This window comes from Paenibacillus sp. N119s, from assembly GCF_059447605.1.
This window is the reverse complement of record NZ_JCAJRU010000005.1, coordinates 1-51274: the sequence shown is the minus strand read 5'-3', so window position 1 is coordinate 51274 and position 51274 is coordinate 1. Positions and strand designations below refer to the sequence as shown.

Genomic DNA, 51274 nt, shown 5'->3' with positions numbered 1-51274 from the left:
CGGTAGCACTGACGTACCCACTGTAGCTGTAACGCCCGAGGAACCCTTGCTTGTCCTGGCGGCTCCGGAGCTGGGGAACATGTCTATGCTGCCCACACTTCATATCCCGGCTCAACGCAAGCGCTGGATCGAGTTACTGTATGCTGAAGGCGGGCAACTGTACCAAATCGGCAACGGCTGGAAAAGACCGTTCCTTACCTTCTACGCCGTGATGAGCTGGCGGGCTGAGGATTATCCCATTCAGTTTTTGTCCTCCGAAGATTTATTGGCATTGCCGGAGAAGCAGCCTATTATTGCTCCACCAGTGCTGCGAGGGCATTTGTAATGATTGAATAGGCTTTTTTTAGGCGAACCGACTACTCGCTGCGGCATACGCTGTAGTAGCGGAAAGCCCGTAGGTATTTCGTGCGTTCCGCAAGGCGGAACACATAAAGGAGGGGCTTATGCATAACGAATTAGATGATTTGCTGATCCATATTTCGCACTCGCAGCAGCAGATGTCGAGGCTGCTGGATGCGGAACGGCAGGTGGTTGTGCGCATGGCACAGATCATCCATGAACTGCCGGATGAGGAGCCGCGTTTTGATGGGATTCCGGGCATTATGGATAGTTCGGGACAGGTAAACAAAAGTATTGTTGCCTATTTGAACGGTATTGCCGACCTTCAGGAAGCCATGGCTGAAATGCTCGTTCGTGTGGTGAAGGAGACGGCATATCCGGAAGAGGAGTAGTGTAACAACCGAGGGTAGGGAGTGAACACATGAGTAGGGAAAAAGCAATGCTTTACATGCTGGATGCGGCCTCCAAGATGCAGCGGAATGTATCTATGATTTTGGAGGCCAAGGCGGTCGAAGCAGAGAAAATGCGTAATTGGACGCTGAACCATCTGGCGCCTTCCGCATTTGAAACCGATGAAGAGCAGTTGGGACGGCCTTTGGAAATTCATGAGCAGATGGTGGAAATGCTGGAGGGATTGACCCGGCTTCAGACTGGACTGTGCAGCAACCTTAAAGCATTGCTGGATCAGGATGAGCAGCAGGGTGGCGGAATGGAAGGAATGATGGGAGGAATGGGCCCGGGGGATATGAGCTAATGAGCATGAGGCGTGAACGTGAGATTAAGCTGGATATGATGGAGTCTATTGCTGCCAGCCAGCACGCCGTTGCCCGGATGCTGACCAGTCTTGCGGACTTGACGCCCCATGTGGATATGTCGGCTCCCCGTCTGGAAGAGACCATCCGTCTACTCAGCAACTATCAGGGAAAAATCACGCAAATGCTGGCGGGTATTCCACTAAGAAGGCAGGTATATGGGAAACCGACGAAGCCATGGCTCCAGGTGCCTGTGCAAAAAAGTGAAACCAAGACGAGAAAGCAAAGGAGGAATGAAAATGAGTACAAGGTGGGGACGCATCAGTCGAGCCAAAGCCCGCAAAAGACGTAGAGATGCCCGACGTTCCAGCATTCGCAGATTAAAACGGAGAAGAAGACATCTGCTTGCTCTAAGACGCCGAAAAAGGGGACTTTATCCTGTACGTAGAAGACGTTCTCTTTCGCGGCGACGGAAAAAACCTCAAGCTAACCCGGTCGCAGCTCCTTCAGTCGAGAATCCACAGCCCTCTGTTGTATTAGAGCATGACCCGCAGGCATTCCAGCAGGGATATGATGCTGCTTACAATGAGGGCTTCAATTCGGGCTTTGCCAAAGGATATGAAGATGGCCACCAAGTCGCTTATAAGGCACAGTAAATTATGCCAATGATCTATTGCAGTTAATCCCCCGAAGCTGGCAGCTTCGGGGTTATTTGCGTTTTGGTAGTTGGACGGGCAAACGCCAATTTTGTCCGGGCAGTGGCAGTCGTCCATGATGCGTTTGACCCCTCCGCATATAGTTTAGGAGTGACAGAAGTTTATCCTACAACAGGACAGGGTGAAGGATGTGAATGATCAACGAAGCGGAAATGAACGCGAAGCATACCGATGTGGCTATCGGGAAGGACGCAGAATGGGCGGTTGCACGGCTGCTCTGTCACAGGTCGTAGCAATACAACCTGCTGTTCGCCAGTTGAAAGTATTGTATATTCCGCAAGGTTTCGCAGCTATAGACACAGGTGTGCAAGAAGCATTGAGCCAAATATGCAGCTCGTGCGTCATCGGTACCCCCGCTACGATGCTGGCAGACGCTGCGGCTCACCGTCCAGACCTCGTATTGGTCATGAACGGACTGCATGTCTTTCCGGCGGATCATCTGGAGCAGGTACAACAAATACGAGCCTTGGGCATTCGGACGGCCATATGGTTTGTAGATGATCCCTACTTTACGGAGGATACGGCGTTGATCTGCCGATTCTACGATGTCGTTTTTACGCATGAAATTTCCTGTCTGCCGTTTTATCGCGAACAGGGAATAACAAAGGTTCACTATTTGCCGCTTGCTGTGTCAGCCCGTATCTTTTATCCCCGGCGAGTAGAGCGTAAGCATCAGCACGATATTTGCTTCATTGGAAATGCCTTCTGGAACCGTGTGAAGCTGTTCGACTACCTTGCTCCCTTCTTGGCGGACAAAAGAGTGCTGATCGTAGGCGGGCACTGGGATCGGCTGACCCGGCGAGATGTGCTGGAACGCTTTATCCGACCGGGTTTTATGGATCCGGAAGAGACCGCTCAATACTACAACGGCTCCAAAATTGTCATCAATATGCACCGCCCGACAGACCCCGGACTGGATAATCGGAACACACACCAGCTGTCAGCGGAATCCATCAATCCTCGGACATATGAAATTTCCGCTTGCGGGACGCTTCAAATGACGGATGTGCGAAAAGATCTGCACCGCTATTATCAACCAGGCTATGACATTGAAACCTTCTCAGGAGCAGAGGAACTGAAGGTGAAGCTGGACTACTATCTCAAGCATGACTGGGAACGCGAACGCATAGCCTGGCGCGCACTGCACACAACCATGCAAAAGCATAGGTACTCAAATCGCATGGAGGAATTGCTGGACAAGGCGATGGCCTAAAGTAAACACCATAAACAGTAAGGAGTGAAAGTGATGACGATATCTACGACAGGACCGTATGACCCAGCTGTTCACCAGACAGCGGCAGCCTCCTGGGAGAAGGGGAGAGCGGCGGGAATCCATGACGGATACGATGAAGGATACCTGCGCGGACGTGCTAACGCGATTGTGTCGCGAACGAAAGCGACATTTCCTTTTCGACAGATCCATGTACTGTATGTCGTCTCGGGCAAAGGCCTTCCGTATTCTCCACTGGATGAGGCGATCATTACCACGTTGCAGAGCATGACGGCTCAGGTTACCGTGACAGACCCGCGCCAGCCGGTAGGAGATATTGCCGCTCAGCTCCGTCCGAATCTGATGCTGGCACTCGACGGGATGGATTTTCCGCTAGAGCAGGTTGCTGCGGTACGCAAGTTGGGCATCCCTACTGCCATCTGGCTGACAGACGATCCCTATTACACTGACACGACGACCAAATTGGTGACGAATTATGATTATGTGTTCACCTTAGAAATGAACTGTATAGAACTGTATCGTCAGCTGGGTTGCACATCGGTGCACTACTTGCCCTTCGGGGCATTTTTGACTCACTATTTTCCACTCAGCTCGCCTGCTTCAGTACGACGGGAGATTGGATTTACAGGCTCAGCCTACTGGAATCGCATCTATTTCTTTAATCCGATTATGCCGCAGCTTATGGCCCGTAACATTAAAATCAACGGAATCTGGTGGGATCGTCTCCCGGATTATCAATCGTATGGTGACAAAATCGAGATGGGCCGCTGGATGTCTCCAGCCGAGACAAATGATTCGTATAACGGCAGCAAAATCATAATTAATCTTCATCGTTCCCATCAGGATGATTCGGTGAACAACAATGCACTGAAAATTCCGGGGGTTTCGCCCAATCCCCGCACGTTTGAGATTTCAGCCAGTGGCACGTTGCAACTGACGGATACAAGAGATGATCTGGCTCGTTTTTACAAGCCGGGGGAAGAGATTGAAACTTACAGTTCCCAGCAGGAGCTGCTGGAGAAGATTGAGTTTTATTTGACACACGAAAAGGAGCGTCGTGAGATTGCTCTGCGTGCTCTCGAACGAACCCTGCGGGAGCACACGTATGGTCACCGGATTGACCAACTGCTGTCGGTCATATTCCCATAAGACCATCCATACGTCCGCTGGTTGCTATTTTATAAGGAGGTGAACTCCGATCAAGCCGAAAATGATGCTGTTCAGCCATGTCAGTAATGTTCGCAGTATTACGGGGGCGGAAAAGCTGCTGCTGCAATTTTGTCTAGACGTTCGCACGTATTTCGATTGCATTTTGGTAACGCCAGGTGAAGGACGGCTGACCTCAATGGCCCGCAAGCGTGGCATCACGGTTCAGGTTCAGAATCTGTTCATGCTGCATGGCATGTATACCCCTTATGAGGGATTGGCACAGGATGCAGAGAATTTGCGGAACCATGTGGTGTATGCACCGTTACTTCAGATGCTTGGGCAATCCCGGCCTGATGTGGTGCTGGTCAATACCTGTGTGAATGTCATGCCCGCAATAGCTGCTCAAGAGCTTGATATTCCGGTGATCTGGAAAATAACCGAAGTCATTAACCAGAATGCGCATACGCCAGTTTCTGTTTCCATTATTGAGCGTTATAGCCAATGGGTCATCGGCATTTCGCAAGCGGTTATGCGTCCTTTGCATGGCGGGGGACTGACACGTCCGCATACAGTTTTGTCTCCATGCCGGGATGCGGAGATGCCATCGCCCAAAGAACATGTGCTGGAACGGAGAAGGAAACGTGAAAAGCTGGGACTGCGGGATTTTCATATCTGCATTGGTTATATTTCTTCCTTTATCTACGAAGCCAAAGGGCTGTTGCCTTTTGTCCACATGGCTCTAAAGCTGTGCGAAACCAATTCGAGGTGTCGTTTCTGGATTATCGGCAGCTCAGTGGATTCCGAGTATTACGTAAAATGTGTCTCTTTGATTCGCCAGTCTCGTTACAGCCGCCGTTTCCAGTTCAGTTCATTCGAGGAATCCGTCTCAACAGCCTATAGTGCAATGGATATTGTGGTGATTCCTAGCATGGTGGAGGAAGGCTTTGGTATGACGGCTTTGGAGGGTCTGGTGTACGGCAAGCCTGTGGTAGCCTTCGCGCAGGGCGGACTTGTGGAATTGATGGAATCAACCGGAAATGCAGATTTTTTGGTAGAGCCGGGAAACAGCGATATGCTGGCGCAAAAAGTAAGCTATCTGCTCGACCATCCCGAGGAAGCGGAACGAATTGGTGTGCGTAACAACAGTGCGGCTACGCGCATCTACGGACCTGATTCCTATCGAAGCAGTCTGCACGTTATGGTCAGTCAATGGGTATGTCATCATCCGCATTGGTTCCCGTTGATTCAGCAGCCGGGTGGTCCTGTATGGACGAGGGAAGGCGGAGGGCTGCGTCAGGTCACTGCAATACCGGAGGCATATACCAACACCGTTCGGGAATTTCCCGAATCAGTGATCAATCAAATGCCAGTGCTGGGTCTGCCGCCCATCGAATATGCAGCCATTCAGGGTTTGCCACAACCAGCTTCCCTTTTGCCTGAGTCACCACCTGAATTGCCTCACCGCAAGCGTAGTATTCGGGCAAGATGTCCAAAGAGCCGCAAGCATCCCCGACTGCGAAATCGCAGGTATAAGAGGAGAAGTGCTGGCAGAATCCGTCTCAAGAAAATTCACGGCTCCCCATTGTATCGAAGCTCCAAGTCCAGACAGAAACTCAAGCGGAAATTGAGGCTCCTGTCACGGCGATCCAGAGCGCACAAGCAGAAGCGAGTCGCATTCAAGGAAAGACAGAATGCCAAACAACGGTCCGGGTGAACATACGCCGGACCGCTTGAGATGAACATTAAGCCGGAGCACAGCCAGTCTGCTGGGTGGCTATTATTCATTGAACTTCACAATTCAATGAAACAATGACAGCAAAGGTGGGTTCCAAAACGATGAAAATATTGACCGTGCTCGGCACAAGACCGGAGATTATACGGCTCAGCTTGATTATTCCGAAGCTGGACCACTATGCAGATAAACATGTGCTTGTGCATACGGGCCAAAATTATACAGAAAGCCTGAGCGGACAATTCTTCCGCGAGCTGAGATTGCGCACCCCCGATTATGTACTTCAAGAGAAAGCGGGAACACTGGGCAAACAGCTGTCTGCCATGTACTCGCAGATGGAAGACATTTTAAACCAGGAACGCCCCGACCATGTACTATTGCTCGGAGATACGAACAGCGCCTTATGTGCCCTGCTTGCGGAACGTATGGGTTACCCCGTTGTGCATATGGAGGCGGGGAATCGCTGTTATGATCTGGATGTGCCGGAGGAGAAGAACCGACGCGTTATTGATGCGATTTCTACCATTAATATGCCTTATACAGAGCAAAGCAAGCAGCACCTCCTACGCGAAGGCTTCCCAAGCCAACGAATTATACGGACTGGAAATCCGATTTATGAAGTGATGCAGCACTATGAGAAAGAGGTATCCGGCAGTGGGATTCTGAAAAAGTTGGGACTGTCGCCGGGGGAATATTTTCTGGTTACTGCCCACAGAGCTGAAAATGTCGACCATCCGCCGCATTTGCTGGCTATTTTGGATGGTCTTAATCGGGTAGCTCGGCAGTTCGGGCAGCGCGTCATTTGCAGTATTCATCCCCGCACCGCCGCCCGGATCGCAAGCCACCCGCCGATCCAGCTTGATCCGCTGATAGAATTCCACGAGCCGTTCGGTTTTTTTGACTTCGTTTTGCTGGAGCGGCATGCCCGCTGCGCTTTGACGGACAGTGGTACCGTACAGGAAGAATGCTGTGTCATGGGGGTGCCGACGGTCACGATGCGGCGCACGACTGAACGGCCGGAAACGGTAGATTGCGGCAGTAATATCGTGTCCGGTCTTGATGGCGAGGTTATAGCGAACGCCGTAGCCTTAATGACCAGGATGAACCATAAATGGCAATGTCCCGCAGGCTATCTGGCGGAAGATGTGTCGGATAAGGTAGTTAAATTTCTGCTTGGAGGGAAACGGCATGTTTGAAAACCAACGTATCTTGGTTACCGGCGGCACCGGCTCTTGGGGGCATGAGCTGGTTACCCAGTTATTGCCGCGTAACCCCAAAGAGGTCATTATCTTTTCACGTGGAGAATCGAGTCAAGTTGCAATGAACAGACAGTTTGAGGATGAACGACTCAGCTTCTGTATTGGGGATATTCGCGATAAAGATGCGCTGACTACCGCTTGTCAAGGGGTAGACTATATATTTCATTTGGCAGCCCTCAAGCACGTGCCAGTCTGTGAGGATCAGCCCTATGAGGCGCTTAAAACCAATGTTGTAGGCACCCAAAATGTGATCGAGGCCGCTGTCGCCAACCAGGTAAAAAAAGTCATTTATATCTCGACTGACAAGGCCGCCAACCCGTCTAATTTCTACGGCATGACAAAGGCGATTGGAGAAAAATTGATTGTTTACGCCAATCTGCTGAATAGCGATACACGTTTTGTGACGGTGCGCGGCGGTAATGTTTTGGGGACAAACGGAAGTGTGGTGCATTTGTTCCAAAACCAGATTCGCCAAAAGGGTAAGGTTTTTATCACAGATATGAATATGACCCGCTTCTTCCTGACCTTGCGTGATGCCATCAGTCTGTTGTTCAAAGCGTCCGTAGAAAGCGTCGGCGGCGAAATTTTTATCATGACCATGCCAACCTGCCGTATTGTGGATTTGGCCGAGGTGCTTATTGAGGATTCAGGCGTGGAAAATGTAGAAATGGTAGAAAAAGGCGTTCGTCCCGGTGAGAAAATTCATGAGATTTTGATGAGCGACTTTGAAAGCCTGACAACGGTAGTATATGACGAGCAATATTTGGTCATTCTCCCAACCCTGAATATTCCTCAATTAAAGGACCGTTATAGTCAGTGCCCTCCGGTATCGTTCAGCAGCTTTAGCTCGGAATTTAATTTGATGTCAAAAGAGGAGATCCGAGCCATTCTCCAAAGCGGGGGGTTCATCAAATGAAGCTGCTTATTTTGGGTGGTAACGGCATGGCGGGTCATGTCCTGGTTAAGTATTTTCAAAATCAGAACGGGTATAACGTGTTCTACACCACTCGTGATTCAGCAAATAAAGGCGGTCTCCTGCTGGATGTAAAAGACGGCTTTATGGTGGAGCAGCTGGTACGGAGTGTACAGCCAGACGTTATTATCAACGCGGTCGGCGTACTCAATCAGCATGCCGGGAAGGATCTGATTGCGGCATACCAAATCAATGGATTGCTGCCGCATCTCCTCCGGCAGACAGCGGATAGTATCGGTGCCCGATTGATTCATATCAGCACAGATTGCGTATTCAAAGGAAAGCGGGTTCCTGGCTTATATGAAGAGACCGATCAACCGGATGGGACAAGTGCCTATGCTATAACGAAAATACTCGGAGAAGTGAAGGCGCCACGGCATCTGACCGTCCGTACCTCTATTATCGGACCGGAGATTCGACCAGGCGGCATTGGTTTACTGCACTGGTTTTTACAACAGAGCGGGGACGTTGATGGATACCGCCGGGTCTTTTGGAACGGGGTCACAACGCTGGAATTGGCAAAAGCAATACAAGTGTTGATGAATGAGCCGCTGGACGGACTCATTCATCTGGTTCACCCTGAACCGATCAGCAAGCATGATTTGCTGCTTCTGTTCAAAGACATCTGGAAGAGAGAGGACATTCGGATCGTGCCGAAGGATGAGCCGGTGCAGGACCGGACGCTTCGTTCTACCCGGGCCGATCTGCTCTACGATGTTCCTCACTACAGCATCATGCTGAAGGAGCTGCTGGAATGGACAGAAGCACAGCGGAACAACGTCGGCCTGTCATAGTCATTACCGGAGCGGCTGGCTATACCGGGATGCATGCCTGCCGCCATTTTGCAAGCCTCGGCTGGGAGGTGGCAGCGCTGACTCGCACTGTCGCTTCTGCTTCAGAATTGACCTTTCGGTCTGGAAATGACGGGAATTCCACGCCGGAGACGGACACACTCGGTTGTATCACCCCTTATGTGTGTGACTTGCTCGACAAGAAACGTCTGGGCGAAGTGATTCGAGAAATTGCTCCGGATTATGTGCTTCACCTGGGTGGCAAAAATTCCGTACCTGAATCTTGGCAGAGTCCATTGCTATACATGGAATCCAATGTACTGTCCACCCTGTATCTGCTTGATGTTCTGCGACCTTTTCCCCAAGCCAGAATCGTCGTGGCGGGTTCTCGGCTAAAGACGACTTTGCAGGCACCGTACCATCCAACGCATCCATACAGTCTTAGCAAAAGCATTCAAGAGGCAGTCGCGCTTTCGTGGGGCGCGTTGTTCGAGCAATCTGTCATGCTGGCAGAGCCTTGCAACCTGATTGGTCCGGGTCCATCCACCGGCTTTTGCGCATTACTCGCGGGCTATATCGTTCGGATAGAACGTATGAAAGAGCACTCGGTAACGGAAGCAGCTCCGTTTCGCGTGTCTTCCCGACATGCGCAGCGTGATTTTCTCGACGTTCGTGATGCTGTTCGGGCCTATGGAGTGCTATTGGAAAAGGGAGTGCCAGGCCGAATTTACTCGGTTTGCACAGGCCGTATTGTGGAACTGGGTGATATCGTGGAACGTATGATTGCGATGTCAAAAATATTCATTCCCATACAATGGGGGGATATGGCCGAGTCAGTGTCAACAAGAGCATATCGGGCGCAGGAGCTGGAGGAGATGGGCTGGAAGCCGACCATACAGCTGGGGCAATCGCTGGAGGATATGATTCAATACCGCCGCACTGGAAAGGAAGGAACGTTATGAGACCAAAAGTAACGATCGTCATTCCCTTTTATAACTGTGCCTATGTGGATCAGGCTTTGCAGAGTGCATTGGAGCAAACCTATGGGCCGCTTGAGATTATTGTCGTCGATGACGGGTCCACCACACATGTTAATTTGCTTCAGCCCTATCTCCCCTATATACATTATTTGGGCAAATCCAACGGTGGAACAGCCAGCGCTTTGAATCATGGTATCCGGCATGCCAGTGGCGAATATATTGCGTGGCTCAGCTCCGACGACACCTACCATAGAGACAAAATTAATAACCAGGTCTCCTTTATGATCGAACAAGGGGCACATATCTCCCACACCAACTTCAACTTCATCAATGAATACAGCCAAATCACAAAATACCAGGCGGGACCTGTACTTCCGTCGATACAGGAATTTTATCGTTTTTTTCTGATAGGTAACCCGGTAAACGGATGCACGGTTATGTTCAAGAAAGAGCTGTTTACACAGATAGGGTTATTCAATGAGCTGTTGACGTATACCCACGATTTGGATATGTGGTACAGAGTTATACTGGCAGGATACGAGTTTCCTTTTTTAAACGAACTGCTGGTGAACTATCGCTGGCATGATGAGATGGGAACGAAAAAGCATCGGCACGTCATTGAACAGGAATACTTAATTACCCAGGCACGCTACAGAACCAGCTTAACTGAACTGCTGAACGGATTTGCAGCTATGTAGTACAAATCAGAATATTGAAAAATTTTCAGCCTGTGACCTGCAGTGCTTGTGTAGAGCACGCAGATTCACAGGCCAATTACAAATGACTAATGATGGTAGGGAGAAGCCAAGTTAGTTAGGGGAATAATACCTTTGTCATGAAGTTGGTCCTACAGTGCTAATTACTGCCCAATCGCCGAACGGGAATGTGTGTTCTGGCACAAAATTTCCAACAGCATCTTTTCCTTGGGCCGCAATCGAGATATCACTTGCGATTGCGGCTGGGGCTGGAGATGAAACGTTAATGATATATGCGGGTACTACAGTAGGAATCGTAAGTGTGACGACTGCATTTGCAGCCAAGGCAAATGTAGTTAAGAAATAAGGTACTGCTGCTGTACCTGGTGGTGCACTCCCAGGCGCGCTATAAGCCTGAACAACGATGGGAGAAAGTGCTGCTGCTGTTGTATTAGTGATACGTACTACAACAGAACTCGAATGGAAAGTGCCATCTGGATTAAGATTTTCAATTGCTCCTAACGAAAAAACGGCCATATTTTTCACCTCCTTGTAATACCAATATATGAAGAAAGAGTAGTAATAGAGTGTGTTAATATATAGAGGTGTTAGTACAAATTAAGGAATCACGGCTTGTCCAATACCTGAAATTAACATTGCCCATCGACTTTTATTACCGTTGTATGTCGCGAAAAGATGATTAAACTACAGGCTGGTTCTTTATAGAACCAGCCTGTAGTTTAATCATCATAAAGCCACGATCATTGGACCTTGTGGGCTTCGGTTAAATACATCCGTCGGAAGGGGAATAGGAGGCTGTGTATTCCATCTGAACACATGGAGCTCTCTTTTACTGGGAATGAGTCGCAACCATCCGCCCTCTGCATAATATAGTCCGTGATCCGGACTCATATACAACCGGTAATCTATCAGCTCATGCTCTTCGAAAACATTGGTATCAATAGGTGGACCAATAGGGAAGGTCTCCAGCTGCGCGAATGAAAGAGGAATCGATTCGTTGACCTCATAGCCCAGCAAACGGAACGTTTCGAAATCGCTGAAGGGATAGCGCAGACCATGGCTGATCAGGTGCATACCGTTCATGGGATCCCGGGCGATGTAAACCTCAGGGAAATGTTCTCGAAGTTGGCCATTATGCAGTAACGGCTTGCCGTCGGGGATGCTGGTCACCGTGGCATCCGACAGCTGGATTACCCGATCAAGACGAAAATGAAGAGCATGAAAAGTATCAAGCGACTCGACAGGCCGCTTCAGTCCTTTCTCGATTTGATAAATATTTTCTTTGGAGTCTCGAATGAGTATTCCATTCGGTAAGGAAGAATCCTTAGGTCGATGATGCGGATGCCCCGCGGCAAACTGTCCGGGGAAAAAGTATTCATCTAATGTATAAATGAGGCGTTCAGGGTTAAAATTCCATTTTCTTAGAAATATTCGGCGATTTCTCTGTCCCCATTCAACTATATCGATTGAATTATGTGTAAAACTTGCGTTACCCTCATGATGGACATGACTGTCTCCTGCGATGAGGAGCCTTAATCCCTTTTTTAGGGTCCGATACCCGAAATCAATATCTTCATAGCCACCTCCCGGGAATGCTTCGTCCAAATACCCGATCTGACTTATCAATTGACGACGGAACAACATACAAAATCCGCTTAAAGCGGTCGTATCCCGCCAAAGTGAGGGATTAGTGATATTAAAATTTTTGCTGAATTCATGATATGTCTCTGCGGTTGAATAGGACATGGGAAGGCGCTGCATTGGCATCACCATGTTGGACACAGGACCGACAATGCCAATATCCGATGAGCTAAAAAGTGCATGAATTAAATTTTCCAACCAATGGTGAGATACTATCGTGTCATTATTGAGCAGGAGAATAGTATCCCCTGTAGATGCCTTAATACCTTGATTACAAGCTGCTGCAAATCCACGGTTAGTTCCATTCTCAATTAAACGTACGTTCTCCCGATGACGTAGTTGATGTTGAGTACCGTCTGTCGATCCATTGTCAATACAGATCAATTCGTAAGGAATGGTAGTGTAGCGAACGATGCTATCCAGACAGCGTTCTGTTAGTTCCCAGTTGTTTAACGTAAGGATAACAATACTGACCAGCATAAAATCCCCTCCTTTAAAGAGTGTTCAGAACCATTTGTAATTGGTTCTGATGTGTCTGTCTGACGGTTTCTAATTCCTGTACAATAGCTTGGTAATGCTGGACTGTACCCATTTGTTCATGACGACGGTAGGCAGTGAGAGGCTCATTTAAATAGTGAAATTTTGTATGGTTCAATATTAGACGAATCCAAAAATCATAATCATGAGTATATAACAGCTTCTCATTGAAGTATCCAATGTTACGAACGTAATCCTTTTTCATCATCACCGTACAGCCATTTAACGGGCAGTAGGAAGAAAATGCCTCAATAAAGGAACGTACTGTCGTGAATTTGGCCGTTGCATTGCGACATATTACCTCGTTTGCTTTGTTAATGACATGATAATCAGTGAAACTGATCTCGGCTTGATGTTGCTCCATAAAATTCACTTGACGTTCAATTTTGGTTGGATAAAACATATCGTCTGAACTAAGCCAAGCAGCATACTTCCCGGTGGAGATTTGTATCCCATAGTTGAGCGCGGTTGCCGTGCCGCCGTTCATCTTTCCCAGATAATAAATGCGATCCATATAAGGGATCAAACGTTCCTGGTGCATAGTTGATCCATCATCTACAACAATAATTTCGATATTCGGATACGTTTGATTTAAGACGCTGGCTACAGCCTGATCTACATACGGACAGTTGAAAAAGGGAATGATGACACTCACTTTCGGCAACGATTCCACGTTTCCTCACCCCGCAATCTTCATGTGCTTTCTCCCCACCATACGGTATGTTAAAACGAATCTGTAATTGTGGACGATTGCCCGCGGTTCTTCATTTTGGGGAATTTATTTAAAGGAAAAAGAGGCAATTTACATCTTAATGAATGTAACTGCCCCTTTTTTTAGATTTGAGTGCTCAGATATACGTTATGATCTAATTGGTGAAAATCCAAAAAGAGAACGTTCGGAATATCTGGATTGAACTTTTTATTGCTGGTTCAAACCATAAACGGCTGCGTCAATTTCCTGAAGCAAGTTATTAAACCGGTTTTGGAATATATCTATGCCGAAAGATTCTATGGATGCATTGCGATTTTTAATTCCTATTTCCAACATGCGCTCTTTATTTTGAAGGAGGTCAACAACTATTTGCCAAAGTCTGCCCACATCACCTTTAGGCACTAAAAACTTCTCATTACCCGTATTCTTGAGCAGCTCACCAAGTCCTGCTGAGTCATAAGCAACGACTGGTTTGCCGAATATCATCCCTTCAAGAGCTGTCATTCCAAATCCTTCATCAATCATGCTAGGTACGACTACGACATCAAGTGCAGGGTATAATTGTTCAATGTGCCTTTCGAACGAATGAAATATAATGCGAGATGGATCTAATGTTGAACACGCCAATGCTTTGCATTTATTGAAGTATTCTGTTATTTCTGGACTTCCAGCAATAAGAAATTTTACTTGAGGAAAGTGTGACATTAGCATACCGGCCATATAGATAAATTGATCAATTCCTTTATGGACGGAGATCATTCCGCTTATGAGCCCTATTAGCGTTTCGTGGTCGCCGATATTATGGGCTCCCCTCAGACAACGACGATTTTCCTCCCACCTTTCAGAGTGCAATTCAGCATCATTCCAGGAAGGATATATAAGTCTATTTTTATTATTAACTATTGAACTCTTAAAAGGTGCAAGTACTGCTTCCGATATACCGATAATCCAATCTGCATAATGATTTACCATCCGTACTGCATCAATCTGATGTACACCTGGATACAAGATTTCGTCTATTATCCAAGCAACGGGAATGCCCGCTTTTTTTGCCGCAGCCGCAGGCAATGCATTAACCGATGTGTTAACCATCACCCAATCCGGCCTGTGCATGTGCAGAAGTGTTAATAGAGATTGGTAGTGATTGGAGGATTCCTGTTTTGCAAATTCCTGATGCATAGCTGGCGATGATTCATACAAAGACCATAGCAGTGGGTAATCTTGAATGGCTATACGTATCCCTTTAGTTTCTGCTTCTATTGATAGCATGCCGCAACAGGGAACAACCAGCACAACCTCATATTGATCGCTAAGGGTTTTAGCTAAAAAAAGTAGCCATTTCTCGGCACCCGACATTCGAGCCGGATGGCAAATATGTGAGAATAACATAACTTTAGACTTTACGCTCACGGGCTACATACCCTGCGCACTTCTCGGGTATGATTGTCACCTCCTTTAGATAGGTAATTTACTATATGAGCAATGTCTATCTGCCGACACGACCATTCACCCATGTATTATTCATTGCAAGGTAGTCATATATAATAGTTTGAATTTTTATGTGGGCACTCATGCGTGTGAAATGATCGTTTTTGGTGCCTGTGTGTGCTTGTGCCTGCGCCAAGCTATGGAGCAACGCATAAAATAATGTGAAGAGGGGAGCACATATGGGCCTGTCATGCTGTCATAACAACGTGAGGGATGCATCTGTCTCCGTAGTTGCTGGTAAGACCCAAACGCCGACCCGTTCAGGTTTGAAAGGAGGGTGCACTAGTGAAGGCTTTGGTCACTGGGGGAGCAGGGTTTATTGGTTCCCACCTGGTACGTGCGCTTGCTGATTCAGGCATCAGAGTGCTTGTGCTGGATAATCTGACGACCGGGAATGCTGCAAATGTGGACCCGCGCGCGGCCATGCATGTTGCAGATATTCGCAGCGCTGAAGCCAGGACGCTGCTGATTCGGGAAAGCCCGGATATTGTGTTTCACTTGGCTGCACAGGCTGATGTGCAGCAATCCATCCATCACCCTGATGAGGATGCGGATGTGAATGTACTGGGGACGATCCATTTGTTGCAGGCTTGTCGTGATGCGGGGGTGTCGAAAATCATATTTGCCTCCACATCCGGTGTATACGGAGAGCTGGAAAAGCAATGTATTCAGGAAGACGATCCCGTGGAGCCTATTTCAGGCTACGGACTGTCCAAGCTGACCGCAGAATCGTATATTCGGCTTTTTTATCGTTTGTACGGCCTGAACTACACGATTTTGCGTTACGGAAATGTGTATGGTCCCGGTCAGGCCGCGAAGGGAGAGGGCGGTGTAGTCGCTATTTTTATGGAGCGGCTGAAAAAAGGCAGTCCCTTGCTCATTCACGGCGACGGGACGCAAACCCGCGACTTTGTGTACGTCAAGGATGTAGTCCGCGCCAATATGGCGGCTATACATGCAGCGGACCAACGCACGGTGCATGTAAGTACGGGACGAACGACGTCGATCAATCGGCTGGCTTATGATTTGCTAAAGCTGCACGGTTCATCTGTGCGGCCGGTGTATTCTCCTGCGCGGGCGGGAGACATTCGCCATAGCTGTCTTAGCAACGCAGTCGCCAGACACTGGCTTCGTTGGGAACCGCTATACGGCATCTCTGCCGGTCTAAGGGAAACGTATGTGAGCAGTATGGGCACAGACAAAGAAGGAAGTCAGGGCTAACAAGCGCGCGGATCAAAAAAGAGACTGAGGAAACTCTCAGCCTCTTTTCGGTTTGAACAGAAGTTATAGATTCTCGCCAGCTAGCTTGAAGGCTTGATCTAGGACGGCTGCACCGTTTCCTCTACCGTAAGCCAATGTGTCAATGACATCTACAGGGATGCCATAGGGAGCGGCAATTTCAGTTACTGGCTTTTTACGCATCCGCACCTGAGGTCCGAGCAATATAGCAATCACAGGATCAGTCATGCCTTCCAGCTCTTCCTTAATGGTGCTTTCGGGGATGGCTTCGATCTTCAGATCTATAGATCTCTCTGCGGCTTCTTTTTTCATCTTGGAAACCAGAATGGATGTTGACATCCCCGCAGAGCATGCCAGAATGATTTTTTTCATATTAGAGCGCCTCCAGAAATTCATTTGAACTACTTATACTCTTCATCCAGATCAGCAACAAATGAGCGTTCCTTGATAACAGCTTGATACCAGTAGCCGGATTTCTTCAAATGCCGACTTCGATCATTCTCCAGGTTAATTTCCACCAGTCCATAGCGATTTTTAAAAGCATTCATAGGGGAAACGTTGTCTGTGAAGGCCCATAGCATATAACCTGTACAGTTGGAGCCTGCTTCTACAGCTTGTAACGTGTAGTATAAGTGCTCAGTTATAAAGTCAATCCGATAGTCGTCCTGAATAATGTGTTCCTCATTTTTGAACGCAGCTTCATTTTCAATGCCCATGCCATTTTCCGCGACAAACCACTCGATATTGTTATATTCGTTCTTGATACGCATTCCCATATCGTAAATGATTTTGGGATAAATTTCCCAGCCCCGTGACTTGTTCATTCTTTTGCCCGGAAGATCGAAATGCTCATAGTAGTAAGAGGGGTGAAAAGGAATGTTTTCGTTCCACGCTTTACTCTGCGCTTTGACCCGGTGGGGATAGTAGAGATTGATCCCAACGTAGTCAACGGTATTTTCCTTAATCAAGGCCAGTTCTTCCGCTGTAGCTTCAAAGGCAATATCATGCTTGCTCATAAGCTCGAACAATTCTTGCGGGTATTCGCCTTTAATAAGCGGGTCCAGAAATACTCGATTGTAAAATAAATCATACACATGAGCAGCATACTGGTCATGTGGAGCACTGGACCGGGCGTACGTCACTTCGGGATTCAGAATAACCCCTATTTTAGCTCCGCTCTGACTGTATTTTTTGGCTTTGAAAAGCTGGACGCATTTCGCCGTAGCCAGTGTTTTATGATAGTTCCATTGCATCCACGTTCGCGTATTTTGTTCATAGGGATAACGAAGGGCGTCCAGATAGACACGAGTCTGTACAACAATGGGCTCATTAAATGTAAACCAGTGCTTAACCCGATCTCCGTACCGTTCAAACACCTTTTCCGCATATTTCACAAACAGCTCCACCACATGCTTGGAAGACCAGCCTTCATATTTGTCCAGCAAATAAGCGGGCACCTCATAGTGCTCCAGACAAATCATTGGCTCGACTCCGCTTGCAATCAACTCGTCAATGACCCTGCCGATGTAATTCGCATAGGTTTCATCCACCACCACATTTTCATAATCCGTTAAGAAGCGGGACCAATTAATAGAGGTGCGATAATGAGTGAGTCCAATCTGCTTCATTAGGGCAATATCTTCGGCATAACGATTATAAAAATCGGTTGCCCCCGCGGGTCCATATCCATTGTGCCAGACATAGCGGTCATTTTTGTACCATACGTCCAGATATGAGTCTTGACCTTCCTGTTTACCGCTCCAGCCCTCTGTCTGCCAGGCGGAAGCCGCTGCCCCCATCATGAAATTTGGCGGAATTTGTACGGTGTGTTTAGCCATGATATGCTTCTCCTTTTCATTCTATAGATTCCTCAAGGCGATTCTCAGCGGGTGTATCTCTACAGTAGCGCATTATTCAGTCGTTCGCTTGTTGGCAATTTTGACGAATGGGAAATAGATGATAATGGCTACTATGATACAAATAATCTGCGTTACAACGGCACCAATGCTTCCACCTGTAGACAGGTAAGCATTAATAATAGGCGGTGTAGTCCACGGAACCATAACGACCGCTTTACCTGCGAATCCAAGCAATGTCGAGAAGTAGCCAATTGTTCCTGTGATGAGCGGAGTTATAATGAACGGAATCGCCATCAATGGATTCAGCATAATCGGAAGTCCGAAAATGACAGGCTCATTAATATTAAACAGGCCTGGCCCCAGCGAAAGCTTGGTAATTTCCTTCATGTCCTCACGTTTGGAAGCGATCATAATACTAATCAATAGGGCCAGCGTAACTCCTGAACCCCCAATGCTCATGTATACGTCCCAGAAAGGCATCGTAATAATGTTCGGAATGGGGAGTCCTTGGTCATATGCAGTCATGTTGACCGTAATTGCTCCAAGCAGCAGAGGTTCACGAATGGGTTTTACCATTTGGTTTCCGTGAATACCGATCACCCAGAAGATTTGCGCAACCAGCATGAGTATCAGTATACCTGGCAGTCCTTGGACTACAGTCTCCAAAGGTTGTTGCACCACATTATAGACAGCATCGTACAGGTAGAGCCCTGTAAACTTATGAAAAAAGAATCCAAGCATCGAAAAAACAGTTACGGTGATAATGGTAGGGATGAGTGCGGAGAAAGAAACAGCTACATTGCTGGGAACACTTTCAGGCATTTTAATCTTTAATTTATCGGACTTGCCCAGTTTGTTGTATAGCTCAACGGATAGGATACTTATGAAAATACCCAAAAACAAGCTTTTAGTATCCGTAAATTGACGGGCGATGACGTCCGTTACTTTTTGCATGTCTCCGTTAACCATCAGTTCAATCGTGGTTGGTGTCACAGAGATGAAACAGATGAGAGCAAGTAAACCGGGGAAAAGATTTTTCTCTCCATTAATTTTTCCTAGCTCCAGACCAATCATAAAAATAGCTAGAATGGTAAGGATATTCAGGCTGGCATAGTTAATGCTTGAGAAAATCGGTTTGTACTCTGCCAAAAATGAGAATGGCTTAAAATGGGCCAGACCATTGACCGGGTCCATAACCATATTGGAGATCAATACTGCAAAAGCACCAACAATAATAACAGGCATTAAAGTGATAAAAGCCGATTTGATTGCTATTATATATTTAAAATTGTTGATTGCATTTGCTACCGATGTGAGGCCATCGACCAGTTTGTCTTTGAAAGCCATGGATAGCGCCCTCCCTCTACGATTTTAATCCGAGCTGATCAATGCGTTCATACAGGTTTATAAACTCCGAGGCCATATCGTGAATGGTGATGGCATTCATCAAATGATCTTGGGCATGCACCATCATGACGGACATCTCTGTTTTTTCACCAGCTGCTTCCTTACGAATGATTCTGGTTTGAATTTTGTGGGAAGACACCAGTTCTTTTTTAGCTGAGGCCAATTCTTCTCTGGATTCCTGAAATTTGCCCGCCTTTGCAAGCTCAATCGCTTCCATCGCCGAGCTACGCGCATTCCCAGCGTATAATATAATTTGGAATACGATCTCGGTATCGTCCATGTCCTCCATGTTCACATCGTGTTCTGCAGATTCATCATTATTCATATGTTCTTGACTCCTTTCATCAGTTCTTCATATCGCCATTATAATTTGGAATCGCTTTCAACATAACGCATATTATTTCCTCTTCTTAACGGAAATCAATCGTTCGTTCTATCTGCTTACTCTATCAGTAAACATAAAAAGAGAGAAACCCCGCCATGTAGGCTGTAGATTTCTCCTTTGTGTGCATCCTATTGATCTTCAACTATTTTTATGCAGCACTTCTACGAACTCCGTGTACGTTTTGCAGCGGATAAGCTGCTGGACCAGCTTTTCATGATTTAAAATGTTAAGCAAAATATGATACATATTTTGTAAATCTTCTGATTTGGTGCGCTGTATGCAGAGCATGCAAATGAACTGTACGGGCTTGCCATCCCAGTCGATCGCTTTTTGTAATGTGCAGATGGCCCAAAACGTGGATTCAGCAAAAGGTTCCATCGGATGCGGAATCGCGACAAGGTTGCCAAATGAAGTGGGGGAAACGGCTTCACGCTCTATCACAGATGGCAAGAAAGATCCTTTGACAAGACCTGCATCTTGTATTTTTTCGACCATGAATTCAAGTACTTGAAGTTTGTTATCAAACTTCTGCTGGAGAAAGACTAATTTTTTCCGTATATATTGTACAGCAGGAAGCTTTGACTCTGAGATGACCTGTTCAATTTTGCTAATATCCGCATTGCCCAAAAACGTATTCACATGGACCATGGGGATAGAAAGCGTTTCTGATATAGGGGTCGTGCTAATGATAAAATCCAGAGTATCCAGCGGCATATGCTTCAGCTTATAAAATTCAGTGGTTCCTACGATATCCAGTCTGGAACCAAAAACAGATTGAAGCTTGTAATACAGCAGCTTTGCGCTGCCGAGTCCGGAAGCACATACGATCATACACCTTTTGGGTGTTCCCTCCATTTTCTTTCTTTCCATCGCGACTCCGATATGAATGGCTAAATACCCAATTTCATTGTCCTCGATATGGATATGAAGTCGCTGTTTGATAACTTCCGCAGCAATGATACCTGCTTCAAAAGCAAGCGGATAATGGGCCTTGATTTCATCCAGCATGGGATTACGCAAATTCATTCCGTATTGATAACGATTCATGGCTGGTTTGAGATGAAGGCAAAATGCAATCAGCAATTCTTGATCGTTTTGGATGTTCATGTTCAACTGCTGATCGATTCGGCCCAATATTTCAATTGTCAGTTCATAAATATCTTGATCAATGATTTTTTTAATCTCCATTTTATCTATATGGGCCCTAACAACAGTCCTTACACCCAGCAAGTGCACAGCAATGTACGCAACTTCAACAAGTGGAAAAGGGTGTTTTATGCTCTGTTCCAAAGCAGATACGATCTCAGCCGCGACCCTAAACTCTTTTTGAGCTTCGATCTTTTTCATCTCTTGGGGATAATACGATACATACTTCTCCTCACGAATACGCTTACATGCTATGACAATATGAATGACCAGATTATTCAGGGCAATGTCTGACAACTGAATATCATGATACTCAATCCGCTCCAGAATCACTTCTCTTATGAATTCCATCTCTTCGTTAGAGATCAAAGTAGGGTGAGGCATCTGTTGTCCGCCTATTTCATCTGTGCTATTAAATATATAGTCGGAAATGCAATAACGCAGCTTGGTTTCTTTACCTTTGACTCGAATCCCATAATAGGGTCTATTCTCCAGCGATAGTCCATAAGTGGCCAGTAATTTGCGCACTTCTTTAAGATCATTCTGTAAAGTAGACCGACTAACATACAGCATTTCAGCTAAATCATCAAGTTTCACATAAGCAGGAGTAAGCAGCAGCTTTTTCATTAAAAAACGATGTCTGGCTTCAGAGGAATTCGCTAAAAGATGGGGCACATTGCTTTCATAGTCCTTTAATTGCTTCAGCAGCTGATGAAATGCTTGTTCGTCTTGAACCTCTAGCTTGTAGCCTATTCCTTTAAGGGGTTTGACTGTCGCCCCATGCTTTGACAACAATGCACTCAATTCCTTTACATCTGTTCGTATGGTTCGAGAAGATACCTTCAATGCATTCGCCAAATATTCTCCCTTAACGATCTGTTCGTCAACCAATATACGCAGAATATCAAAAATACGCAAAACGAGCCCCCTTCCTTAGCTGTTCTGAAGAACAGTATACAATGCTTAGAGCGTAACCAAAAGAAGAACTAACCACAGCGCGAATCACCTATGATCTTGACACTCCAGTATATTTAAAGATATTATAGATACAATAAGTCTGTGATTGAGGTGTAGTTATGAAATTTACCAAAGCAACCAATTATGCTCTGCATACCATGCTCATGCTTGTTACGGATTCGTCGGTGAAGCCTGTGGGTGTTCAGCAGTTGGCCGAAGCGCAACAAGTTTCACCCACGTATCTTTCAAAAATTTTGACGAGGCTTGTGAAGGCGGGAATGATCGAATCAGTCTCTGGAGCCAATGGAGGCTATAGATTATCCCGTAATAAAGACGATATTACCTTTTTGGATATTATCCATGCGATTGAAGGGACCAATTCTTTGTTTGAATGTGATTTTGTCCATGGATCAGAATGTCTGATTCAAGCTGTAATGAGGGAAGCGGAGGAGAAAATGGAGAGCCATCTTAAACATACAAAATTGGTCGATTTGGCGCAAAAGCAAGCGCAAATATAAAGGCAATGGCTAGAAAGAGGGTGGTTGCAGGGATGTGAAGTTTTTTTTGTTTTTATTATAGATATAATGAGTCTTTAATATCTCTAAAAAGGAGCTGAATGTATGTTGTACGATTGCGCTATTATTGGGGGAGGGCCTGCCGGATTGAATGCCGCCCTTGTGCTTGGCAGGGCAAGAAGAAGTGTGGCTTTGATCGATAATAACCGGCCCAGAAATGCGGTTACGCATGCGTCGCACGGTTTCATTACAAGAGACGGCGTAACGCCGGCCGAGTTCCGCCGCGTAGCTTATGAGGAAGTACTGCGTTATCCATCTGTCCATCATATACAAACCGAGGTTATTTCGGTTGCGAAAAATGAATCCGGATTCGAAGTATCTGATTCTTCAGGCCTTCGAGTTCAAGCCCGCAAATTGATACTGGCGACGGGCGTAAAGGAGATATTCCCTGAGATCGAAGGTTTTTATGCGTTCTACGGGAAAAGTTTGTTTAATTGCCCTTATTGCGATGGCTGGGAGCTCCGAGATCAACCGCTCGTTCTCGTCTCTAATTCGTCAGCTATATATCATACAGCCAAACTGCTCCTGAACTGGAGCAAAGATTTGCTTGTCTGCACGAACGGTCAAACATTTTTGTCGGACGAGCAAAAAGAGCGACTTCAAGCTAAAGGAGCCGTGGTCATGGAGCAGCCTGTTGCGGCGTTCGTCGGTCACGATGGGCAACTGGAGTATGTGTCCTTTACAGATGGCACTCAAGTTCCGAGGGCTGGCGGTTTTGTGACTCCCCAATTTGTACAAAGTGGGGAGTTGGGAGAACGTTTGGGCTGTGAAAGAACAGAGTCGGGCGGGCTTCAAACGGATGGAGCGGGAAGAACCTCCATACCTGGTGTATATGCTGCCGGGGATTCTTCGTACTTCATGCCTTCTCAATTGATTTTCGCTGCGGCTGACGGTAGTCGAACCGCTGCGAGTGTAAATTTGGATTTGACAGAGGAAGATTTCAACGAGTGTTGAGCATTTAATTTGAAATGTCCAATGTGGAATTCCACCGATAGAAAAGGCCGCCTATATGGCGGCTTTATTCTATGTCATCTCTTGTATCCTCGATATGCTTCCTTTCGCTCACTTGGTCGAAGGTTACTCTAAGGCCAAACAAGACCTTCTTTCAATAACCTCTGTATTCACAAGAACCTGAGTATGATGCTCCTGGTTGTGATTAAGCCTTTCCATCAGCAAGTTAACAGCCGTTCGGGCCAAAATATCCTTTTTCACATGAATGGTTGTGAGCTCCGGGCTAATGACCTTGGCTTCATGAATATTATCAAACCCCATGACAGAAATTTGTTCAGGCACTCGAATGTTCATTTCCTGAAATGTTTTAATAGCACTGATCGCCATATAATCATTTTCACAAAACAGGGCTGAAGGCAGCTCATTCAGTTCATGGATAGCTGTTTTAAATGCGTCCTGTGACATCACAAGCATCGGATGCATATCAAAGGTAAGCCCATGATCTATGGCCAGATTATGCTCCTCTAAAGCAGCCATAAACCCCTCTTTTCGTTTTGCAAAGTTAAGAATTCTGGTACTGGATTGTACGTATCCTATATTTCTGTGTCCAGACTGGATTAAATATTGGCCTGCCTGGTACCCCCCGAGATAGTTATTAATAGATACAAAGCTGGCATCAACGTGTTCAAAGCAGGTATCCAAAACTACGATATTGGAATGAATAGATTGTAAGGAATGAATAATCTCGGCAGTTAAATTGGTGCTCAGCAGAAGTATACCTGAAGAAGGCTGGTCCTTTTCCAGAGCAGACAATTCTGTCTCCAGGCTATGGCTATCAAATGACGAAAAAATCAAAGTATTGCCATGTTCTCTTACCTGGTTGGTAATATGATGAATCAATTCATTGAAAAATGGAAGTGATTCATATTGCCCGGTCACGATGCCTGTATTTTTGCATGCAACAAAACGAATGACATGGTGACTCTTCGTAAATTCCTTATTTGACTTCATGGTACGTGGTCTATATCCATGCTCGTGGGCAATTCTTAAAATATGCTCCTTGGTTTCTTCGCTAACACCGGGTTTATTGTTAAATGCTAAAGAAACGGCTGATTTTGAAACACCGGCAAGCTTTGCAATATCATCTATTTTCAACATGGAACCTCCCATTGGACTAAACTATATAAATTATATCACGATTATATAATAAAGTTTAGTTTATAAATTAAACTAAAAAAATGAAGTGTAAAATGAGTTGACCTTTTCAGATACATATTGTTAATATTCAATTATGAACGCTTTATTTAGTTTATTTTATTCAATATCATATAAAATTATACTTTATTTTAGTTTTGTTTATGAGTGAAAGGGTGATTTATTTGAGTTTAAGCATGGCTAATAATCAAAGAAACTTCGTGAAAAAGGGCAAGCCTTTCTTTTACTTGGCAGATACCGTCTGGAGCGTATTTACCAACGCGACGATTGAAGAGTGGAGTGATTACCTGGATTATCGAAAGATGCAGGGATTCAATGTTTTGCAAATCAACATGCTCCGTCAATGGGATGCCAGTGAAGCAGATTTGAATCTACAGCCGTTTGCATTACTGGAAAATGGAGATTTCGACTATCACACATTAAACGAAGCCTATTTTGATCGGGCAGAATTCATGATCCAGATGGCTGTAGAGCGCGGATTTATTCCAGCCTTGGTACTTCTGTGGTGTAACTATGTACCGGATACATGGGCTGAAATGTTCCAGAAGGGTAATAAAATGCCGCTGGATTGCGTTGAAAGCTATGTAACTTATGTGGTAAACCGCTATTCCCGGTTCGAGCCTGTTTATTTGATCAGCGGGGATACTGATTTTCCTACAGAACGTGCTAATGCATACTATTTGAAGGCGCTGGAAACGGTACAGCAATTAAGCCAGGCAAGCCTAACAGCACTGCATATCCAAGGAAGATTGAGGGAAATTCCTGAAGTCTTTGAGCAGCACAAGGGTCTTGGATTTTATATGTATCAGTCAGGGCATAATTCCCAGTTTCAGCATTTTGCCTACGAGATTGCCCAGCATTTTTATCACAAGCCGGAGATTCGTCCCGTCATCAATGGAGAACCTTGCTATGAACAGATCAGTTATAGCCGCAAAGTGTATGGTAGGTACACTGCACTGGATGCCAGAAAAGCAGCATGGCAAAGCCTGCTGGCAGGCGGGGGAGCGGGAATCACCTATGGAGCGCACGGCATTTGGAGCTGGCATAAAAAAGGCAAGAAGTTCGGAATCGTGGAAGGGGAGGGCTTTGATAGTCCCTATGATTGGAGAACGGCACTGCGTTTTAAGGGCGCATGGGATTATTCCTTTATCAAATATTTGTTTGAAATGTACAACCTGATCGGCATCAAGCCGCTGGATATTGTTTTAAACAAGACAGAGGAGATCAGAGCAGCGGGGAACGAGAATACGCTCGTCTTGTATATCCCGGTTAACACGAAGGTGCGGCTAAGCATCAACGTACAGGACTACAAGTTTACAACCATTGATTTAGCGGAGAGACGATTTGCCCAAACGGAGGTGAATGTCCAGGCTGATCAATCTGTCATTGATATGCATGGTTTTGAAAGTGATGTTGTGATCATCGGAACGAAATAAAACAAGAGATAAGTATGAGCAAGCTAACAGGTGGAGTAGCAGAGAAATAGAAAACGCATCCAGGAGTGATCATGATGGATTACCAAAAGACAGCTAGGGAAGTGCTTAGATCGGTGGGGGGAACGAAAATGTGAACAGTGTCATTCACTGTGTCACTCGTTTGAGATTTAAACTGAAGGATAGATAATTTCCAGATAGAGGAAAAATTAAGCAGATTGACGGTGTCATTACCGTCGTGGAAAGTGGTGGACAATTCCAGGTGGTCATCGGGAATGAGGTTCCCAAAGTATACGAGGCTCTTTTGGATACGATGGGAGTAAAGCATGGAGACCAGGCAGTTGAAGATGATCAAAAGAATGAAAAAGGGAGCCTGTTCAGCCGATTTGTCGATGTAATCTCAGGCGTGTTCATGCCCGTTGTTGGTGTGTTTGTCGCTGTCGGGATTCTAAAAGGACTGTTGGCCTTATGCACATCTCTGGGCTGGATGACTGATCAGATGGGCACGTACAAAATTTTATATGCCACAGCAGACGCTATGTTTTATTTCTTTCCAGTTATTCTAGGGTTTTCAGCAGGTAAAAAGTTCGGAGGAAACCCGTACCTGTCTGCTGTTTTGGGGCCGCTTTGGTGTATCCGACCATTACTACCGCCTTTACGGATAAAACGGCGCTGTCCTTTTTGACTATATCGGTCGTTCTGATTAATTATACTTCTTCTGTTATACCTATCATTATTGGAGCGTTCTTGGCAGCTAAGGTCGAAAAAATGATAAGTAAGTATGCACCTGCTTCTATTAAAATGTTCATTGTGCCTTTTCTGACCTTGGTCATTATCTCACCGATTGTTTTTCTGGTTGTAGGGCCGATAGCAACTATAATCAGCGATGGGTTAGCCAAAGCTCCATGTGGATTTACCAGTTAAGTCCGGCTATAGCTGGGCTCATTCTGGCCGGATTCTGGCAGGGCATTATTAACTTTGGCTTGCATTGGGCGTTCATTCCCATTCTCCTCAATAATGTAGTTACGAACGGGTTTGATCCGATTAACGGTATGCTGTTTTGTACGACGTTTGCGCAAACAGGTGCGGCTTTCGCCATTGCTTTGAAATCACGTGACCCTAAATTGAAACCCATTGCTACTTCTGCCACCATCGCGAGTTTGATGGGGGTTACTGAGCCAGCTACTTATGGGGTTACGTTACCCACCAAAAAACCGTTTATTTTAGCCTCGATCGCTGGGGGGATAGGTGGAGCGGCAGCGGGTTTGCTTGGCTCAACAGCATATGGATTTGCCTCAGGCGGGATTTTTGGTATCCCTTTATTCATTAATCCAAAGGGGATAGATGCGGGCTTTATAGGTTTTATCATATCTTTGGTTGTCGCTTTTGTAGTCGGATTTATACTGACCTATCTTTTTGGCTATAAAAATGCGAAACCTGCACCTGAGATTAAGGTTACAGATGAAAGCAGAGAGGAAGAAAAAACCGTATTTAGCCCTTTAAATGGTGAATTGGTCCTTTTGACCACAGTGAAAGACGAGGCTTTCTCCAGTGGTGCGATGGGTCAGGGAGCCGCGATTATCCCCCGAGAAGGAGTAGCTTACGCCCCTTTTGATGGAACTGTTGTTACCGTTTTCAAAACAAAACATGCGATTGGACTTATCTCTGAGGATGGAGTTGAACTACTCATTCACATTGGAATTAATACAGTCAGCTTGAAAGGAAAACATTTCACTTCTTTTGTATCTGAAGGTGATACGATTCAAAAAGGGGACAAGCTGGTTGAATTTGATCCAAAAGCTATAGCGGATGAAGGATATGATCTCACCACATCTGTTATAGTTACCAATACTGCGGTGTATACGGATATTTTAGCGGAAGACTTGAATGAGATTCAGGCAGGAGATCGCTTGTTGAAGATCAGATAGTCCCTAATACAATAATAGAAAGATAACTCATCAAGCTGACGATGACCCTGTATAAAAATAGGGTTGTCGTCAGCTTTTTTTGGATATGGAAACAGATTTTGCAGCATGTACTACAATAGCAAGTCACCATACCCCCAATGAGTTCATCATCTGCCTGAAGGAGCGTACATATTTATCCGGCGCCAACAGATTCACGATTCGTGTCCGCCCCTTCTGACGAATAGATTCGCGATGAGGGACGTTGTTCATCAGCTCTAATCCTTGCAATACCGCCTGTAAAATGTCTCCCTGCTGATAAAACTTACCGGTTTCGTTGTGTTCAATGAATGCTCGTACTCCGTCTGAATCAGAGCTTAATACCGGGCAGCGACAGGCCAGCGCCTCAGCTACCGCGTAGCCGAATCCCTCCACCAACGAAGTCGAAAGCAGGTACCCACCTGAGTCGCCAATCATGGAATAATACAAAGGCATTTTAGCATGAGGCACGCTTTTAAAACGCTCGATAATCGTGGACATGCCAAGCTGAACAAGCAGGTTCTCGAATTGTATTCTATCCTCCGGCCGAGACAAGGTGTCATCATAGAACATCCAAATCCGAAGATCGGCACGATTTTGCAGCATCCAGTAAGAAATGTCGACAAAATGCCTCCAATTTTTATTGGGCTCCAATCGCCCAACCCATGCAATGACCGGATTAGCCGGGGGAGTGTTAGGTACATAATTAAATACGTTAGTATCCAGTACATTGGGAAATACAAAACGATTAAGCCATGGACACAGGCTGGAAAATAGCTGTACGAGGTGAGTTGTCTCTGGTAGAAGCACCGCATTGGCATGGTTTTGAAGATACGGAATGGCATCTGTGACAACCCTTGCAGCTTCTTCGTGAGTGCCAAAGCCCTGTGATTCATAGATTAATATCCCCTGGTAGCCCAACATTCGCAGTCTGGGGAGCATAGGATAGTCCGAAGAGACGATAATTGCATCGTACCGATGAGACTCCACCAGTTTTCGAATTTCTTCTTCAGAGGAAGTCATGAACACCGGAATATCGCCGTGCAGGTTTTGCATCCCTGTACCCTGCTGATAATAGAGAAGATGACATTCAATCCCGTTCTGAATGAGTGCTCTACAGCGTTGACGGTTCAAGGTTTCCACGCCACCGCTCGGTATATAAAAAGTAAATAGAACTTTGATCTCAATGACCTCCTTTGCCAACCACAAGCTCTTATACCAAGTTATTCAACCTGCAGGACGAGGTGTGGGTTTCTATGGAAGCCTGGATCGAATTAGCGCATAATTATGGCGAAGGCGAGAATCTTCCGGAGAGCGTCCCATTGCTTCTTTCGCAAATTCACATGCTTTGTGCGTTAGACCCAACTCGTAGCAAGCGAGGGCTCCAAGATCATATTCTGTTGTTGCATTTGCTTGCTCATTGTGCCAGTTCGCGCGTGTATAGTCTTTTAGCCGAAAATGACAAATGCATAACTGGATATGAGGAAACCACGTTTGGTACGCGTCTTGTACCGGGCCCAACGTATCAGGAGGATTCAGAGTGGTAGCCATGTCATACCAGTAAACGGCTTTGGGAATCTCATTTTTGTGCAAAAAATAATGACCCATTCGGCAGCAGAGGTCTGCCCTTGGGGTACGAAGATCAGACTACGAAGAGCCGCAGTAATACTTTCCTCCAGCTTGCCAAGTTGCTGCAGACAGTCAGCCATTTTGCGGCATGCACTAATTGCATCCTCTACCCAGCTTTGTTTGGTGTTTAGAACATCCCGGTAAGCCTGTACGGCCTGTTCATACATTTCATTGTCTTTAAGCTCATTAGCGTAATAGTAGCGGTCACGGGGAGAGAAGACATGGCCTTGAGCAAGCAGCTTCTCATAAATTCGCAGATTTCGGCCAGGGGAGAGTGTATGTGTTCTGGTGTGAGTTATGGCAATATCCGCATGCTGAATGCTTCCGTCTACGGCGAGGTACTCATGCACAGCTCCATGCCAACGGAACCCGGCCGACCGTCTGACCAAGCGATTCCGACGAAAATGTAAGGTGACATTACCATGATCATCGAAGGCATAATGATATTTCATAGACACTGCATCTACGATTTGTGGAGCTGAGGAATTAAGAGTGTGCTTTAGCTCAAGCAGCTTGACAGCATCCTGTTCCTTCAAAATGTCATCGGCATCCAGCCAGAGGATGTACTCCTGTGTAGCTTGCTCAAAAGAATAGTTACGTGCAAGGGCAAAATGATCCACCCATTCGAACGGAAAAATTCGATCTGTAAAGTTGCGGCAAATGCCAATGGTCCGGTCCTGTGAACCTGTGTCCACAATGTTAATTTCATCTACAATATGATGGACCGATTCAAGGCAAGCACCAATGGTATTTTGGTCATTTTTGACGATCATGCACAGGCTGATACTGATCAATTGAGTACCACTCCTTTGGGAAGCATTTGAGGATTCAGGACAAACTTGAAGTTGAATTTAAAAGGGGTCTGAGTTATAGAAGCCCTGCCGCAAGGGCGGCAGGGCAAGGATGGCAAAGCCATAACTTGCTGGGCGGCTTTGTCGATAGGGTATGATGCATCGTTTAAGTTGACGATTCGGTAATACTAGAAGGTTAGAGCCCTGTAGGTCCGGTCGGTCCCGTAGGCCCTGTAGCGCCGGTTGACCCAGTTTTATTAGGAAAACAAACTGCCTTTTTATTAGCGGCCTATTAAACCGCTGCGGATTGGGTATTGATTTCAATGTATTCCATTACTCGGCGTAGCTGGTCGGCAACCTTAAACTTTAATCCTTATTCAAAATCCCAAAGATTCACCAACGAGGATAACCTTTATTCTCCCCGCTGTTTTACACATTCTTGTTTGGACGATGTAAGAACAGATACAATCATCTGTTTTACAATCTCCGCAAGCACCATTAATCAGGCAGGGTGTTTTTTGCGGCGAATGTAAAAATAGGCTGGACGAGCACGAACAGCGGTATACATTAATGGGGGCCGCATATGTTCTGGCTCTTATAACTGCGTCTTCAGCGGTCTTGCAAACCTTATTCATCCCAACGATAGCAATAACACTTTTCGGTCCAAAGGTAATCGCCGCCGTTCGATTGCCCACACTGTCTATATTGACCAATATGCCATCTTCGCTAACGGCGTTAAAGCTCGTTAAATAGGTGTCGCACAAAAGAGATTGGCGCATGAGGTCATAACGTTCCTCCATTGTTTGCGCTTTATCACGATCAGTGATTATATAGCTGCCTTGACGTACTCGATTAAGAAGCCCGATTTCCTCAAGCGTGACTGACCCACCCCATGATACCGAAGAATGTTCCGGAATAAATGATAGTGCCTTTTCTACAGCTTCTATGGCGTTATCACAGTAATAAGCCTCAAACTTTCTGCTTTGCAGATTTTTAATAACCTTTGATGCTAAAAGTCGATTTCTCGCTTTTATTGAATTTTCTTTCCCTTGCATTGTTCTCCCTCCATTCTGACGTTAGAAAAGGTGACTAACTTCATATGTATTTACAATTAATATAGTATAGTAAAAAGGAAAAGTATGTTGCATGTGCAACGAGGAGTCTCTCATGAACAACTTAGATTCCCTATGTCAATCACGTTTATTTTCGGGGATTTCCCCAAATGATATTCCACAAATGCTTAAATGTCTGTCAGCCAAACGGAAAGAATATGCAAAAGATGAGATGGTTGTCCGTGAGGGTGATTTAGTTGATGATGTCGGCATCATATTGCAGGGTAGCGCTCAAAGTACGAAATTGAGCGTCACGGGAAAACAAATTATTGTATCCCTCCATTATCAGGGTGGATATACCGCTGTCTTAACAGCGGCTAGCCGTGGAAGAAGATGCCCTATGTCAGTACAGGCAATAGAACCGCTTGAGGTTCTGTTTATTCCTATCAAAAGCATATTGAGCCGTTGTACGAAGTTTTGTATGGTACACGAACAATTACTTGGCAATCTTTTTGATAGTATTGCAGAACGAGCGTTAGAACTGCATGACCGAAATGATTGTCTGATTATGCCTACTATTCGGGATAAGGTCTTAACTTATTTAACAAGGGTTATGCGTGAAACTGGAACAGAAACTTTTACTATTCCTTTTGATAGAGAAGCGATGGCCGAGTATTTAGATGTAGATCGAAGTGCTTTATCCAGAGAGCTTGCATGGATGAAGCGGGACGGCTTGATTGACTTTTATAGAAACGAATTTAAGCTATTGCAAAAGCAGTAGAAAAAGATTTTCACTAACCGGCAAGCAGGGCAAGTGTATTGACACTTGCACATTTTTGAGATTTTCCCTTGCGGGAAAATCTCAAAAATTGCTTGTTGGGGAGTGCCTTCCCCAAACCCTGCGACTTCGGGCCAAGTTGGTCTGAAGTCGGTGTGTTGCACCTCATGCTGCGTCATACTCGCTATCGCTCCATTTCCTTATTTTTCTGCGCGTCCGTCAGGCTGAGCAGATGGTCAATAGTGCTTTTCACTATAACAATTTCCTGCATGACCTTTTTGGTTTCCCTATATTCCCGGTAAGCCTTTTTTATCTGCCGACAACCGCTGAAATTCTGCTTTCAGGGTATCCATTTTAGGGGGATTTTCCCTGGACAGCAAACGCCGGAACGTGTTCTGCGCCGCCCGATAAACGGCAATATCTGCTTCATGCTCCGCAAGATATTCCTTGCTGTACTTCGCTGCCTTGTACCCCTCAAACACAGGCCGGGCTTTCGCATAATCCACCGCCGCCGCCATCTGCTTAGATTAAATACCTTTGCCCATCGCTCATAGGCAGGGCCTTTTCCGGCTTCCATACGAGCTTGAATATCCACAATCAGATTGACCCTGCGACTCTGCTCGGAAGCTGATTGTGCTGCCGCGTCCGTGTTTGATTTCATGGCTAGCCAACTCCATTGTCTGTAAAAAGGTGTCCATATCTGGCGGCTTCGTTACAAGGCAAATATCAATCTGCGACTTTAATTTTTCTTTAAAGGTGGGCGGGTTGTGACCGTCCAGCTATTCCCCGTAATTCTTGAATTTTCCCTTGCTGTGGCGTTTTGGATTGGTGATAACAGATAATCCCTTTTTAAGGCATATACGGTCAGAGAGCCGCCGCACCGCACGGGCCGAACCGATAAAATCCCGGAATTTCCGGGTGCAGTCCAGCGAGGTGGAATTGTAGTAAATATGGCAATGGGGGTGTAGACGATCAGCATGGGAAACCACGAAAAAGGCGTGTCGTCCTTTTGTCCGGCGCATGGCAAGGTCATAGCTGATTTTAAGTGCAGTTTCCGGGTCTGTTTCACTGTGCGGGAACGCCTGCCGGATTTGATAATACAGCACATCATTCTCCTGTTTTTGCTCCCGCCTGTGAGAGGTTTGTACTTTGCTTTTGAGAGTAAAAACTCCGCGTCAGCCGTGGCAGGGTCACATTCATAGGCAAGAATCAAATCGCCGTTGCGGGTCTTATCTGCTCTTTCCCATAGTCAAAACCGTCTTTTAAGGTTTCCATAATGGTCGTGCCGCTTCCAGTGTGACTTGTGATAAGGCGGGTAGTTGCCATGTGCAATTCCTCCTTTCCTCTAAAAACAACTTCGAGCCAAGTTGACCCGAAGTTCCGCTATCCAGATACAAAAATACCGCCCATCTTGTCCAATAGGGCGGTATCCTGTGTAATGTGATAGCTCATATTTTATTTTGGTATTCCCTTATCCCGCATAGGATAAAGGTTTTTGCAGTTTTCCTTAATTAACTGGTCCAGTAGCGCCAGTGTCGCCCGTGGCACCTGCAGGCCCCGTAGCACCTGTAGCGCCACTGGCGCCTGTAGCACCAGTGGGCCCAGCCGGTCCGGCTGGGCCCACAGCTCCCGTTGCACTTGCTTTAACAAGGGCAACGGAATCAATGGCTACATCAGCAGTGTTAGCTAAGGCATTTTTGCTAATAACGAAAAAGGCAAAGGCTGCGTTAGCTGGAACAGGGGCTGTTACTTGGTATAGAGTTTGCCATGTCCCATTCACAGCATCGGGTAATGTGCCTGCGCTCAAATAGGTAGTTAGCCCAGTGCCAAGGAAGCTAAAGGTTGCGTCATAGTAATACAGAAAAATGTTGAGTTGAGGATTGACCAAGCTTCCTATTTTCGCAGCTGATAGGCTTAACGTATAACTTTCGCCTGGGGTGGCGAAAACGACCTGAGAAAGGGATGCATCTACCGCGCCTCCTGCCAGGATCGCACTATAAAAGTTTGTCTTTTTTACAGATAAGTTAGTGACGGTCACATTTGCAGCGTTCCAAAAAAGGGTAGATCCAGTCTCGAAGTCGCCGTTATTAACTAGATTAGTAAATAATACGGTCATCGCTTTTTATACAATCCCTTCACACATTGTAATGATAGTAGATGCGAATCCACGCCTTGGAGAACCGTACAAGTTTACGAGGGCAGATGCGTATTTTCTCGTTCACATTTTAGACACATTATTTTAAGCTTCTATTTAAGTGTTGTTAAGCTAAAGCTATATGTGGGGGATTATCATTAGAATTTAAAAGTGTAGCATGAAGTGCGAGGAGACCGCTACGCGAAGGCTTTGAGCTTCCGATCGCTGTTGCTATAGGATTCTTCTTGGATTAGATGAGATATTTAAAGGTAAGAATCCTACAATAAGGCGAACGCTATCGCTTCTTCAGCTTCAAATCCTCCACTTCGCTGCTGCCTGCTTCCCATGCAACATTTTGGATGGGAGAGCAGCAGGCAAAAGATCACGAATAAAGAAAGGGTGGGACATGTGCTCAAAGTGCAGCAGGTGAGTAAATGGTACGAGGGCAACCGGGGCGTACATAAGTTGGATTTTGAGATGCAGCGCGGTGAAATTGTGGGTTTTTTGGGGCCCAATGGTGCGGGTAAAACGACGACGATGCGCATGATTACAGGTTATCTTCAGCCAAACGAGGGAGTAATTACGATTGACGGTATCCCGATTCAGGATAAAGGCAGACAAGCCCGCTCCAAAATCGGTTACCTGCCGGAAACGCCCCCCTTGTATGGGGATATGTCTGTAAGATCCTATTTAAAGTTTGTAGCTAGCATTCGGGATGTGCCTGCGAGAGAGCAGAAGCTGCGTATCTCAGAGATGATATCCCGACTGGGTCTGAATGGACGTGAAAAACAATTGGTCCGTAGTTTATCCAAAGGGTACAAACAGCGCTTGGGATTGGCAGGTGCGATTATTCATAACCCGGATTTGCTAGTGCTGGATGAACCGACCTCGGGTTTGGACCCTAATCAGATTTTGGAGATTCGTCAGCTCATTCAGGAGATTGGTGAAAATCATACGGTATTGCTCAGCACGCATATTTTGCCCGAGGTGGATGCTTTGTGCAATCGGGTTCTGATCATCCATGAAGGGAAACTGGTCATGGACGGGCGTCCTGACGCGCTCGGCGGTTCGATGGAAGATGGCTTCAAAGTGAAGGTGGAGGTCAAAGGCAAGCATGAGCAGGTAATGGATGTCCTTCAAACTTGGGGAAAAGTACAAGTTGAATTTTTGGCGCCTGTTCTGCCTCCAGCGAATACGAAGCTGACTGCCACAGAGCAGGATTTGACCGGATTGCTGCTTACAGGGGCTTCCGATGAGGATTTTCGCGAAGAGCTGTTTTATGTGCTATCGGATGCGAAGCTTCCGATTTTGGAAATGAAAAAAGAAAATCTGAGCTTGGAAAATATCTTTCAGCAGTTAACCACTCGGGAAACGGAAGAAGAGCAGAGTGGTAATAACAAGGTCGAAGAAAACAAGGATACGGGAGGAAATCAGTCATGAGGCGTTTGTTCGCAGTCTGTCAAAAGGAGCTGCAAGCCTATCTATGGACCCCAACGACGTATTTTGCGCTTGCGGTGTACATGCTGCTGACGGGGTTACTATTTTACACGAACTTTGTAATGTATCAGCCTAGTATTCTGGACTATCGACTGGTACTCGGTGACACATTGTCCATGCTGGTGTTTGTTGTCCCATTACTCACGATGCGGCTGGTTGCAGAGGAATTCAGGCAGGGTACGGATGAATTGCTGCTTACTTCACCTGTGAGTGTAACGGAAATCATGATTGGTAAATTTTTGGCATCGCTGGGTATGTTGCTCATTCTGGTACTGTGCAGTTTGGCATATCCGGTCGTGATGTCCTTTTATGGGGCGCTGGATTGGACGCTGGTATTTACTTCCGTGATCGGTCTGTTTATGCTTGGCGCAGCCATGATGGCGATTGGCTTATTCGCTTCGACGCTTTCACAGCATCAAATGATGTCGGCGGTCGTCAGTTTTATTCTCTTACTCGTGTTCTGGATGCTGGATTCGTTTGGTGGACAAACCGGCGCATCTGCGGCGCTGCAGCAGTGGCTAGAACCATTTTCACTAACCGCGCGGTTTGACAGTTTCACCAAAGGATTGCTGAATGGAGCCGATGTGATGTACTACGTGACGGTGGCGGCGCTCTTTTTGCTATTTAGCATCCAAGTGGTTGAACGGAAACGGTGGAGGTAATGAAGATGAAAAAATGGCTGGGTCACACCAATAGTGTGGTACTATCGATTGCTGCTGTAGGTATTTTTATTTTATTGACGTTATTTCTGCGTTCGCTGGGAGGTTTTCAGCTGGATCTGACGGCAGGCAAGCAGTATACGCTGTCTGATCAGACGTTGACGACTATTCAGGGTGTAAAGGAAAACGTACGATTGATTGCCTTTACTGTATCCACTTCTCAGAATCAGAAGCTGAACCGGGATGTTACGGATATGCTGCATGAATATGCCAAGCGTAACAGCAAGCTCAAAGTCGAGCAATATGATTTGAATCAGGAGCCGATAATGGCCAAGCAGTATGGTGTTACTGAGGCCTCCATCGTGCTGGTGCAGGGAGAGAAGAAGCGGGTTATAGATATTGGAAGTCTTTTTACGCAAGCCCAGGGGAGTAGTGAAGGAGCGTACCAATTTACCGGGGAAGGAAAGCTGACTAGTGGACTGTTGGCATTATCGTCTACACGTCAAGGAAAAGTGATTTTTCTGACAGGACATGAGGAAATTCCTTTGTCCCAAATGACCGGATTAAGCAGCTCGTTGGCGCAAGATAATGTGAAAACAGAGGAAGTTCAGCTCAATCGAGCGGGTAGTGTACCCAAAGATGCGTCTGTACTGGCTATTGTCGGTCCAGAGCGGGATATTAGTGCAACGGAACTGAAAAGTATTCGTACGTATCTAAATGATGGTGGAAAGCTTTTTATGGCGTTAGGATTTCACCCGAACATGGGAACCAGCTGGAAAAACCTTGACGCATTAGCGGCTGATTATGGGGTGAAAGATACTCATGCTATTGTGGTGGATCAGGAACAGACGAATACGCTGGGTCCTCTATGGACGGTTCCTACCTTTGGCAGTCATGCGATTACCGATAAATTAGCGGCCTCTAATCTGTATCCTGTTCTTTCGCTGTCTATTGCTTTGCAGGCAGAAGAGCAGAAGAATTGGAAGACGACGCTATTGCTGAAATCTTCTGCAGCCAGTTATGGTGAAACGAATATTCAGGGACTGTTGAACAACGAAACGCAGAAAGATGCCAACGATCCACAGGGACCGCTTGATCTCGGCTACGCGGTAGAAGGAAAAGACGGCAAGCCCAAAGCAGTTATTCTCGGAACGTCAGCTCTCCTAAGCGATACTGAGATCAGCACCGGAGGGAATCGAGACTTTGTGCTGAATAGTCTGAATTATGTACAGGGACACTCGGATGGACTCACTATTCGGCCTCGTCAGGAGCAGGATTTTAAGGTAGCTTATTTGACTGCTGCTCAAGCGAAAACGGTATTAGCCATATCAGTCATCGGATTGCCGCTGCTGTTTGCGGTGATCGGAATTTTATTATGGTGGAGGCGAAGAAGTGCATGAGAAAATGGATACCCACAGTGCTGCTGCTAGTCGTATTGGGAGCGGGTATAATCTATGCTAAGAGTCAAAACTTCTTTCGTGAACAAACCCCGGTGGCTCGTCAGCTCGTTCAGCTTACACAAGGAGATATTACGTCTTTTGCAATCACTGGAAAGGACGGTAAGTCGGTGGAGCTTAATCAACGTGATGGCAAATGGAGCATGACTAAGCCACGAGCTTACCCGTTAAATCAATATACAATAGACAATTGGTTAAGCGCGATTCAAAATGTAAAGCTGGGTGAAGTGGTGAAATCGTCTCCCATAGACGTAGCCAAATATGGAATTAGCGCTACCCATGACCAGATTGAAATTAAGACGAAAAATGGTGATGTTCGCACTTTTGCCTTCGGTGAAGCGCTGCCTTCCGGAGATGCTGTCTATGTACTATCAGACCAAAAGGAGATAGCTTCCGTACCCATAGATACACTTTCGGGTTTGCTGCTGGGTGTTGATGATTTTACAGATACAACGCCGTTTGATTGGGACGATACCAAGCTGAGCGGAATAGAGTGGGAAGGCCAGAAAGCCTCATGGATGCTCCGATCCTCCGGTAACAGTGGGACTGGGGACACTGCTTCCTCATCTTGGACGCTTAACGGCAAGGCAGTAGCTGGTGACACGGCGACTTCCCTCTCACAGCAAATCAAAAACCTCGCCAGCAATCAAGCCTTGCGCAAAGCCTCCGAGCTGAACAAGCCTGTTCACCGCTTTACGCTGAGCGTATCGCTGGGTAAGGATGACTCCCAGCAGGTCTATCAGGGCTGGACACTTACCGATGATCCAAATACGGTATGGGTAGTGCCGCCACAAAGCAATTGGGCTTATGGTCTGGCAGCATCTGATGTGAATCATGCAGAACAGAGTGGCCATGACCAGGCTAAGGCTAGCAAATAATCATTACATTTATAATAGCTGAACAAAGAGGCTCCAACGGCGAATAATCGTCGCGTGGAGCTTCTTTGTATTCGTTATTCATCAGGCTTGCTGCTTTTGGAAGAAGGGCTGTTATGATCGTTTAAATCCTGGATAACCCGAATCAGCTCATGAAGTGAGAGATCCAGCTTATCCAACTTTTCCTCCATCGTGTGCAGAATGTGCCGCAATAAAATAAAACAAAGTCCAGCCGGAAAGCCTACGTTCGTAACCAGAGAAAGAGCGTCATCCATGTGCAATCTATTTCCCTCCTTTTTAGCCATATATAAAGGAAGGTAAATTAAAAGGACCATATACAACTGATTGTAAAAATAGTATAATAAATAAGAACAAGTGTTCTGTTTTGGTTGTTAAATTGGATTACAAATTACCCTATAGTATGAGGATTTAGAAAAGTCAAATCCAAAGAGAAAGGGTGATTTATATTGGAAAAATCTCAGCTAACATTGGTAGAACAATACCGTAAGAAGTTGTATCGCATTGCCTGGAGAATCCAGTATCGTGCTCGGGTACAAACCAACCATGAATTTGTAATGGAAAAAAACGAAGCTATCAGCGCTCCATCTTTTACAGAATCTGCAAACTCTAATATGTACACACTACAGCTTATCAACTCTCTATCTTCTGAGATCGGAAAAATGATCATCTTTGACCTTTACATACTAGACAAAACCGAAGCACAGATTGCAAAAGAGTTAAAGCTATCCCAACAGGCGGTGAATAAATGGAAAAAGAAAATGCTCAAAGAGTTATTTCGGATGCTGAGTTCGTCCAATGGCTCAAATTAGCACAAAGTGGGGATCAGGAGGCCATGAGCAGGATACTTTATTTGTTCGAGGAAGACATTCAGAAGACGAGCCGGTATATACGTATGTCCCGTGAAGATGCTGTTCAAAGTATCGTAGTTGATTTTATTGAGGAGCTACGGCAAGAGCTAAAGACAGAGATCTAGAGAAAAAGTGGACTTTGGAAATAGCCTTGTCTATCCTTATTCAGTAATTTTAACTGATGTAACGGAGGGCATAAGTGTATGAATGATGTGTATGAGTGATAGCAGGGCTTGCGAAAAGTTGACTCTATTAATAATGATGGGAATAGTAAATAGGCCTGCAAACGCCCGTAATATGATGGGGGTATGCAGGCTGTTGAGGTTGTAGGTTTATTTAGTCGACATACTTGTTGCCGTCTGCATCAATATAAATAGATTGAACGGCTGTACGGCGGTATGGATATCCTGCTGCTGTGGTACCGTTAATTTCATAAGTTACAGAATAAATGCCAGGCTTGTCCACTTTGGAAAGCTCAATTTGCCCAGTAGGGTTAACAGTTTTCTGTTGCAATGTCAGGCCCTTGGACGCTGTAGTGACTCCTTGTTGTGGATCACCATAGTATTGAACTTGGTAAGTAACTTGTGTGACGCTGGCCGAGGAATCCTGGGATTTCATATTTAGTTTCGGGCCCACTGCATTTAAATTGTATTTGAGTTCAGGTACTTGAACGGCATGATAGCGTGCAATCAGAAGATACGCACCACGATCAGCAATTACGGCGTTCAGCTTATAGATACCTGGTTGAGGATTGAACATTACTGCACTATGATGCCAAGCACCGGCAAAGATTTCTTCATCACGACCTGCTTTCACATTAAGCAATTCGATAGTTCCGTCAGGTTTGGTCAATTCGAGTTTACTTACACGCTTATCGCTGATCCAGTCCAGATCAATGGATTGGACACCATTTTCAACCGTGAGCGTTTCGGAGGCTTTTTCATCATAATCGCCGCCTCGGATAAAATATGAATTATCGATCTCACTATAAGTGGCTTGTACAGCAGAAGCAGTCAGGGAAGATGCTGCTGAAAAGGCCTCAGTTTCCTGATTTAATGCTGGAGTGTTCGCTTGGAGGTAAGGTAGGATCAGGGAGAAGACGTAAGAGCCGGTACGAACCTTGGCATGATCCCAGGAACCGACTTTAACTACACGTCCGCCGGGAAGTTTAGCATTGTCGACTATGACCACTCCATCATTTTTGCCAAAGGTGGAGAGGTAAAGTCCACCCATTATGTAAGAGGCGGTGCCGCCAGACCAGTTATCACCAGCAAATGTGAAGAACGGAATTGTAGTTGCATTGCTGAGTGCATCGGTCTTGGTTCGGAAATATTTCATATAAGATGTTTGTAATGTAGAGGTGCCGGGATTCTGTGAGCCGACGATATCTGCCAGCCATCCGGCCCAGCTGCTGTAGGCGAGATCTGCGAGTTGGGAGCCATGATGAGGACTGCTGAGGGTAATGACACGTTGTACGTAAGGGGCTGCTCCGTTGTATACGAGAGCGGTTTGAGTATCCACTCCACCTTTGCTGTGGGCGATGATGATGAGTTTTTTTCCAAAATGATTACTAATGACTTTGATTTTGTCGGCTAAAAGCTTGCCATTTTCCCACATATCCTGGGATGTGCCATTCGCGTCGTACAGATTAATGGTTGCCGTCTGGTATCCGGCATCACGTGCGCGCTGAAGCATATCGTTATTATTCTTGGTCCACACTTCAGCGCTACTGTTCAAGCCATGTACAAACAATAAGGCGGGCTTGGCAGGATCAACATGAGTAGGGGGCGGACCTTCGAACCAGCTTCCAGCGGGATCTTTCGGGGCTTCAGGTGTAGTGGAGCCTGCAAAAGCACCGACGGGAACAAGAGTGACGGACAACAAAAAAATGAGCATAAAAACAGTGAGCTTCTTCAAACTGTAAATCCTCCTTATTGTAAAATAAAGTATTTCGAACTTATTATACATGCCATCTTGTGGTAAATCATCAATTGAATTTCATATTTACATTAAAATTTTATTTTTTCAGTCATTTTTTAGTCAGGATATCCCTAAGATTGATGGCGCATGCTAACCTCGTCACACATTATATATGTATGGAGGATGAGTTCATGCCAGGAACTAAGAAGGTCATCAGTTTGACGATTTCTGCTGCTTTACTTGCCAGCATGGCTACATTGACAGGATGTGGGACTGCCAATCATAACGTCCGCACGAACGCTACTCGCTATAACACGCAAAGCACGCACCATTTGGACGGTGTGAATCGTTATGGTTTAGACGGGGTAAACCGTTTAGATGGTATGAACCGTTTGGATGGTGTAAACCGCATGGATGGTGTGAATCGTTATGGGGTGAAATCCAATGGCATAAATGGAGTGCCATTGAATGAAAATGCCAACAGAACTGGACATCCTGTCCGTAACCTGCAAGTCGATCGCAACTTGTCCAAACGTATATCCGAGATGCCGGATGTAAAGTCTGCGACAGTACTGGTCGGTGAACGTCATGCATATGTAGCCGTCTCCCTTAAAGACCAAGGCAATGGCACAGGTGTCGGTACACCGGGCCATAACGGTACTCCAAGTACTAATATTGGGCGTAACGGGAATGTACCGAGTGTGAATGGCGTCACTGGCACTAGAGGAGACCGTACAACGGGTACTACAACGCCTGGAATGACAGACAATGGACTTACCGGAACGGGAACACCTGCGCGTCGTGATGACGGTTTGTACGGTACAATGGGTACAGGCTCGTACGGTATGATTCGCGGTTTGGCCGATGGCACCCGCACGGATGGTGCTCGTACGGATGGCACCCGTACAGATGGCACCACAGTGGAAGGTGCAAGAACTGCATATGAGCCTAGCGCATTGACCGAAGATGTAAAAAGTAGAATTGCTAACAAGGTTAAGCAATTTGCACCGTCGATTGAACAGGTATATGTTTCAGCAAACCCTGAATTTATCAAGCACACCACCGACTTATCACGCAATGTGCAAAATGGTCACCCAGTTAGAGGATTGAGCAACCAATTGGTGGATGTCCTTGAACGCGTATTCCCTACCCATGCGGCGGGTACGAATCATCCAACGCTAAATACACCAACACGTCCACAAAATCATACGTCTGCACCGATGAATCATCGTTAATTTCAAACTTTATGCAATGCCAAAGAAAGAGCTATCCATCTCAGCGAATATGCTGAAGGATAGCTCTTTGGTTTTGGGGAATGATATCACCATGACTGCATTATTTGCGTATTCCTTTTATCCACACACCTTGCAAATTTAAGTCGGCATCCAGCAACAAGATGTCTGCTTGTTTACCTGCTTCAAGTGAACCTGTTCGATCAGCTATGTTCAGGGATCGAGCCGGATTCAGGCTGGCCACTTGTGATGCCTCGGGAATACTCAAGCCTACCTGTTGAACCAGATAGCGGAAGCCTTCAATCATCGTTAGTGTGCTTCCTGCCAAAGTAACGCCATCTTCCAGTCGTGCGACACCGTCCTGTACGATCACTGGCAGATCGCCGAGTGTATAGTGACCATCTTCCAGTCCAGTGGCCGACATGGCATCGGTGATGAGGATAAGATTATGATCCTGCTTTAATTTGGCAAGCAGGGAAATGGCGGCAGGATGCACATGGATGCCGTCTGCGATGATTTCAGCCTCAATACGCGAATCAGTGAGTACGGCTCCTACGGCTCCCGGTTTGCGGTGATGCAGCGGAGTCATGGCGTTAAAGGTATGCACGGCATGGTTTAAGCCTGCCGCCGCTGCCTGTTCTACCTCTTCATACGTAGCATCCGTATGACCGAGAGCCGCGGTAATGCCGTGACTACGCAGCCATGGGATGAGTTCAAGGGCACCTTTTTGTTCAGGCGCAAGTGTGACCTGGCGAACAAGGCCCGGATAGCGCTGTTCCCATTCTGCTACCCAAGCGAGGCTTGGAGGCACGATATGTTCCGGGTTTTGTGCTCCTGCCCAGTTTGGGCTGATGAATGGCCCTTCCAGATGCACACCCTCCAATTGCGCATGCGGCATGGGAAGTGCCATATAGGCGTGAACTTCTCTTAATACCTGGTCAATTTGTTCCTTCGGCGCAGTCATCGTGGTAGCCAGCATAGCCGTCGTTCCTTGCGAACTGTGAAAGGAGGTGATGGTATCCAGCACCCTCGAATCAGAGTCCATAAAGTCCTCGCCGTTACCGCCGTGAACATGAATATCAATAAAGCCTGGCAACAGGTACCCTCCCTCGTGGCGAACAATATTCGCCGCTTGTGTGGCACCTTCTTCCGGATGGCCTAAGACCACTGAGGTCCAATTCACGGGTACATTCTCCTCTGAACCAGCGTATACAATGGATTGCCCCTCAATGATGACAACTCCGTTGGGAATAAGATCATTCCCAATGACGACTTGACCATACAACAGCTGCGGTAAGTTACCATTCAACTCATCTGAATTCATTTAAGCCATCCTCCTGCTTCCTGATCCAATAAAATAAGCACGTTGGGGTGACATTGCAGCAGGGAAGCCGGACACTCCGTTGTGACAGGTCCAGTTAAAGCCTGCTTCAAAATGTCGGCCTTCTCTGCGCCAAAGGCCACCAGTATAATTTGTTTGGCTTTAAGAATGGTGCCAACTCCCATTGTCACTGCTTGTCTGGGCACTGTATCTATATCGCCAAAAAATCGGGCATTGGCTGAGCGCGTTCTTTCTTTCAAATCTACAACATGTGTAGCTCCCGTCAAGCTGTGACCGGGTTCGTTAAAGCCGATATGGCCGTTATGACCAATGCCAAGCAATTGGAGATCCACAGGTCCATGATCTAGAATGGCCTGCTCGTGCGCTACACATTCTGCTGTGAGATCTAGGGCATTCCCGTCAGGGACACGTGTATGAGAGATGGGGATGTCGATATGCTGAAATAAATGCTCATTCATAAAACTCCGATAGCTCTGTGGATGTTCTGGGGAGAGACCCACGTATTCATCAAGATTCACAGAATAGGCGCGTGCAAAGCTCACCTGTCCCCTGCGGTACATATCTGCAAGATGTCGGTAAATGCCAATGGGCGTACTCCCGGTGGCCAAGCCTAGCATAGCTTGTGGTTTGGACAGTAACAAGCTGGCGATCACAGTGGCAGCAGTAGCGTTCAGGTCTTCACGGCTGTTCAAAATGCGTACGTTCATCTTTAGTGCCCCCCTGGTTGTTTTTTGAGCTTACTCACTTGTTGATATGAACCTTCTAGTCTCGGAATATATTTGTCAAAATTTGCGCTCACCATACCTGTAAACAGGATATCGATCATATGAAGCTGGGCAATGCGGGAGGCCATGTCTCCACGGCGCATTCCTTCCTCCAATGAGGAGGAAAATAGCGCAATATCCGCAAGACTTGCCAGCGTATTGTTTCCGAAGGAGGTCAGGGATAATGTTTTGGCACCCTGTTCTTTTGCACAACGTAGAGCAGCGATTGTCTCCTGGGTTTCCCCTGAATAAGAGACGGCAAAGGCCACATCCTCCGCTCCAAGCGAGGAGGCAGAGGTAATCTGCATGTGAGAATCCGCGAAGGCAGTACTGTTCTTGCCAATACGGATTAGCTTCTGGTAAAAATCCTGCGCCACAATCGAGGATGTCGCCATCCCATAGAGATCTATACGGTTTGTAGCTGACAGCCATGCAATGGCCTGTTCCAGTTTGTCGAAATCCAGCAGCCGGGTTGTGTCTGCAATGGAAGCTGTATGATTTGCTTGAATGGCCTGCACGATACGTGAAAGTGAATTTCCAGCCACAATGTCCTGATAGGATTCTTCACCTGTATGGTTGGCATGGGACAACTCGGCGGCCAGCTTCATTTTGAAATCAGGATACCCTTTAAAATGTAGTGACTTGCAAAACCGTGTAGCAGTTGCGGCACTCACACCACAACGCTCTGACAACTCCCGAATACCCAGATGCAGCACATCCTCCGGGGCTTTCAGGATAGATTCCGCCAGTTTACGCTCTTGTACGGGCAACTGCTCCAGTCTTTGGGATAAGGTGTGAAGGATAGGGGACATGAGCTGTGCTCCTTTAGCTATATAATACTTGTTTGAAAAAAAGTATCATTAAATTCAATGAAATAAAGAAAAATATTTTCGAATATATTGTAAAATAATTACACTCTTCATACAAGAGGGGGAAGCAAGATTTAACTTTCAAGTTCAGCTTCAACAGAATAGTGGATAAAAAATGTAGAGAAATTTGTAGAATTTAACACACATTAATTTACAAATTACGATTTTTACTTACAAAACAACCTATTGACTTGTCTCTTCAAGGAAGGAGTATAATTGAATATAGTTCCAATCAAGGAATTTTTCTAGGAGCTTTTCAGAGGGCATCGTTGGACGGAAGGATAGGACCTCATTCACAAGGAGGAGTTTGCTATGCAAAGCCAAGTGATTGAAATGATCAGCGCGGTCAAGGAAGATCCTGAATTGGTCGCCAAGCTGAATGGACGTTCGGACATTATTCATGATGCAGGACTGGATTCATTGCAATTGGTTCATTTTATGCTGCAAGTGGAGGATGCATTTGATGTAGAGATTGATTTTGATTCCTTTGAGTTGGAACATCTCTGTTCAGTAGATGCGTTTTGCAGTTACATTCAAAGAATTAACAATGCGGAGCAAGTGCCGCACCCGGAAGGTATGGAGACAGTCTGAACGCAAGGTAGAGTTTGCCTGAAAATCCATTAAACGAGGTGTTAGCATGCAGCCCAAAAGCAATGTGCTGATTGATGAGAAGGCTTTCAAGCTCATCAAGCGTAACTTGAAAAACGCTTCCGTGTCTTATCGTAACGCAACACAGGATCCGGCTTTTAAAACGGACATGCCCCAAACGATCGGTATTAAGCTGACTAACCGTTGCAACTTAAGATGTACGCACTGCTTTGAATGGAACGAGGAAGGCTATCATCACCAGATGGATAAAGAAGAACAGAATATGGATCTTGCTCCGGACATGCTCCGGCAGATTTTGAGCGAAACAAAGGAAGTGAAGTCCCGGCTGTACATGTGGGGCGGCGAACCGATGTTTCACCGGCGCTTTGATGAAATTTTGGACGTGCTGGCGGAAGATCGGCGTGAAATGACCTTTTGTACAAATGGACTACTCATTGATAAATATTTGGACCGGATTTTGGACTTGTCCGAAAATCTGGAATTGCTAATAGCGATTGAAGGCTTTGAAAGAGAACACGATTTAATACGCGGTAAAGGCACCTTTCAAAAAACAATGCGGCAGATGGATAAGCTGATTGAACTTCGCGATCAGGGATTGTACAAGGGACGGGTAACTGTCCATGCGGTCATTAACGATAACATGATCGGACGGATGTACGAATTTCTGCAAATGCTGGAGGACAAGAGGCTGGATCTGGTGCTGCTGACGTTCCCCTGGTACATTTCCAAAGAAACCTCCTTAAAAATGGATGAATATTTTACACGCAACTTCTCTTGGCTCCGACAACTTGAAGAAAATAATATTAGTAGCTGGCATGCTTTCAAATATAAGATCAACCCGGCGAACATTGACCCTCTGATGCAGGAATTACAGCGGATTAATGAGCGGGTATGGAACATTCGCGTGCGTTATCAGCCCGGCTTGGATTATGAGGAAATTGATAAATTTATACATGGCGAGGAAATGGTCAGCCGTTGTTCCAATCATTGCTTGGCGCTCACCTCCAGAACAGATATTTTACCAGACGGAAAGGTCATGCCCTGCAAATTTTTCAGTGAATTCACGATTGGAAGTTTGCGCGAGCACAGTCTGAAAGAGATATGGAATTCGGATGCGTACGAGAAAACCCGGCAAACGATTAACCATGAAGGATTGACGCCGGTGTGCTCCAAATGCAGTGTACTGTATCTGCACGGAGCAGGCTCTCTGAAATACATTTAGTTTCCTATGAATCTCTTATGGAAGTTGTTTGCTATTGGATGGAAGAGAGAGGGATGAGGACAAGACGTGACGACTAAAACGATTAACCTTGTAGAAGCACTTGCTCATGAACGGGATCATGGTGTCCTGATTTGGCTGTTTAATATTGGCGCAGAGCAAGTATGGCATCCATCCCCCCGCAAGGGGGGCATGGTAGACCGGGATGAACAGCAGGTCGTAAACCGGATGGAGGAAATGAATCTCCTGCTCTGTCGAAGTCAGGATGTCATTATACTCCGTGAACAGCCGGATGAGGCATTTCTGGACATGCTTCAGCGGTTAGGCTTCAGCCTGCCGCGCATTGAGGTGCCAGAGCCCTCGGACCCGCTAACGCCGATATCAGAGCTGGTGCTGGCGGATGACGCGCTTTTGGCACGACTGCGCACGGTTGCGGATGCAGGTCATAGCAGCCGCGGTGCCAAAGCATGGCTCGTTCCCTATGCGGTCACACCGCAGGAGGAAGCGATTGCGGAACGTTGCGGGCTGGAGCTGATCGGTGCTCCATCTGCGGTCTGTGCCCAGGTGAATGATAAAATATTTAGTCGTTTGACCGCACAAAAGCTTGGTTTTGCTGTCAGCGAAGGCGCTGTATGTGCAGACGAAGCGGCAATTCGCAGAGAATGTGAGAGACTGGCTGGCTTATCGGACGGGCCTGTGAAGCTGATTATCAAGCAGCCGCATGGTGCCTCGGGACAAGGCATGTATATGCTGGACGAGCTGTCCAAGCTGGACACGCTGCTGAGTGTGATGAGACGCTTCGGCGGTTCGTCATCGTCTTCTGGCGGCTGGCTGGTGGAGCGCTGGCACAATAAGCAAATGGATCTGAACTACCAGCTCTGTATTGACGAGGGCGGTGGTGTGACGATGTTTTCGCTGAAAAGGCAAAACGTAGACGGTACAGTATATATCGGCTCCCAGGTTCCTGCTGACATTGGCGAGACGCTGGAGGAAGAGGTCAGACGATGTGCCTATCAGTTGGGAACATATCTCTATTCCATCGGGTATACGGGAATGGCCTCCATTGACGGTTTTGTTGATGAAGATGGTTTGCTGGTTCCGGTAATCGAGATTAATGGTAGATTTACTCTGTCTACTTACATCTCATTCTTGTCCTCTGTGCTGGGCGAGCAGCATAAAACCTTGTCTCGCTATTACCGCAACGTGACCGCGACACCTCTAACCTACAGCCGTTTGTGCGGGCTGCTGGCGGAGGAAGGCTTGCTCTATACACCCGAACGGCCTGAAGGAGTGTTTGTTTATACAGCGGGTACCTTGTCAGGCATTCCTGTAAAGCGGGGCTATGTGAACCGGATTTTCACACTTATTTTGGCAGACAGTTGGCAGGAAGCAGATGCTTATGCGCACAAATTGGAAGGTATCATTGCTGGATTAGGATGTTCATAAATGGGAGGGAATTGAGAATGAAGACAGATGTATACCATGTAGTGCCTTTGCTGGAAAAGGTTTTGAAGCTGGCTCCCGGCGAGCTGGAACAGTTGACTCCGGATCAGGATCTGCGAACCTTGGGGCTGAATTCCTTATCCGCTGTTGAATTAATTGTGGAATTGGAAAATGAGCTTGATATTACGATGGAGGACGACGATTTGGTGCTAGAGCATCTGTCTACACTGCAAGGCATTGAACGTCTGCTGGGCAAATATGCATAAGGGCGCCGAACAGACAAGAACTATGCTGCAATCCGATATGGGGACTCGGCATGAATCCATAGTTGACCATGGTGCAGAAGAAATCGCAAATGCTCTCCCAGGGAAGCATTGTGTATATTCTTCCCTGCGTACTTCATTGCAGAGGTATGGGGTGAACATGGCCGAAGCCGAGCTGTTCATGCTGTGTGGGAGTATGTGCGCGGAGTATGGTGGCAATTTGAAGCGCTTCGGACCGGAGAAATATCCGGAGCAGCTTCAAGAAATGGCCGCGAGTGGCGGACCGGTTATTCGGGTAGAACCGTGGGTCGAAGGAGTCAGCAATGAGACTGACCTGCTGCGGGTGCTCACATCCGGTTATGGTACGATGCTGCATACGTCGAGCACCGCGTTGACCTATCACGATGTATATGTGAAAAATTACCCAAGGGGCCATGTGATTGAGTTGTGCGGATTGGACTTGCAAGAACGGACGGCACAGGTAAATGATAGTTTCCTGCTTGATTCCTCGGGACATGCGATGACTTATGTGGGCTCAGCACGGCTCGACGACCTCATGCAGGGCATTATTGAGTATGCATGGCTGGTGGAGCAGCCTGTCCCGCTGTCGCCAAGGGAGCTGCATGTTGCGTGTGCATACCATATTCGTCAGTATGTGACGGGTGAAAAGGTTGCAACAGACCAGCATGTCAAGCGGGGAGATGCCGGTTACCGGGCATTTGTCGGTGACTTCCATCTGTTGGAAGACATGGAGGATCAGGAGTTTCGGACGTACTGCCATGAAATCTATTACAATCTGCGATTGGGCAGCGCTCTTCATTTAACGGATTATACAGCTGATTATTGCCGGCTGCATCAAGCTACGCTGGGGCCGCAAGCACAGCATGTCATTGAATTGGCACAGGCGTTATACGCGGATTGGCACAAGCTTAATCTGCATATTTACAAAACAGGACTCCAATTGCGCAAGCATCGGATGCCAGAGATTACAGAACGGGCTCTGCATTTAATTGAAAGACAGCGGGAGATGCTGGAGGAACTGATGATTTTGGCAGAGCAAGCATCCGAGTAGTCCAAGCATTTTGGCTAGATCAGGCATGTTCATCCAGGTATCATGCACAGAGGAAAGAGGAGGGGAATTCATTGCCGTCCATTACATTAAACCAATTGTCGAAAACGTTTACGTACTACAAAAAAGAGCCGGGCGTGCGCAAATCGTTGCAAAATTTGTTTAAGCGTGAACAGCTGACCAAGAAGGCTGTGCAAAACGTTAGCTTTAGCATTGAGGAAGGAGAAATCGTCGGATTTCTTGGTCCCAACGGGGCGGGTAAAACAACGACGCTCAAAATGCTGTCCGGTATTCTCCATCCCACGGACGGGGAGGCATCGGTACTCGGCTTTACCCCGTGGAAGCGACAAAAGGAGTTTAAACGTCAGTTTTCCATCGTGATGGGACAGAAAAACCAGCTCTGGTGGGATTTGCCCGCAAGCGAGTCGTTCGAGCTGAACAAGCTGATTTACGAAATCGATAATAACCGTTATAAAGAGGCGCTGGATGAGCTGGTCACGCTGCTTGGGGTGGAGGAGCAGCTTCATGTGCAGGTTCGGCGGCTATCGCTCGGCGAGCGTATGAAAATGGAACTGATCGCCGCGCTGCTGCATCGCCCACGGGTCATTTTACTGGATGAGCCGACTATTGGACTGGACCTTGTTTCTCAGCGGCGAATTCGGGATTTTTTCAAAGCC

At 46.4% G+C, this 51274-nt stretch carries 49 protein-coding genes and 4 pseudogenes; 32 read left to right on the top strand and 21 right to left on the bottom strand.

Features of this window, described 5'->3' with window-relative positions; translation table 11 throughout:
- The 13 genes and pseudogenes from AC5V8P_RS01670 to AC5V8P_RS01610 all read left to right on the top strand — a co-directional run.
- A pseudogene (locus AC5V8P_RS01670) lies at nt 1–325 on the top strand (glycosyltransferase family 2 protein); the annotation flags it as partial.
- A gap of 118 nt (nt 326–443) precedes the next feature.
- Nucleotides 444–731: a hypothetical protein gene (locus AC5V8P_RS01665; RefSeq protein WP_063209434.1), complete on the top strand. Its 288-nt coding sequence runs from the start codon at nt 444–446 to the stop codon at nt 729–731.
- 29 nt (nt 732–760) lie between these two features.
- On the top strand, nt 761–1093 hold the full coding sequence (locus AC5V8P_RS01660) for an alpha-helical endospore appendage domain-containing protein (RefSeq protein ID WP_063209432.1): 333 nt from the start codon (nt 761–763) through the stop codon (nt 1091–1093).
- Nucleotides 1093–1443, top strand: a complete 351-nt coding sequence (locus AC5V8P_RS01655; protein WP_063209430.1) for a hypothetical protein — start codon at nt 1093–1095, stop codon at nt 1441–1443. The genes AC5V8P_RS01660 and AC5V8P_RS01655 overlap by 1 nt, the downstream gene beginning before the upstream one ends.
- The gene (locus tag AC5V8P_RS01650) at nt 1391–1747 is read left to right on the top strand and encodes a FliH/SctL family protein (protein ID WP_155762566.1); all 357 of its coding nucleotides are present in this window, start codon (nt 1391–1393) and stop codon (nt 1745–1747) included. Before AC5V8P_RS01655 ends, AC5V8P_RS01650 begins: the two co-directional genes overlap by 53 nt.
- Nucleotides 1748–1928: 181 nt before the next feature.
- Nucleotides 1929–3020 carry a CgeB family protein gene (locus AC5V8P_RS01645; RefSeq protein ID WP_064797403.1) on the top strand — a complete coding sequence of 364 codons (1092 nt, stop codon included), beginning with the start codon at nt 1929–1931 and terminating at the stop codon, nt 3018–3020.
- 33 nt (nt 3021–3053) lie between these two features.
- Nucleotides 3054–4187 (top strand): CgeB family protein, encoded by a 1134-nt coding sequence (locus AC5V8P_RS01640; RefSeq protein WP_064797404.1) that lies wholly within the window; start codon nt 3054–3056, stop codon nt 4185–4187.
- A gap of 61 nt (nt 4188–4248) precedes the next feature.
- On the top strand, nt 4249–5901 hold the full coding sequence (locus AC5V8P_RS01635) for a glycosyltransferase family 4 protein (protein WP_064797405.1): 1653 nt from the start codon (nt 4249–4251) through the stop codon (nt 5899–5901).
- Nucleotides 5902–6023: 122 nt separating this feature from the next.
- Nucleotides 6024–7115, top strand: a complete 1092-nt coding sequence (gene wecB / locus AC5V8P_RS01630; RefSeq protein ID WP_063209422.1) for a non-hydrolyzing UDP-N-acetylglucosamine 2-epimerase — start codon at nt 6024–6026, stop codon at nt 7113–7115.
- Nucleotides 7108–8094 (top strand): polysaccharide biosynthesis protein, encoded by a 987-nt coding sequence (locus AC5V8P_RS01625; RefSeq protein ID WP_064797406.1) that lies wholly within the window; start codon nt 7108–7110, stop codon nt 8092–8094. The genes wecB and AC5V8P_RS01625 overlap by 8 nt, the downstream gene beginning before the upstream one ends.
- Nucleotides 8091–8945, top strand: coding sequence for a dTDP-4-dehydrorhamnose reductase family protein (locus tag AC5V8P_RS01620; RefSeq protein ID WP_064797407.1), 855 nt, complete (start codon nt 8091–8093; stop codon nt 8943–8945). Before AC5V8P_RS01625 ends, AC5V8P_RS01620 begins: the two co-directional genes overlap by 4 nt.
- Nucleotides 8906–9904 carry an NAD-dependent epimerase/dehydratase family protein gene (locus AC5V8P_RS01615; protein ID WP_064797408.1) on the top strand — a complete coding sequence of 333 codons (999 nt, stop codon included), beginning with the start codon at nt 8906–8908 and terminating at the stop codon, nt 9902–9904. Before AC5V8P_RS01620 ends, AC5V8P_RS01615 begins: the two co-directional genes overlap by 40 nt.
- Nucleotides 9901–10620 carry a glycosyltransferase gene (locus AC5V8P_RS01610; RefSeq protein ID WP_063209413.1) on the top strand — a complete coding sequence of 240 codons (720 nt, stop codon included), beginning with the start codon at nt 9901–9903 and terminating at the stop codon, nt 10618–10620. Before AC5V8P_RS01615 ends, AC5V8P_RS01610 begins: the two co-directional genes overlap by 4 nt.
- A 135-nt stretch (nt 10621–10755) precedes the next feature.
- On the opposite strand, the gene AC5V8P_RS01605 is transcribed toward AC5V8P_RS01610, so the two are convergent.
- The 4 genes from AC5V8P_RS01605 to AC5V8P_RS01590 all read right to left on the bottom strand — a co-directional run bounded on the left by AC5V8P_RS01605 (nt 10756) and on the right by AC5V8P_RS01590 (nt 14884).
- A complete protein-coding gene (locus AC5V8P_RS01605) occupies nt 10756–11154 on the bottom strand; it encodes a hypothetical protein (RefSeq protein WP_063209411.1) in 399 nt (132 codons plus the stop codon).
- A gap of 210 nt (nt 11155–11364) precedes the next feature.
- On the bottom strand, nt 11365–12759 hold the full coding sequence (locus tag AC5V8P_RS01600) for a glycosyltransferase family 2 protein (RefSeq protein ID WP_064797409.1): 1395 nt from the start codon (nt 12757–12759) through the stop codon (nt 11365–11367).
- A 13-nt stretch (nt 12760–12772) separates the two neighbouring features.
- A complete protein-coding gene (locus AC5V8P_RS01595; RefSeq protein ID WP_063209407.1) occupies nt 12773–13489 on the bottom strand; it encodes a glycosyltransferase in 717 nt (238 codons plus the stop codon).
- Between the two features lie 246 nt (nt 13490–13735).
- Nucleotides 13736–14884 carry a glycosyltransferase family 4 protein gene (locus tag AC5V8P_RS01590; RefSeq protein ID WP_081276855.1) on the bottom strand — a complete coding sequence of 383 codons (1149 nt, stop codon included), beginning with the start codon at nt 14882–14884 and terminating at the stop codon, nt 13736–13738.
- A gap of 417 nt (nt 14885–15301) precedes the next feature.
- Here AC5V8P_RS01590 and AC5V8P_RS01585 point away from each other — a divergent pair, with 417 nt between their 5' ends.
- Nucleotides 15302–16237, top strand: a complete 936-nt coding sequence (locus tag AC5V8P_RS01585) for an NAD-dependent epimerase/dehydratase family protein (protein WP_064797411.1) — start codon at nt 15302–15304, stop codon at nt 16235–16237.
- Between the two features lie 63 nt (nt 16238–16300).
- On the opposite strand, the gene AC5V8P_RS01580 is transcribed toward AC5V8P_RS01585, so the two are convergent.
- From AC5V8P_RS01580 to AC5V8P_RS01560, 5 genes are all read right to left on the bottom strand, one after another.
- Nucleotides 16301–16627 carry a PTS sugar transporter subunit IIB gene (locus AC5V8P_RS01580; RefSeq protein WP_064797412.1) on the bottom strand — a complete coding sequence of 109 codons (327 nt, stop codon included), beginning with the start codon at nt 16625–16627 and terminating at the stop codon, nt 16301–16303.
- Between the two features lie 29 nt (nt 16628–16656).
- Nucleotides 16657–18093, bottom strand: coding sequence for a glycoside hydrolase family 1 protein (locus tag AC5V8P_RS01575; protein WP_064797413.1), 1437 nt, complete (start codon nt 18091–18093; stop codon nt 16657–16659).
- Between the two features lie 72 nt (nt 18094–18165).
- Entirely contained in the window at nt 18166–19461 is a 1296-nt protein-coding gene (locus AC5V8P_RS01570; RefSeq protein ID WP_064797414.1) for a PTS sugar transporter subunit IIC, read from the bottom strand.
- Nucleotides 19462–19477: 16 nt separating this feature from the next.
- Nucleotides 19478–19846 carry a PTS lactose/cellobiose transporter subunit IIA gene (locus AC5V8P_RS01565; protein ID WP_081276846.1) on the bottom strand — a complete coding sequence of 123 codons (369 nt, stop codon included), beginning with the start codon at nt 19844–19846 and terminating at the stop codon, nt 19478–19480.
- A 198-nt stretch (nt 19847–20044) separates the two neighbouring features.
- Complete coding sequence (locus AC5V8P_RS01560; RefSeq protein WP_064797415.1) at nt 20045–21970, bottom strand: BglG family transcription antiterminator; 1926 nt, start codon at nt 21968–21970, stop codon at nt 20045–20047.
- 158 nt (nt 21971–22128) lie between these two features.
- On the opposite strand from AC5V8P_RS01560, the gene AC5V8P_RS01555 reads away from it, so the two are divergent.
- Nucleotides 22129–22527, top strand: coding sequence for an Rrf2 family transcriptional regulator (locus AC5V8P_RS01555; protein ID WP_063209393.1), 399 nt, complete (start codon nt 22129–22131; stop codon nt 22525–22527).
- A 102-nt stretch (nt 22528–22629) separates the two neighbouring features.
- On the top strand, nt 22630–23538 hold the full coding sequence (locus AC5V8P_RS01550; protein ID WP_064797416.1) for an NAD(P)/FAD-dependent oxidoreductase: 909 nt from the start codon (nt 22630–22632) through the stop codon (nt 23536–23538).
- A gap of 123 nt (nt 23539–23661) precedes the next feature.
- Here AC5V8P_RS01550 and AC5V8P_RS01545 read toward each other — a convergent pair whose 3' ends face one another.
- Nucleotides 23662–24690 (bottom strand): LacI family DNA-binding transcriptional regulator, encoded by a 1029-nt coding sequence (locus tag AC5V8P_RS01545; RefSeq protein ID WP_064797488.1) that lies wholly within the window; start codon nt 24688–24690, stop codon nt 23662–23664.
- A gap of 215 nt (nt 24691–24905) precedes the next feature.
- Between AC5V8P_RS01545 and AC5V8P_RS01540 the strand changes: the two genes are divergently transcribed.
- A complete protein-coding gene (locus tag AC5V8P_RS01540) occupies nt 24906–26186 on the top strand; it encodes a glycoside hydrolase family 140 protein (RefSeq protein ID WP_064797417.1) in 1281 nt (426 codons plus the stop codon).
- 74 nt (nt 26187–26260) lie between these two features.
- A pseudogene (locus tag AC5V8P_RS01535) lies at nt 26261–28111 on the top strand (beta-glucoside-specific PTS transporter subunit IIABC).
- Nucleotides 28112–28234: 123 nt separating this feature from the next.
- Here AC5V8P_RS01535 and AC5V8P_RS01530 read toward each other — a convergent pair.
- The 3 genes and pseudogenes from AC5V8P_RS01530 to AC5V8P_RS01520 form a co-directional block, all read right to left on the bottom strand.
- Nucleotides 28235–29329 (bottom strand): glycosyltransferase family 4 protein, encoded by a 1095-nt coding sequence (locus tag AC5V8P_RS01530; protein ID WP_063209385.1) that lies wholly within the window; start codon nt 29327–29329, stop codon nt 28235–28237.
- A gap of 51 nt (nt 29330–29380) precedes the next feature.
- Nucleotides 29381–30549: pseudogene (locus AC5V8P_RS01525) on the bottom strand (tetratricopeptide repeat-containing glycosyltransferase family 2 protein).
- A 374-nt stretch (nt 30550–30923) separates the two neighbouring features.
- Entirely contained in the window at nt 30924–31601 is a 678-nt protein-coding gene (locus tag AC5V8P_RS01520) for a lactate utilization protein (RefSeq protein WP_063209383.1), read from the bottom strand.
- 112 nt (nt 31602–31713) lie between these two features.
- Here AC5V8P_RS01520 and AC5V8P_RS01515 point away from each other — a divergent pair, with 112 nt between their 5' ends.
- Nucleotides 31714–32379, top strand: a complete 666-nt coding sequence (locus AC5V8P_RS01515) for a Crp/Fnr family transcriptional regulator (RefSeq protein ID WP_063209382.1) — start codon at nt 31714–31716, stop codon at nt 32377–32379.
- A gap of 284 nt (nt 32380–32663) precedes the next feature.
- Here the strand turns inward: AC5V8P_RS01515 and AC5V8P_RS01510 are convergent, their stop codons facing one another.
- From AC5V8P_RS01510 to AC5V8P_RS01500, 3 genes and pseudogenes are all read right to left on the bottom strand, one after another.
- Nucleotides 32664–32882 (bottom strand): hypothetical protein, encoded by a 219-nt coding sequence (locus tag AC5V8P_RS01510; RefSeq protein ID WP_495473546.1) that lies wholly within the window; start codon nt 32880–32882, stop codon nt 32664–32666.
- A 273-nt stretch (nt 32883–33155) separates the two neighbouring features.
- A pseudogene (locus AC5V8P_RS01505) lies at nt 33156–33497 on the bottom strand (relaxase/mobilization nuclease domain-containing protein); the annotation flags it as partial.
- A 386-nt stretch (nt 33498–33883) separates the two neighbouring features.
- A complete protein-coding gene (locus AC5V8P_RS01500; RefSeq protein WP_155762567.1) occupies nt 33884–34492 on the bottom strand; it encodes an NTTRR-F1 domain in 609 nt (202 codons plus the stop codon).
- Between the two features lie 363 nt (nt 34493–34855).
- Here AC5V8P_RS01500 and AC5V8P_RS01495 point away from each other — a divergent pair, with 363 nt between their 5' ends.
- Genes AC5V8P_RS01495 through AC5V8P_RS01480 form a run of 4 tightly spaced genes read left to right on the top strand, consistent with a single transcriptional unit; the run spans nt 34856 to nt 39001 of the window.
- Complete coding sequence (locus AC5V8P_RS01495; RefSeq protein ID WP_081276848.1) at nt 34856–35950, top strand: ABC transporter ATP-binding protein; 1095 nt, start codon at nt 34856–34858, stop codon at nt 35948–35950.
- Nucleotides 35947–36669, top strand: coding sequence for an ABC transporter permease (locus AC5V8P_RS01490; protein ID WP_063209381.1), 723 nt, complete (start codon nt 35947–35949; stop codon nt 36667–36669). Before AC5V8P_RS01495 ends, AC5V8P_RS01490 begins: the two co-directional genes overlap by 4 nt.
- Nucleotides 36670–36674: 5 nt before the next feature.
- Nucleotides 36675–38066, top strand: coding sequence for a GldG family protein (locus AC5V8P_RS01485; protein WP_063209379.1), 1392 nt, complete (start codon nt 36675–36677; stop codon nt 38064–38066).
- Nucleotides 38063–39001 (top strand): DUF4340 domain-containing protein, encoded by a 939-nt coding sequence (locus tag AC5V8P_RS01480; RefSeq protein WP_063209377.1) that lies wholly within the window; start codon nt 38063–38065, stop codon nt 38999–39001. The genes AC5V8P_RS01485 and AC5V8P_RS01480 overlap by 4 nt, the downstream gene beginning before the upstream one ends.
- A 74-nt stretch (nt 39002–39075) precedes the next feature.
- On the opposite strand, the gene AC5V8P_RS01475 is transcribed toward AC5V8P_RS01480, so the two are convergent.
- Nucleotides 39076–39279: a hypothetical protein gene (locus AC5V8P_RS01475; protein WP_081276849.1), complete on the bottom strand. Its 204-nt coding sequence runs from the start codon at nt 39277–39279 to the stop codon at nt 39076–39078.
- 186 nt (nt 39280–39465) lie between these two features.
- On the opposite strand from AC5V8P_RS01475, the gene AC5V8P_RS01470 reads away from it, so the two are divergent.
- Together AC5V8P_RS01470 and AC5V8P_RS01465 are read left to right on the top strand one after the other, a co-directional pair.
- Nucleotides 39466–39828 carry a hypothetical protein gene (locus AC5V8P_RS01470; protein WP_064797418.1) on the top strand — a complete coding sequence of 121 codons (363 nt, stop codon included), beginning with the start codon at nt 39466–39468 and terminating at the stop codon, nt 39826–39828.
- Nucleotides 39829–39851: 23 nt separating this feature from the next.
- Nucleotides 39852–39992, top strand: coding sequence for a hypothetical protein (locus tag AC5V8P_RS01465; protein ID WP_231116909.1), 141 nt, complete (start codon nt 39852–39854; stop codon nt 39990–39992).
- A 211-nt stretch (nt 39993–40203) separates the two neighbouring features.
- Here the strand turns inward: AC5V8P_RS01465 and AC5V8P_RS01460 are convergent, their stop codons facing one another.
- A complete protein-coding gene (locus AC5V8P_RS01460; RefSeq protein WP_063209371.1) occupies nt 40204–41784 on the bottom strand; it encodes an esterase/lipase family protein in 1581 nt (526 codons plus the stop codon).
- A gap of 194 nt (nt 41785–41978) precedes the next feature.
- Between AC5V8P_RS01460 and AC5V8P_RS01455 the strand changes: the two genes are divergently transcribed.
- Nucleotides 41979–43022, top strand: a complete 1044-nt coding sequence (locus AC5V8P_RS01455) for a YhcN/YlaJ family sporulation lipoprotein (protein WP_063209368.1) — start codon at nt 41979–41981, stop codon at nt 43020–43022.
- A 100-nt stretch (nt 43023–43122) separates the two neighbouring features.
- Here AC5V8P_RS01455 and nagA read toward each other — a convergent pair whose 3' ends face one another.
- The 3 genes from nagA to AC5V8P_RS01440 are packed head-to-tail and all read right to left on the bottom strand — an operon-like array spanning nt 43123 to nt 45937.
- Nucleotides 43123–44343 (bottom strand): N-acetylglucosamine-6-phosphate deacetylase, encoded by a 1221-nt coding sequence (nagA, locus tag AC5V8P_RS01450; protein ID WP_064797419.1) that lies wholly within the window; start codon nt 44341–44343, stop codon nt 43123–43125.
- Nucleotides 44340–45068: a glucosamine-6-phosphate deaminase gene (nagB, locus tag AC5V8P_RS01445; protein WP_064797420.1), complete on the bottom strand. Its 729-nt coding sequence runs from the start codon at nt 45066–45068 to the stop codon at nt 44340–44342. The genes nagA and nagB overlap by 4 nt, the downstream gene beginning before the upstream one ends.
- A gap of 2 nt (nt 45069–45070) precedes the next feature.
- Nucleotides 45071–45937, bottom strand: coding sequence for a MurR/RpiR family transcriptional regulator (locus AC5V8P_RS01440; RefSeq protein ID WP_064797421.1), 867 nt, complete (start codon nt 45935–45937; stop codon nt 45071–45073).
- 369 nt (nt 45938–46306) lie between these two features.
- Here AC5V8P_RS01440 and AC5V8P_RS01435 point away from each other — a divergent pair, with 369 nt between their 5' ends.
- The 6 genes from AC5V8P_RS01435 to AC5V8P_RS01410 form a co-directional block, all read left to right on the top strand.
- The gene (locus AC5V8P_RS01435) at nt 46307–46585 is read left to right on the top strand and encodes an acyl carrier protein (RefSeq protein WP_064797422.1); all 279 of its coding nucleotides are present in this window, start codon (nt 46307–46309) and stop codon (nt 46583–46585) included.
- 46 nt (nt 46586–46631) lie between these two features.
- A complete protein-coding gene (locus AC5V8P_RS01430) occupies nt 46632–47825 on the top strand; it encodes a radical SAM/SPASM domain-containing protein (RefSeq protein WP_064797423.1) in 1194 nt (397 codons plus the stop codon).
- Between the two features lie 66 nt (nt 47826–47891).
- Nucleotides 47892–49268: a preATP grasp domain-containing protein gene (locus AC5V8P_RS01425; protein ID WP_064797424.1), complete on the top strand. Its 1377-nt coding sequence runs from the start codon at nt 47892–47894 to the stop codon at nt 49266–49268.
- A 17-nt stretch (nt 49269–49285) separates the two neighbouring features.
- A complete protein-coding gene (locus tag AC5V8P_RS01420) occupies nt 49286–49531 on the top strand; it encodes an acyl carrier protein (RefSeq protein WP_016818498.1) in 246 nt (81 codons plus the stop codon).
- Entirely contained in the window at nt 49524–50600 is a 1077-nt protein-coding gene (locus AC5V8P_RS01415; RefSeq protein ID WP_064797425.1) for a hypothetical protein, read from the top strand. Before AC5V8P_RS01420 ends, AC5V8P_RS01415 begins: the two co-directional genes overlap by 8 nt.
- A 71-nt stretch (nt 50601–50671) precedes the next feature.
- Nucleotides 50672–51274, top strand: a 603-nt coding sequence (locus AC5V8P_RS01410; protein WP_495473545.1) for an ABC transporter ATP-binding protein, incomplete at its 3' end; no start/stop codon positions are given.

What these genes read in the sequence shown, in the direction of transcription:
- AC5V8P_RS01455 (WP_063209368.1), top strand. Translation starts at nt 41,979, where the DNA reads ATGCCAGGAACTAAGAAGGTCATCAGTTTGACGATTTCTGCTGCTTTA.
- wecB (WP_063209422.1), top strand. Translation starts at nt 6,024, where the DNA reads ATGAAAATATTGACCGTGCTCGGCACAAGACCGGAGATTATACGGCTC.
- AC5V8P_RS01420 (WP_016818498.1), top strand. Translation starts at nt 49,286, where the DNA reads ATGAAGACAGATGTATACCATGTAGTGCCTTTGCTGGAAAAGGTTTTG.
- AC5V8P_RS01615 (WP_064797408.1), top strand. Translation starts at nt 8,906, where the DNA reads ATGGACAGAAGCACAGCGGAACAACGTCGGCCTGTCATAGTCATTACC.
- AC5V8P_RS01620 (WP_064797407.1), top strand. Translation starts at nt 8,091, where the DNA reads ATGAAGCTGCTTATTTTGGGTGGTAACGGCATGGCGGGTCATGTCCTG.
- AC5V8P_RS01605 (WP_063209411.1), bottom strand. Translation starts at nt 11,154, where the DNA reads ATGGCCGTTTTTTCGTTAGGAGCAATTGAAAATCTTAATCCAGATGGC.
- AC5V8P_RS01650 (WP_155762566.1), top strand. Translation starts at nt 1,391, where the DNA reads ATGAGTACAAGGTGGGGACGCATCAGTCGAGCCAAAGCCCGCAAAAGA.
- AC5V8P_RS01415 (WP_064797425.1), top strand. Translation starts at nt 49,524, where the DNA reads ATGCATAAGGGCGCCGAACAGACAAGAACTATGCTGCAATCCGATATG.
- AC5V8P_RS01515 (WP_063209382.1), top strand. Translation starts at nt 31,714, where the DNA reads ATGAACAACTTAGATTCCCTATGTCAATCACGTTTATTTTCGGGGATT.
- AC5V8P_RS01430 (WP_064797423.1), top strand. Translation starts at nt 46,632, where the DNA reads ATGCAGCCCAAAAGCAATGTGCTGATTGATGAGAAGGCTTTCAAGCTC.
- AC5V8P_RS01580 (WP_064797412.1), bottom strand. Translation starts at nt 16,627, where the DNA reads ATGAAAAAAATCATTCTGGCATGCTCTGCGGGGATGTCAACATCCATT.
- AC5V8P_RS01575 (WP_064797413.1), bottom strand. Translation starts at nt 18,093, where the DNA reads ATGGCTAAACACACCGTACAAATTCCGCCAAATTTCATGATGGGGGCA.
- AC5V8P_RS01485 (WP_063209379.1), top strand. Translation starts at nt 36,675, where the DNA reads ATGAAAAAATGGCTGGGTCACACCAATAGTGTGGTACTATCGATTGCT.
- nagB (WP_064797420.1), bottom strand. Translation starts at nt 45,068, where the DNA reads ATGAACGTACGCATTTTGAACAGCCGTGAAGACCTGAACGCTACTGCT.
- nagA (WP_064797419.1), bottom strand. Translation starts at nt 44,343, where the DNA reads ATGAATTCAGATGAGTTGAATGGTAACTTACCGCAGCTGTTGTATGGT.
- AC5V8P_RS01590 (WP_081276855.1), bottom strand. Translation starts at nt 14,884, where the DNA reads ATGTCGGGTGCCGAGAAATGGCTACTTTTTTTAGCTAAAACCCTTAGC.
- AC5V8P_RS01555 (WP_063209393.1), top strand. Translation starts at nt 22,129, where the DNA reads ATGAAATTTACCAAAGCAACCAATTATGCTCTGCATACCATGCTCATG.
- AC5V8P_RS01610 (WP_063209413.1), top strand. Translation starts at nt 9,901, where the DNA reads ATGAGACCAAAAGTAACGATCGTCATTCCCTTTTATAACTGTGCCTAT.
- AC5V8P_RS01440 (WP_064797421.1), bottom strand. Translation starts at nt 45,937, where the DNA reads ATGTCCCCTATCCTTCACACCTTATCCCAAAGACTGGAGCAGTTGCCC.
- AC5V8P_RS01635 (WP_064797405.1), top strand. Translation starts at nt 4,249, where the DNA reads ATGATGCTGTTCAGCCATGTCAGTAATGTTCGCAGTATTACGGGGGCG.
- AC5V8P_RS01655 (WP_063209430.1), top strand. Translation starts at nt 1,093, where the DNA reads ATGAGCATGAGGCGTGAACGTGAGATTAAGCTGGATATGATGGAGTCT.
- AC5V8P_RS01520 (WP_063209383.1), bottom strand. Translation starts at nt 31,601, where the DNA reads ATGCAAGGGAAAGAAAATTCAATAAAAGCGAGAAATCGACTTTTAGCA.
- AC5V8P_RS01490 (WP_063209381.1), top strand. Translation starts at nt 35,947, where the DNA reads ATGAGGCGTTTGTTCGCAGTCTGTCAAAAGGAGCTGCAAGCCTATCTA.
- AC5V8P_RS01550 (WP_064797416.1), top strand. Translation starts at nt 22,630, where the DNA reads ATGTTGTACGATTGCGCTATTATTGGGGGAGGGCCTGCCGGATTGAAT.
- AC5V8P_RS01625 (WP_064797406.1), top strand. Translation starts at nt 7,108, where the DNA reads ATGTTTGAAAACCAACGTATCTTGGTTACCGGCGGCACCGGCTCTTGG.
- AC5V8P_RS01480 (WP_063209377.1), top strand. Translation starts at nt 38,063, where the DNA reads ATGAGAAAATGGATACCCACAGTGCTGCTGCTAGTCGTATTGGGAGCG.
- AC5V8P_RS01435 (WP_064797422.1), top strand. Translation starts at nt 46,307, where the DNA reads ATGCAAAGCCAAGTGATTGAAATGATCAGCGCGGTCAAGGAAGATCCT.
- AC5V8P_RS01600 (WP_064797409.1), bottom strand. Translation starts at nt 12,759, where the DNA reads ATGCTGGTCAGTATTGTTATCCTTACGTTAAACAACTGGGAACTAACA.
- AC5V8P_RS01640 (WP_064797404.1), top strand. Translation starts at nt 3,054, where the DNA reads ATGACGATATCTACGACAGGACCGTATGACCCAGCTGTTCACCAGACA.
- AC5V8P_RS01570 (WP_064797414.1), bottom strand. Translation starts at nt 19,461, where the DNA reads ATGGCTTTCAAAGACAAACTGGTCGATGGCCTCACATCGGTAGCAAAT.
- AC5V8P_RS01660 (WP_063209432.1), top strand. Translation starts at nt 761, where the DNA reads ATGAGTAGGGAAAAAGCAATGCTTTACATGCTGGATGCGGCCTCCAAG.
- AC5V8P_RS01665 (WP_063209434.1), top strand. Translation starts at nt 444, where the DNA reads ATGCATAACGAATTAGATGATTTGCTGATCCATATTTCGCACTCGCAG.
- AC5V8P_RS01500 (WP_155762567.1), bottom strand. Translation starts at nt 34,492, where the DNA reads ATGACCGTATTATTTACTAATCTAGTTAATAACGGCGACTTCGAGACT.
- AC5V8P_RS01465 (WP_231116909.1), top strand. Translation starts at nt 39,852, where the DNA reads ATGAGCAGGATACTTTATTTGTTCGAGGAAGACATTCAGAAGACGAGC.
- AC5V8P_RS01565 (WP_081276846.1), bottom strand. Translation starts at nt 19,846, where the DNA reads ATGAATAATGATGAATCTGCAGAACACGATGTGAACATGGAGGACATG.
- AC5V8P_RS01495 (WP_081276848.1), top strand. Translation starts at nt 34,856, where the DNA reads ATGCAACATTTTGGATGGGAGAGCAGCAGGCAAAAGATCACGAATAAA.